The following is a 57,671-nucleotide window of genomic DNA, read 5'->3' as shown; positions in this document are numbered from 1 at the left end:
TCGACGTCTTCGGCCGCGGCGGCGCGCTCAAGTCCAGCTGGTACGGCGACTGCCTGCCGAGCCGCGACTTCCCGATGCTGACCTCGCTCTACCTGCAGGGCCGGCTCGACCTCGACGCGTTCGTCAGCGAGGAGATCAGCCTCGACCAGGTGGAGGACGCGTTCGGCAAGATGCACCACGGCGACGTACTCCGGTCTGTGGTGATCTTCTGATGGCGGCCCGGATCGACCACGGGGTCACCTCGGGCACCTTCTCGCTCGACGGGCAGACCTTCGACGTCGACAACAACGTCTGGCTGGTCGGGGACGACGCCGAGTGCGTCATCATCGACGCGCCGCACGACGTCGACACGATCGTCACGCTGGTCGGCGGCCGGCGGGTACGCGCGATCCTGGCGACCCACGCGCACGACGACCACGTACGGGTGGCGCCGGACCTGGCCAGGGCGACCGGAGCGGAGGTGCTGCTGCACCCGGCCGACCGGGTGCTCTGGGACATGGTGCACCCGCAGACCCCGCCCGGTGGCGAGCTGCGCGACGGGCAGTTGATCGACGTCGCCGGGACGGTGCTGCGGGTGCTGCACACGCCCGGGCACAGCCCCGGCGCCTGCTCCTTCCACGTCGCGGACCTCGGTGCGGTCTTCACCGGTGACACTCTCTTCCAGGGCGGACCGGGCGCCACCGGCCGGTCGTTCAGTGACTTCGGCACCATCGTCGGGTCGATCCGGGACCGGCTGTTGACCCTGCCTCCCGAGACGGTGGTGCACACCGGGCACGGCGCGGACACCACCATCGGCGCCGAGGCGCCGCACCTGGACGAGTGGCTGGCCCGGGGACACTGAGCTGTCCGGGGTGACCAGGGGGCCGGCCGGGTCGCTGCCGGGCCGGCCCGCTGCCCGGCCCCGCCCCGGCCGCTGCTGATCATGGCTGACAATTGTCATGGTCAGGACGTGACGCGCGAGCCGGTCACACCATCCGCTCGGCCGGCAGCATTGCCGGCATGCAGACACGTACACCAGCGGTCGAACTGACCGGACTGACCAAGAGGTACGGCGCGGTGACCGCCGTCGACGGACTGAGTCTGCGCATCGAACCCGGCGAGGTGGTGGCCTTCCTCGGCCCGAACGGTGCGGGCAAGACCACCACGGTCGACATGCTGCTCGGGCTCGCCCGGCCGACCGCCGGCACCGTACGGGTCTTCGGGCAGGCGCCGACCGACGCGGTGGCGTACGGCCGGGTCGCCGCCGTGATGCAGACCGGCGGCCTGTTGAAGGACATGACCGTCGCCGAGACGGTCCAGATGACCGCCAACTTCTACCCGCACTCCCGCCCGGTCGCCGAGGTGCTGGACCGGGCCGGGATCACCGACATCGCCGGCCGTCGGGTGGGGAAGTGCTCGGGCGGCCAGCAGCAGCGACTGCGGTTCGCGATGGCGCTGCTGCCCGATCCGGACCTGATGGTGCTCGACGAGCCGACGACCGGGATGGACGTCGAGGGACGCCGGGACTTCTGGACCGCGATCCGCCGGGACGCCCGGGACGGCCGTACCGTCCTGTTCGCCACCCACTACCTGGAGGAGGCCGACGCGTACGCCGACCGGATCGTGCTGATCCGGCAGGGGCGGATCGTCGCCGACGGCACCACCGCGCAGGTGAAGAACCTGGCCTCCGGTCGCCAGGTCCGGGCCACCCTGCCCGGCGCCGACCAGGTGGTGCTGGCCGGGCTGCCCGGCGTGGAGTCGGTCGAGGTGCGCGGCGACACCGTGCTGGTGCAGGCCGGGGACTCCGACGTGGTGGCCCGTTACCTGCTGACCCAGACGGCGGCACGGGATCTGGAGATCACCGCCCGCAACCTCGAGGACGCCTTCCTGGCCCTCACCACCGACGCCGGCACCGCGGGCGCCGACGCCGGCAACACGACCGGCAACCACACCACGACCGGCACCGGCACCACGGCCGGTGCGGTGAGCGACGGCCTGCAGGGGAGTCTGCGATGACCACGACCGCGATCGACCGGCGCCGTCCGCCGCTCGGCGGGTTCAGCACCGCGAATCTGATCATGGAGATCCGCCGGGTGCTGCGGAACCGCCGTACCCTCGTCTTCACCCTGATCATGCCGGCGGTCTTCTTCCTGCTCTTCGGCCTGCCGAACAAGGGACAGCTGCTGGACAACGGTGCCCAGGTCACCGCGTACATCATGATCAGCCTTGCGGTGTACGGCGCCATGGTCGCCACCACCAGCGGCGGCGGCATGGTCGCGGTGGAACGGGCCCAGGGGTGGAGCCGGCAAATCCGGCTGACCCCGCTGCGCCCCGCCGCGTACGTCGCCACCAAGGTCCTCACCGCGATGGCGCTCGGGCTGCTCGCGGTGCTTGTCGAGTTTGTCGTCGGTGCCGCGTCCGGGGTACGGATGCCGGCCCACGTCTGGCTGCTCGCCGGACTGGCCGCCTGGCTCGGCTCGCTGGTCTTCGCCGCCTTCGGCCTCTTCGTCGGCTATCTCGCCCCGGCCGAGAACGTGATGCAGTTCCTCGGACCGATCCTGGCCATCCTGGCGATGTTCGGCGGCCTCTTCGTTCCGCTGGAGGTCCTGCCGCACGTGATGCAGGAGATCGCCAGGTTCACCCCGGTGTACGGGGTGGGCGAACTGGCCCGGGCCCCGCTGACCGGCGACGGGGTCAGCGCCGGTGCCGTACTCAACCTGGTGCTCTGGACGGTCGCCTTCGGTTTCGGGGCCAGCCGGCTGTTCCGCCGGGACACCACCCGGGTATGACCGCCGATCCCGGCGACCCGACCGGTCCGACGGCCTCGTCGGGCCGGTCGGGCACGGTGGTGACCGGAGCCACCCCGACACCGATTCGACCGGCCGCTCGGAAGCACCCGGATAGCGTGACCGGTGTGACCCAGCAGGCGGCCGACGGCGACACCGGCACCGGCACCGGTCGGGGACGCCGCCGGTCCGGAGCCGAACTCCGGGCCAGCCTGGGGATCGGCGCGGGTCGCGGCCGGCTCGGATGGCTGGTCGCCGTGGTGTGGCTGGTCTACCTGGGGCAGCCGTTCGGCACCGTCTGGGCGCACCCGCCCGGGCCGGCGCGGGTCCTCGGGCTCGTCGCGCTGGTCGTCTTCGGTGCCGGCTACGTGGCCCTGTTCGGCTGGCTCCGCCGGGCGGTCTGGCAACGGGAGCGCATCCCGCTGCGCCAGGCGGTGGCGGCCCTGGTCGGGCTCTTCGTCGTCGGCACCCTGACCATCCCGGCGGCCGGCGGCGACTGGCTGGTCACCCTGGTCTACCTCTCGGCCGCGGCGACCCTGCTGCTGCCGACCAGCGCGGCCCTGGCCCTGGTCGCCGTCCTGGCCGCGGTGCCGATCGTCGCGCCACACTTCGTCCCCGCCTGGGAACCGGAGACCGGGGTGGCACTCTCCGTACTGCTCGCCGGGGTCGCGGTCTTCGGCTTCAGTCGACTGGTGGACCGGCAGGCCCGGCTGCTCGACGCCCAGCAGGAGATCCGCCGGCTGGCGGTCGCCGAGGAACGGGCCCGGACCGCCCGGGACCTGCACGACATCCTCGGCCACTCGCTGACCGTCATCACGGTCAAGGCGGAACTCGCCGGACGGCTGCTCGAGGTCAACCCTGCCCGGGCCGGTGCCGAGGTGGCGGACCTCGAACGGCTGGCCCGGCAGGCACTCGCCGACGTCCGGTCCACCGTCGGGGCGTACCGTGAGATCACCCTCGCCACCGAACTGGCCAGCGCCGGAACGGCGCTACGGGCCGCGGGCATCGCGGCCGAGTTGCCGGACGCCGTACCCACGCTGCGGCCCGGCCGGGGCGAACTCTTCGCCTGGGCGGTGCGGGAAGGGGTGACCAACGTGGTACGACACAGTTGCGCGCGACGCTGCGTCGTCCGGATCCGGCCCGACGAGATCGAGGTACGCGACGACGGTCGCGGCCCGGTCGCGGCGTGCTCCGACGGTGCCTCCGGCCACGGACTGCTCGGACTCCGGGAACGGGCCGAACAGGCCGGCGCCCGGCTGGTCGTCGGCCGGGGCGTCAATCGCGAGGGGTTCCGGCTGCTGCTCAGCTTCCGGGAGCCGGCGTCGTGACGGCGCCGATCCGGCTGTTGCCGGCGGTCCGGAGGTGGGCGTCGTGACGGCGCCGATCCGACTGTTGCTCGCCGACGACCAGGCGCTGGTCCGGGGTGCGTTGGCCGCGCTGCTCTCGCTGGAGCCGGACCTGACCGTGGTCGCCGAGGTCGGTCGGGGTGACGAGGTGCTGGCGGCGGCCCACCGTGCCCGGCCCGACGTCGCACTGCTCGACGTCGAGATGCCCGGTCTGGACGGGATAGCCGTCACCGCCCTGCTCCGGGCCGAGCTGCCCGGGTGCCGGGTGCTGGTGGTCACCACCTTCGGCCGCCCCGGCTACCTGCGGTTGGCGATGGAGGCCGGCGCGGGCGGTTTTGTCGTCAAGGACACCCCGGCCCGGCAGCTCGCCGACGCGGTTCGTCGGGTGTATGCCGGGCTGCGGGTGGTCGACCCGACCCTGGCGGCGGAGACCCTGGCCAGTGGGGAGAGCCCGCTGACCGGCCGGGAGACCGAGGTGCTCCGGGCGGCCCGGGGCGGAGGTACCGCCGCCGACCTCGCCCGCCGGCTGCACCTGTCCGAGGGCACGGTCCGCAACCATCTCTCCGCCGCGATCGGCAAGACCGGGGCACGGACCCGGGCCGAGGCGGTCCGGGTCGCCGAGGAGCGTGGCTGGCTCCTCGGCGACCCGCACTGACCCTGCTCGGCCCACCCCGCGTCGCACCGACGCCGCTCGACCCGCCCCGGCCGGGTCGTCGATCGCCCAGGTGCCGATCGCCCCGATGACGCCGGTGTGCACCAGGCCGCCGACCATCACGAACAGGCCCATGAAGAAGACCAGCGCCGGCCACTCCGCCTCCTCCAGCACGTCCGACACGTCGAGTCTGGAGACCAGCAGCATCACCCCGGCGCCGACCATGGCGATGACCGACGGGTCGATGTGCACCAGGAAGTCGGTGAAGGTCAGCCCGGCCCGCGCCCCGATGATGATGTTCGGCGGGTCACCGATCAGCGTCGCCGCGCCACCGATGTTGCTGGCCAGCACCTCGGCGATCAGGTACGGCTGCGCCGGGGAGGCGCTGCGGGCCGGCGCCTCCGGGTACGTGCTCAAGTCGGTCGCCGACCGTGACCTGCTGGAGGCGTGCCGGGCCGCGATGCGCGGCGAGCCGTTTCGCTATCCGGGCGCGGTCACCGCGCTGATCCGCGACTACCTGCACGGCGACCGGCAGGGGGAGCGGCTGCCGGACAGCATCCTGACCCCCCGGATGCGGGACCGGATCGACCTGACCCGGTACGCGATCCGGGCCGGCCTGGTCGAACCCTGAGTACCGCCGTCAGCGCACCGGTACGACGGTCCGCACCGTCGCCTGGTCGACCTCGGAGAGCCGTACGGTGAACCGCAGTTCCCAGTCGCCGGGGACCGGGAAGCTCAGCGCCCCGACCGCGTGGTGCGGGCTGATCCCGAGCATCGGTGTCTCGGTCGGTTCGATACCCCGCGCGGGCAGGGCGGTGCTGACCGTCCACTCCACCACCGGTAACGGGGCGCCGTCCGGGGTGTAGACGTACGCGTGCACGGTGTTGGCGTCGCCGAGTTGCACCGGATAGACGTCGAACTGCAGCGTGTAGAGCGGGGAGTCGAGGGTCTGGGCGAAACCGTCCGAGGCCGCCACCGTCGCCTCGATCCCGGCGTTGCGGGCCGGAGTGGTCTGCACCAGCACCGCGCTGACCCCGAGCACCACCAGCCCGAGCGTCACCTCGACCGCGACCATCCGGCGCATCACGGTGAGGCTTCCGGTGGCGGAAAAGCCCCGGCCCCACCGTCGGACCGCGCGGCGGGCGTACCCGGCGGCGATCAGCAGCAGGATCAGCAGGCCCAGCTTCACCAGCAGCAGCCGCCCGTAGTCCGTACCGGTCAGCTGGCCCACGGCACCGACCTCGACCACCGCCAACACGCCACCGCCGATGACGAGCCAGAGTACGGCGAGCGTCGCCCACCGGGACCAGACCGGCAGGATCACGCCCAGGACGCGGGGGTGGGCCGCCGGCAGCAGGGCTGCGCAGATCGCCACCAGACCGCCGAGCCAGACCGACATGGCGGCCAGGTGCACGACGTTCGCCAGTCCGCTGGCCAGCGGCACCGGTGCGGCGGCGGCGTGCCCGGCCAGCGGCCAGGTGGCCAGTCCGGCCAGGGTGAACAGGAGCAGCAGAAGGCCCCGCCACCGCCCGACGTCCCGCCCGGACGGGATGGTGGGCTGCGGCGAGGTGTCGGTGGGGCCGCCGGGCGTGGTGGGCTGCGGCCGCGTGCCGAGGCGGAGTACCGGGGCCAGCAGGATCGCGACCAGGAGCAGGATGCCGAGTCGGGCGGTCGTCGCCAGGCCGAAGTCGGAGTTCAGCACCTGGGTGAGTTCGGTGGTGGAGACGTCGAACAGTCCGGCGCCACTGGTGTACGGCGCCTGCACCCAGAGCCCGGTCAGGGTACCGGCGCCGAGCAGGACGAGTCCGGCCCGGACCAGCCGGGACACCCGGCGTCGGCTGAGCCGGCGGGGCCAGAGCCGGGCCAGTAGCAGGGTCGGACCGATGGCCAGGACCAGTCCGGCGTACCCGAGGTATCTGCTGACCGGGACGGCGACCCGGACGACCGGCTGCACCCCGACGTCGGCCGGTTCCGGCGGGCCGGCGGAGGCGGCCCCGACGGAGAAGGTCCAGCTGCCGGCGACGGGGTGACTGTCGGCGGAGATGACCCGGTAGCTGACCAGGTAGGTGCCGAGCGGGCGGTCGGCGACCCGGATCGGGATCCGCAGCGTGGCGCCCCGGACGCTGGCCTCGCCGGCGTTGATCCGTTTACCGTCCGGGGCGAGGACCTGGGCGCGGCCGGGCAGCAGGGCGACCGGCTCGCTGAAGGTGACCGTGACCTCGGTGGGGGAGTAGCCCAGGACGGACCGCTGCTGCGGCACCGTGGCGACCACGGCGGCGTGCGCCGCCGCCGGCTCCGCCGGGCCGATCAGCACGGCCAGGCCGGCGAGCCCGGCGACCAGCGCCATCACCAGCCCGCCGACCAGTCCACCGACCAGGCCGTCCGCCGGTGCGGCCGGCCGGGGGTGTCGGGTCCCGGAGCGGGTTACGCGGTGACGGGTGGAAGAACGGTTGATCCGGAGCGCTGCCACCTTGGATAGTTCGGGCGACCGGCCCGAGAGGTTCAATCTGTTCTCCGGCGGATCGGTAACATTGTTGACGCCGTGTGGTAGTAATCGGCCCGTGCCTCCGAATTCCGACGACGATTTTCGATGGCTTGAGGACCTGGCCGGTCCGGCGGCAACCGACTGGGTCCGGGCGCGTAACGCCGAGACTCTCGCCGGCGTGGCCGACGCCCCCTCGTTCGACGAACTGCGTACCGCGCTCCGGCAGGTGCTCGACGCCGCCGACCGGGTGCCGTACGTGTACTGGGACGGCGGACACCTCTACAACCTCTGGAAGGACGAGGCCCACCCCCGTGGGTTGTGGCGTCGCACCACGCTGGAGCAGTACCGCCGGGCGGAACCGCAGTGGCAGGTGTTGCTCGACGTCGACGCGCTGGCCGAGGCGGAGGGCGAACCCTGGACCTGGCAGGGGGCCGTCGTACAGCACCCGGAGCACCGACGGTGTCTGGTCCGGCTCGCCCGGGGCGGTGCGGACGCCCGGGTGGTACGGGAGTTCGACCTGGAGAGCCGGACCTTCGTCACCGACGGTTTTGTGCTGCCGGAGGCGAAGAGTGACGTCGGCTGGATCGACGCGGACCACATCTACGTCGGCACCGACTTCGGTCCCGGCTCGCTGACCGCCTCCGGATATCCCCGGGTGGTGAAACGCTGGCGGCGGGGCACCCCGCTGGCCGAGGCCACCGTCGTGCACCAGGGCCGGGACGGGGACGTCGCGGTGTACGCCGTACATGACCCCACTCCCGGCTTCGTCCGGGACTTCCTCGGGCGTCGGCTCGACTTCTTCCGTCGGGAGGAGTTCCTCCGCACCGGTGACGGCGGACTGGTCCGGATCGACGTACCGGAGGACGCCGAGACCGACGTACACCGGGAGTGGCTGCTGATCCAGCTCCGCTCGGACTGGTCGGTGGCCGGTCGGACGTACCCAGCGGGCGCCCTGCTGGTCACCCACCTGGACCGGTTTCTCGCCGGGGAGCGGGATCTCACCGTGGTCTTCGCCCCCACTGCGGACACCGCGCTGAGCGGGCACGCGTGGACACGTAACCACCTGATCGTGAGCAGCCTGGTCGACGTCCGCAGCCGGATCGAGGTACTCAGCCCGAGCCCGGACGGCTGGCGGCGGGCGCCGCTACCGGTCGACGAGGCCGACCGGCCCGCAGGAGCCGCCGCCGCTGCCGCTGGCGAGGCCGGCGGGCTGGCCGAGGCGGCGGGGGAGCGGCGTCACGTCGCGGTCGTCGACACCAACCCGGAGTACAACGACGAATACCTGCTGGCCAGCACCGGCTTTCTGGAGCCGACGGCGCTGCACCACGGCACGGTCGGCGCAGGGGTGGAGACGCTGAAGCGGGAGCCGACGTTCTTCGACGCGGCCGGCATGGAGGTACGGCAACTCTTCGCCCGGTCCGCCGACGGGACCCGGGTGCCGTACTTCGTGGTCAGCCCGCCCGGGCACGACGGCGGTCCGACGCTGCTGACCGGGTACGGCGGCTTCGAGGCCTCCTGGACCCCCGCCTACAGCGGCATCATCGGGCGGGGTTGGCTGGCCCGGGGCGGCTGCTACGTGGTGGCGAACATCCGGGGCGGTGGCGAGTACGGCCCGCGCTGGCACCGGGCCGCGCTGCGGGAGAACCGACCCCGGGCGTACGAGGACTTCGCCGCCGTGGCGACCGACCTGGTCGCGCGCGGTTTCACCGTGCCGGCGCGGCTCGGCATCGAGGGCGGCAGCAACGGCGGGCTGCTGATGGGGGTGATGCTGACCCGCTGTCCGGAGCTGTTCGGCGCGGTGGTGGCCCGGGTGCCGCTGCTGGACATGCGCCGCTACCACCGGTTGCTGGCCGGCGCCTCGTGGATGGCCGAGTACGGTGACCCGGACGATCCGGCCGACTGGGAGTTCCTCCGCCGGTACTCGCCGTACCACAACGTCCGGGCCGACCGGCGCTATCCGCCGGTCCTGCTGGTCACCTCGACCCGCGACGACCGGGTCCATCCCGGGCACGCCCGGAAGATGGCGGCCCGGTTGCGCCGGTACGGCCACGACGTCTCCTACTACGAGAACGTCGAGGGCGGGCACGGGGCCGCCGCCGACAACGCCCAGTTGGCGTTCAAGTGGGCGTTGATGCTGACCTTCCTCTGGCGGCGCCTGACCGGCTGACGCCGTCGTCACCCGGCGGTCCGTCCCGTGCTGTCCCTTACCGTCCCGGTCGCCCGGTCACGGGGTCAGGGGTTCCACACCATCGTCTGCTGGTGGAGTCGCCGGCCGCCGCTGCGGGTGCCGGGGACCGGCGGAGTCGGGCCGTGCCTGACAAAACCCATCCGTTCGAAGAACCGCACCGCGCGGGTGTTCTCGACCAGGGTCTGCAGGTGGCAGCCGGGGGTGCCGGTCTCGCTGAGCCGGTCGAACCACCTGGTCATCAGCCCGGCGGCGGCGCCGGTGCCCCGGGCCGCCGGGGCCAGGTTGATGTGCAGGTGCGCCGGCCACCGGGGATCCTCGAAACTGCCGGCGGTCGACTCTCTCCGGGCGGTGGCCACCACGAGGTCGACCATGGCCCGGGCGAGGAAGGCCGCGGGCCGGGGGCGGAGCACCAGCCGGTGCCTCCGGATGGCCTGCTCCATCCGTTTGCCCTCGCTGGGAAGCGTCGAGCTGTCGAGACAGCCGGCGAGGTAACCCACCAGCGCCCCGTCGGCCACGGCGACGAAGAGCGAGCCCGGGTGCAGCCGCAGGTACGGGTCCAGGTAGATGGCGGCTTCCGATTCCTCGTGCCCCCACAGGGAGGCGGACGGAGCGTCGGCGCAGGCCCGACCGAACAGCCCACGGAGCTCAGCTTGATCACCGTCGGCGATCGCGCGAATCGTCACCATCTCGGTCAACTTCCCGGTCGACGCCCTCTGGGCCGACATTCTTGCAGGTCAACGGCCTGATTGCCCATCATGATCTCGTCAATCGACGCTGGTCGGCGCCCCGGATCACGATCACAGCGACTGGACGATCTGGATCGGGTTGCCGTCCGGATCGGCGGTCCAGGCGATCAACAGCCGGTCGAGCCACCTGTGCGGTGCCGCCAGGGCGGGTGCCCCGTCGGCGGTGACCGAGGCGTACGCGGCAGGGGTGTCGTCGGTCCAGAGGATGACGGCCGCCCGCTGGCCCTCCGGCACCGGGTCCAGGCCGTGGTCGGTGCGGCTGGAGTCGACCGAGGCGATGCCGATCCGGTAACCGTCGAGGACAAGGTCCACGTGAATCGGCTCGCCCCTGGTGGGCACCCGGAACGTCTCGGTGAAGCCGAGCCGGCGGTAGAAGTCGGCCGCCCGGGAGACGTTCTGGCTGAACAGGATGACCTGCGGTGATCGGAACCTGGACACGGTGCGACCGTACCAACGGGGCCGGACAGTGCACCGCGTGCCGGATGGCTCGCGCCACCATCCGGTGACGGGCCGCTGTCCGGCGGCCGCCGATCAGCCGCCAATCAGTCGCCGTCGGTCAGCCGCTGTCGGTCAGCCGGGGCGCCGCCGGGTCAGCCCCGGGTCAGCGGACACTCGAAGTCGAGGCTGAAATCGACCTCGGAGCCGGTGATGGCGTGCTTCGCCGTACCCTTCAGCGAACCCGACGTCCGGTCGCCGCTCTCGCTCCGCTCACCGGTGAACGCCACCGTCTGGTAGGTCTCGTCCGCGCCGCCGAGCGTCAGCGGCACCGTCGCCCCGTCGCTGTCCTGGTCGAACGGGCCGGGCGCGAACGGCAGGGACATTTCGATGCTGGCATCCTCGGTGCTCAGCGAGAAGAGTTTCGTCGGCACCTCGATGGTCGAGCAGTCGTCGGTGACGAAGCGGTACTTCCTGCCGTCGGCGGTGATGCTCAGGCTGCCGGTACCGCCGGCCGGTGCTCCCGGTTCGGCCCGGTCGCCGCTCGGCGTGGCGCCGCCGTTGCTGGTGCCGCCGTCGGAGCCGACGGTCGGGGCCGGGTCGTCACCGCACGCCGTCACCCCGCCCAGCAGGGTGAGGCCGAGCACCGCGCCGAGCAGCACCGGCCGCCTCCCAGTCCAGGTACGCATCTGTCCTCCCCGATTTCGGTGATCGCAACCGATTCATCCTGGTCGGCCGGCTTCGGGTCCGGTTCAGGAATCGTTCGGGTACGGCGGATCGGCCGGGGATCACGGCTGACCTGCGGGTCCGATCGGCTCAGCAGTCCGGTACGTCCAGCGGCCGTCTGGCAGCGTGACGGCCCGACGTACGTCCAGGGACCGGTGCGGGTGATCGGCCGCGACATCTACGACCTGGACCGGGCCGGTGACGGCTGAGGCTGTGACGACTGACCTGATTCGACACCGAAGTCCGCGTTGATCGCATACCGGAGCCGACCGGCCCATGCCGTAGCGTTGGATCACCCATCTGCAACGGATTCGAGTGAGGTCGGTCAGGTGTCTCAGGTCGAGGAGATCGCTACTGAGCTGGGTGCGCTCACCGCAGGGGTGGAGCAGGCGCAGGGTCAGGCCGCTGCGGCGGGCCGGCAGGCGGAGGAGGTGGCCCGCCAGGCGGCCGGCGCCGGTTTTGTCGCGGTGGCGACCGGCATGCTGGCTGTGCAGCAGGCGATCGCCGAGATCCAGGGCAGGCTCGGCAACCTCGGTGGTCTGATCGGCGAGGCGGCCAAGGCGACGGCGGCGGTCCCGCAGGAGGGTTCGCCGCAGGAGTCGATCGCCGGACTGACGCCCGTGCAGGAACGGTTGGACCGGGCCCGGGAGGCGGCGTCCGCCACGATCGAGCAGGTCGACAAGACGCAGCGGCTGGTCACCGTGACCCTGCAGGGTGGACAGCCGGGGCCGATGCTCTCGTCGTTGCAGAACATCACCCAAGTCCTGGTGCCGTTGACGCAGCGGATGAGCAGTGCCCGACAGTCCACCGACGTGGCGATCGTCCGGGCCCGACAGCTGGGCGCCTCGGGAAACTGACCGGGCCCGGCGGATCCGTCAGGCGAGACCGAGGATGGGTGGTGTGGGTGTCGATTGATTATCGACTGACGCTGTCCGGGGACATTCCACTGGACGAGGTGGCGGCCCTTGCTGCGCCGGAGGCGGTCGAGACGTCGACGTCGCGGGGTGAACGGATGTTGACGGCGGCGCTCTACGACGAGCGCGGATACGTTGTCGACATAACATCCGGAAGCTCCGGCTACTACGACGCCGAAGACGATGGTGCCTTATGGGTCTGGGAACCGGACTCGTACGTCGACGTCGACTTCCATATGCGGAAAGATTCTCTGATGGACCTGGGGGTGCCCAACATGTTGGCGGCCGTCGCCCGGGTGCTGAACGGCCGGACAGAGGATGCCGCGCTGGTGTTGAACGGCAACTGGCTGCTGCTCAGCCGCGTCAACGGCAGTATCCACAAGAGCAAGGCCGGTGAGGGCTACGACGAGAGGTACGGCAAGGTTCTGCCCGGGTAGGTGGTCAGGCGTCCGGGGCAGGTCGACGGCGGTGACCACGGTCACGTGCGGCGGGTGAGCCGCTCCCAGGGCGCCGGAAATGAGGGTGACCTGCGGTGACGGGTCGGCTAGCTTCGCGCCCATGGAGCCAATCGATGAACGGACGATCCGGTCATCCTTCGTGAACTGCAGCAAGGGCGAGGCGAGCCGGATCCGGATGCCGGCCGGCTTCGCCGACGGCGGCGTTCCCTGGGCTGACCTGGACTTCCTCGGCTGGACCGACCCGGGTGCCGAGTTGCGGGCGCTGCTGGTCGTACCCGGCGACGACGGTCCGACCGGTCTGGTCCTGCGTCGGCCGGAGACCCGCAAGGTCAATTCGATGCGGTCGAGCATGTGCCGGATCTGTCTGACCGACCACGGCGGGTCGGGGGTGTCGCTGTTCGTGGCACCGCTGGCCGGCGCCGCCGGACGGCAGGGCAACACCGTCGGCGAGTACGTCTGCGCGGACCTGGCCTGTTCGCTCTACCTGAGGGGCAGGCGCAAACCGAAGATGCGTCTGGTCCGCCGGGAGGAAACGCTCACCCTGGACGAGCGGGTGGACCGGACGATGGCCAACCTGAACGCCTTCGTCGGCCGGGTCATCGCAGGCTGATGAAGGCGACAGCCGCGAGATGCGGCCTCGGACAGGCCGGCAGAAGATCACGCCCCGTCGTTCCCAGCGAGAACGACGGGGCTTTTCCGTTTCTGCCCGAGGTCCGTCAGGCCGGATCGGTGAAGTCGAACTCGCCGTCCTTGACCCCGGCGACAAAGGCGTCCCACTCGGCGCGGGTGTAGACGATGGTCGCGGCCTCCGGCGTCTTGCTGTGCCGCAGCGCCACCCGCCCCGACCCGTCGAGCAGTGGCCCAGCCTCGACACAGCTGCCACCGGTGTCGGCACTTCGGGTGCTGATGTGCCAGGCCACCGGCGGAAGGGCTTCATCCATCACAGTTCCTCTGCGATCGTCATGATTAACTTCGCTGACTCCCGGGAGTCGAGTGCGACCTTGCGAAGGCGATCGTACGCGTCGAGGTAGCCGCCGGACTTGGGCTGCTCGAAGTACATCTGGCCGGCACGACTCTCCAGGTAGGCCACCTCCGGATAGGGCCGGGGCATCCTGAACAGCCAGAAGGACCCGTCGAGCCCAGGATGCAGCCAGATCTTGGTGGGCAGGACCCTCACCTCGACCTTCGAGCGCTGTGCGATCTCAAGGACATGGGCGAGCTGTGCGCGTTGGAGTGCCCGGCCTCCGACGAGGCGGCGCAGGGCCGCCTCGTCAATGATCGTTTCGAATCGGGGACCGTTCGGATCATCGAGCACCCGTTTCCGCTCCATCCGAAGGTCCAGCCATCGCGTCATTTTCTCCTCGGTGGCATTGGCCCCTTCGATACACCGGATGACGAGATCGGCGTACTCGCGGAGTTGGAAGAGGCCCGGGACGACCATCGCGTGGTACGAGCAGACGACGTTCGCCCGGGATTCCAGCCAGGGAAAGTCGATGAAGGACGCGTCGACCACGTCGCCGTAGTTCTCGGTCCAGCGGTCGGTGCGCCAGACCTCCTCGGCGAGTGCGAGCAGCTGGGCGCGTTCCGAGGCGCGGTGGAAGCCGTAGAGGTCGAGCAGGGCGAGCACGTCGTGCCGTTGGATCGGCCACTCGGCCCGTTCGTACCGGCCGAGTGCCGAGCGGTCCCGGTCCAGGTGTTCGGCGACCAGTTCCAGGGGCATGCCGCGCTGCTCACGTAACTCACGGAGTCGCTGACCAAGCCACTGGGCCCGCAGCGTACGAATGAACGGCCGGTGAGCCATCGTCACGTCCCCTTCACACGGGATCGGAAAGGCGACCGGGAACGGTTACTCCCGCCCGGTGTCGCCTGACAACCTGTCGGCAGGAGAAGTGATCGAAAGGGGGTTGTCGCCAGCTGTGCCGTTATGCCGATAACCGTCGTACCACAGGTGTTTAGCACGGCGGGACCATCCGCGCGACCCCGCAATACAACGGATTTCTCGATCGGCCGGCGAACCGGCCGATCTGCCCCGACGCGTGCTCAAAACCAGGTGTCCCTGCTGCCGTACCCGCCGATCGAGGCTGCGGTGGCAGGGCGGGGCGGCCTGTCCGACCGACGCCCTCCGGACGGGCCGCCCCTTCCACATTCAGCGACAGGAAAGAGGTCGACGCATGAGTGAGCCGCAGCGGTTTGTGCTCCACCTGCCGTTCACCGCCGCCGGTCTGGACGCCGCCAAGCTCTTCGCCCGGACCGCCGGCCGGTCCCTGGAGTTCCTCACCCAGCTCGACATCCCGGAGACCACCGTCTCCGAGGAGGACAACCAGGGCGTCCGGCACCGGATCTTCTGCGACCGGCTGCTCGGCGACCGGCGGCGCTGCGTACTCCGGGCCGAGCACTCGGGCGACTGCGCAGCGGTGCGGCGATGACCGGGACACCGACGGCCACCGTCGCCTGCCCGGCCTGCCAGGGCAGCACGCTCCGGCTGCTGCCCTGCCGCTGCCGCGACAATCGTGGCCCGTTCCCGATCGCCGGTGGGCGGGTGCCGGCTCCGCGCCGCGACTGCCAGCTCTGCGACGGTACGGGCAGCGAGGCGCTCGCCTGCCTGACCTGTTGCGGATACGGTCGCCGCCGCGCCCAACTCGTGCTCACCGTGGCGAACGTCGACACCGGCACGGTCGCCTCCCGCGAGGTCGTACCGGGATCGGTGGCCCCGTGCCGGAACCCGGACGGTGGCTGGGTGCTGCCCCTGACCGACCTGCTCCGCGACCTGGCCGCCACGGTCGGCGTCGACAGCGTCGACCACGGTGCCGCAGCGGGACGGCGGCCGGTCGGGCAGGACCTACCGCTTCCGTCTTGGTGGCGGCCCGAGCTGCCGCTGGCACGCCGTCGCGAGCTGGAGGCGGCAGTGCTCGCCGGCTGGCCGCGTATCCCGTGGCAGGTGTACCTCGGCGGCTCGTCCGCCGCCGAACCGGCGGCGGTGCCGCCGCTGGCGAACCTGGTCCGGCTCGGTCTCGGGCTCGGCCTCACCGTCTCGGTGACGATGCTGCGCCGTCGACCCGACGCCCCCACCGGATCGGCGCCGCGACCGGCCGAGGGGTGGGGCGTCACTTTCTCCGCCGGCACCGCGCCGGCCCTGCTGCCGATCCACCCCACGGTGCAGGTGGCGGTCGCCGACTGTCTCGCACAGCTGGACCTGGTCCTGGCCGAGACGGTGCCGGTCGACCCGGACATCCCGGTCGTCGTACCGGTCACTCCGGTGCCGTACCAGGTCACCGACCCGGTGCCGGTCCTGGCCCGGCTCGCCGCCCAGCAGGCCGGTCATCCCATCCTGCTCCGGTACGCCCCGACCGACCGCCAGCCGCACCTGCCAGAGCGGTTCGACCCCGACCCCACGCCATTGCGGCCGATTTCGACCCGGTCGGACGTTTTGTCGACGAGATCCGGTGACGGATAGTCGATCCTGGACTTGCCAACGCTTCGCATCACCGGCACCGTCGCGTCGGAAGTAGGGAGGCGCGGTCATGCTCGAATGGTTGACGCCGCTGGTGTCGCTTGCCGGTCCGACACTCGTGAACCTGGCCACCACCGAAGCCTGGCAGTCCGCCCGGGGCGGACTGGTGCGGTTGTTCGGACGCGGCGGAGAACGCCGCCAGGCAGCCGCCGAACGATGGGTGAGCCAGACCGTTGCCGAAATCGAGCAGGCACCGGAGGAACGGCGGGCGGAGGTCCGCGAGCGGCTGGCGGTGGCCTGGCAGCAGCGGCTGACCGACCTCCTCGACGAGTACCCGGAGGCGGCCGAGGAGCTGCGCGTCTGGGTCGACCAGGCGCGAACCCAGCTGCCTGCCACGCAGCAGGTCCAGGTGAACACCTTCGTCGCCCGGGACAGTGCGACCCAGTACAACTCACCAGGCGGATCGATCACCGTCACACACCACCACGACCCAGCCCGCCGGACGGCCTGACCTCCCAGGTGCCGCTGCGGCCGGCGGGTCGACACGTCACGGCCGGTCAGGTCGGAGCGCTGCCCGTATGATCCCCAGAGTGGACGCCGGAAGACTGTGGGACGAACTGGCAGAGTCCCTGCCACCGCTGCTTCTCGGCTACCGGTCCCGACTCGACACTCTTGTCGTCTCCGCAAAGGCCGACCAGACGCTGCTCTCGGAGGCGGACATCGCGGTCCAGGAGCACATCGTGGCCCGTATCCGGGCCCATGACCCCGACGCGGTCATCGTGGCCGAGGAAAGCGACAAGCCGCCGGGGAACAGCCGGGTCGACGCGAGACGCGTGTGGATCGTCGACCCCATCGACGGCACCGCCGAATTTGTCCGACCGGATCGGCGTGAGTATTGCAGCGTCGTCTGCCTGTTGGAGCAACGGCGACCGGTGGCGGCGCTGGTGGTCGCGCCACAGATCGGGGTCGGTGGCTCCACTGTCTGCGTACGGGTGGCCGGTCGAGGAGCGCCGATCGAGGTGAATGGTCGAGCCGGTCGGGTCGTTCCGTCGCCGGGTCCACGGCGGGCCTCGGTCACCCGGAGTTCCAGCCTCCCCCCGCGACCCTGGGAGCGGTTCATGTCCGGGGCCGGCTTCGAACTCAAGACCCGTACCACGTCGCAGACGCTGGACATGGTGCGGACCTGTGTCGACCTCTCCGCAGAGACCGGCGCCCAGCTGTCGCCGTTCGCGCTCTTTTATCGGGAGGCGCAGAAGGTGTGGGACGGTGCGGCGGGCATGTGTCTGGCGCAGACCGCCCAACTGAGGGTCTGTGACGGCCAGGGGCGGGACCGGCCGATCGTCGATCTGGACCTCGGCACCGCCGAACCCACGTTTCCCAGTACCCTCGTGGCCACCCCGGCGCTCGTCGATCAGTTCCTCACCTGGTCGTCCGGTTGACTCTCCGGGGCGGTCCCGGTGGCGGCGTCGCCGATCAGGCGGGCCGTGGCAGCGAGCCGCACGAGGCTGTCGCCGACGAGTTCCACATCGTGCGGCTGCGTGACGAGGAGCTCTCTGGCCCTGGTGAGTGACGCCTGTGCCTCGGCGAGCGCCAGGCGCGCCCCCTCCCGGTCGCCGGCTGACCTGAGCGTCTGGCAATGATCGGTCAGCACCTGACCACGATGGAGCAGGGTCCGGCCCTGACTGATGAGATCACTGGCCGCGTCGAAGGTGGCGATCGCCTCGTCGAAGCAGGAAAGCGCGTTCGGCAGGTCTCCCTTCCGAAGATGCAGGTCGCCGAGATGACGTAGCGCGTAGCCCTTCAGGCGGGGATGGCGAGGACGTCCATGCTGGTTGGGCTCGCGGCTGTAGAGGAGGCTGGCGCGGGTGTACGATTCCGCCCGTTCCAGCGCGATGACATCCCCTTTCTGGGCGTACGCCATACCGAGTGCCAACCGCAGCGAGGCGAGACCGTTGTTGTTGCCGAGCTGCGTATAGGCGTCTTCGGCCGCCCGATAGGCCTCGATGGCCTTTTCGATCATGTCAGCCGCTCCGGTGTCGGCCCGCAACCGGTAAAGGTCGGCAAGTTCGCGTAGCGTCGTGGCCTTACCGGCCAGATCGCGCCGTTGACCATGCTCGGCGTACCCGGCCTGGTAGAGGTCCCGGCTGCGCTCCAACATGTCGATGGCGTCGAGGTAGGTGCCGCTGGCTGCCGGACCGGTGACGGCGGCCTCGTCCCGTCGGTGCCGATCGTGCTGCATTTCTACCAGGTTGATCCGGCCTCTGTTCCGGAGAGACCGCGCCTGGTCATGACGGTCACCATGGTCGAAGGCGACGCGCGCCGCGATCTTCTCCACCTCGATCCAGTCGGCGATGTGCCCGCCCGTCTCCAGGAAGTAGAAGAGTGCGCAGGCCAGCCGTGGCGTCATCGGCAGCGGTGGCTCGATGGCGTTCAGTGAGCGAACGAGCGCGAGGAGGTTGGGGCGCTCCTCCGCGAACCAGACGGCCGGGTTCGCGGCGGTCTCGACCGAGGCAACCCCCGCCGGGTCCCGGTCGCGCCACTGCGCGAGGAATTCGGAGTCCACCATCGGATTTGCCTGGTTGACCTGGTCGAAGGCATGGTTGACGCAGCCGTGGTAGGCGACGGTGAGCCGGTCGAACGCCGCCCGTCGTTCGGCCGCGTGTTCGGGCTGGTCGACCAGGTGCCTGGCGTACAACTGGAGCAGGTCGTGCCGGCTGTGGTAGCGGTCGCCGGTTCTGCCGATCAGGTTCTCGCGCAGCAGGAGTTCGAGGAGATCCTCCGCCGTGTCGAGATCCACCCCGGCGAGCCGGGAGATCGAGTAGATCCCGGCAGTTTCGCCGGCTGCCGGATGTAGGCCCAACAGCCGGAACAGTCGCTGGGCTGCCGGAGGCAGGGTCTGATACGACACCGAGAACACCGCTTCCACGTTGGTCTTCCGGTCGTCGGGATGGCCCAGACGGTGTAGTCGTCGTTGTTCGTCAGCCAGCCGACGCACCTGACCGGCTATCGAGCTGCGGGGTTCGTTGACAAGACGTGCGGCGGTGGTGTGCAGGGTCAGGGGCAGGTATGCACAGTAGCGGGCGAGCAGTTCGGCCGCGGCCGGCTCCTCGTCGACCCGCACGCCGACCCGGGCGCGCAACAGTTGGATGGCGTTCTCGCGGGAGAGTTCGTCGACGGGTATGGACTCGGCGCCGTCACTGAGCAGACCGTGCAACTGGTTGCGGCTGGTTACGAGCACCAGGCTGGATCCGGTTGCCGGAATGAGCGGACGCACCTGGTCGGCGTCCGTGACATTGTCGAGGACCACCAGGACGCGTCGACCCGTGGTTCTGCTGCGGAACAGTCCCGCTCTGCCGGGCAGTGACGCGGGGATGTCGACGCTCCGCAACCCCCAGCCGTCGTAGAGCCAGTCCGCCAGCACCTCTTCCGGCGGAACCGGACTGTCGCCCGGGCCGGGTCCGTGACCACGTAGGTCGCGAAAGAAGTGGCCATCCGGGTAACTGTTGGCGACCTGGTGTGCCCAGTGCAACGCGAGACCGGTCTTGCCGGTACCGGCGGGGCCTGACAGCACGGCCACGACGGCGGGTCGGGGCGCGGGGCGGCCCCCGGCCACTCGACGGAGGGCATCCAGTTCGGCGTCCCGGTTGACGAAGTAGAGCGGCGGATTCGGCAGCTGGCGCGGTGCCGGCAGGTCCCGGGAGGCGGGATCAAGCTGGTTGACCGTGATCGAGCCGCCTGGCGCGTTGTACATGGCGGATCTGTCGCGGGAGACGTACGAGGAAGGACCGTCGGGGCCCACCTGTGCCATGGTCGCTACTCGCCAACGGGCGACCGGGACAAGAGCCATCCTGTAGAGATCGGCGTGAGCATATCTGGCACCACCCTCGGCGTCGGTGGACATGCTGTGCGTGACGACGATATGGCGTAACCCGCCAGCGGCGCCACGGCCCGACGTGACGAACAGGCCGCAGCGACCTCGGCATGACGATCACCGCACGGAGCACGGGCGCCAGGGGCGGCGGACGCTCAGACGGCGGGTGGTCCGGGCAGCCGGGCGGGGGCGGTGAACCGGTCGAGCACCAGCAGTTCGGTGCCGGGATCCAACTCTGCGAGCAGCCGCTGCTGCGCCCGCCGGGTGATCCGGACACAGCCGTTGCTGTTCGCCCGGCCCAGGTGGGCGTCGCGGTACCAGGCGTGCAGTCCGATGTGCGCGCCGCGCAGCCCGGTCGGCACCGACTCCGGGTCGTCCGGTACGGCACCGAGCGCGAAGACCTCGGTGTCCGCGTACACCCGGCCGGGCAGGGATGATCGGCCGAGGATGAAGGTACGACCCAGCGGGGTCGGGGTGGCCCCGGCGCCGACGCTGACCGGCCACGAGTCGACCAGCCGGTTGTCCCGGTACCAGTGCAGCCGCCGACCGCCCCGGTCGACGACGACCAGGTCGGGCAGGGCCGTGGTGGTCCAGGTGCCGGGCGGCACCCAACCGATGGTCCGGTTCGCCGACGGCAGGAGCACCGCGACCCAGCCGGAGCGGCGTTCGACGATCGGCATGGTGACCGGGACGCCGCTGATCGTCGGGGCGAGCCAGGCGCGGGGACGGCCACCGGGCGCGTCGTACGCGGCGACCCGCCGGATCGGCCGCAGGCCCTCGTCGAGCCGTACCGTCGACATCGGATCCGGGTCGGCCGGGAAACCGCGCGGCGCCGGCCCGTAGTCGATCACCGGCAGGTTGGCCGGGGGCGGAGGTGCCGGCAGCGGCGGTGGGTCGGCGGGGAGTACGGCGCCGGCCGTCGAACTCGGACCCACCGTGGGCGGTCCCGGTTCGCCGCCGCCGGGGGTGGGCCCGGCCGTCCGTCGGGGATCCGGCACGCCGCCCAGCACCAGCGCGGTGGCGAGCAGCCCACCGAGTACGGCGAGCGCCACGACACCGATCCGGCGGCGTACCCGACCGGGAGCAAACGGATTGAACCGGACAGAACCCATGTAGTTACTCTAAGTGTCTTGACTGTCCCGGCCTGTCAATCGTCCGCATGCGTGTCCCCGACGCCCCCGGGTGACCGGGCGGATGGCGCGCCGTACGGTCCGAGCGCGGCCCGGTACGGCTGGCAGACTGGGACGATGACCGATCGACCTGCCGTCCGCCAACTCCGGCTCGTGGTCACCGCGACCGACTACGACGAGGCGGTCCGGTTCTACCGGGACGTTCTCGGCCTGCCCGAGCGCGGCGCCTTCTCGTCACCGGACGGCCGGGTGGTCATCCTCGACGCGGGCCGGGCCACCCTGGAGATCACGGATCCCGGCCACGCCGAGTACATCGACGAGGTGGAGGTGGGGCGGCGGGTCGCCGGACACCTCCGGGTCGCGATCGAGGTCGACGACGCGGCGACCACGACCGCGACCCTGGCCGACGCCGGGGCGACGGTGCTCGCCGAGCCGCGACGGACGCCGTGGAACTCGCTGAACTCCCGGTTGACCACACCCGGACACCTGCAGCTGACGCTCTTCACCGAACTGGGCGAACTGGGGGAGTGATCGCCGCCGTCATGCCATCCGGAAGCCCGACGGTGTGCGACGGCGGCTCAGAGTTGGACCGGCATCAGGATCGAGAAGGCGCGATCGTTGCCGGCCAGGCGTACCGCCAGCGGACGGATCGGCCCGTTCAGGTCGAGCAGCAGTTGTCCGCCGCCGGTGGCGTCCCCGGCCTCCAGCGCGTCGAGGGCGTCGAGCAGGAACTCCCGGTTCACCCCGATCCGTAGCACGTCGGGCTCGGCGACCCGTTCGGCCGGACCGTCGCCGACGGTGAGTTCGCCGGTGGAGTCGACGGAGAGGACACTGACCGCGCACCGGGCGCCGTCGCCCGGGCGTACCACCGTCCGGGCCGGCGCGGTGGCCAGCCAGGATCGCAGGCGGGACGCGTCGACGGCGACCCGCCGGCCTGCCGGGTCGTCGGCCGCCTCCCGGAGCAGTCGCCGGTAGTCCGGGACCTCGTCGTCGAGTGGGGTGGCGGTGATCCGGCGTCCCCGGGCGTGCAGGCTGATCCGGTCGGTACCGAGGCTGACGGTCGTCGGCCCACCGGTGGTCGGATCGTCCGACTCAGCCAGCAACGCGCGGGCCTCGTCGACAAAACCGACCGGGGCGATCACCGCCCGTCGGGGGCCGTCACGGGTCGGCACGCCGTCGAGTTCGGCGACCGCCATCCGGTACCGGTCGGTGGCGATCAGCCGCAGCACGTGCCCGTCGGCCTCGAACCAGACACCGCCGAGCACCGGCAGGGCCGGATTCAGCCGGGCGGCGAACCGGACCGCGTCGACCGCCGCCGCCAGCTCCGCGCCCGGCACGGTGAGCCCGACCCGGAAGCCCACCCGCCGGGGTTCCGCCGGAGGGTGCGGCGTGCCGTCCGGCACCGGGTCGAGCAGGAGCGTACGCAGTCGGGTGATCTCCCGACGGGCGTCGGCGAGTCCGTCCTCGAGGCGGCGCAGGTGGGCGTCGAGCAGGGTCGACGCGGCGATCGGGTCCGATCCGCGCAGGTCGAGCAGTCGGCCCAGGTCGGCGAGCGGCATGCCGATCCGGCGCAGTCCGGCCAGCAGGCGGGCATCCGGAAGTTGGCGGGTGGCGTACCAGCGGTAGCCGGTGGCCGGGTCGACCAGGGCGGGTGCCAGCACACCGGCGCCGTCGTAGAACCGCAGGGCGCTGACCGTCAGGCCGCTGGCCCGGGCCATCTCGCCGATGCTCAGCAGTTCGTCTCCGGCCTCCACATCCGGCGATTCTGCCCCCTCGACCAGGTCGAGGGTCAACCGCCGGTCCGGCCGGTGACGATCCGAGCGGTACGTCCCCCAATGCGCCAGGGTAAGGGCCGTACCGCTCAGATCATGGTCAGCCCCGGGCGGGGCACCGCCTCCGTCCGCGTGACGTTTCGGGTAATGGCCCGCCCCCACCCGCCTCGGCCAGTTGTTTGGCCTGCCAGAGGGCGGACCGGACCGCCGTGTGCCGGTCTTCACCGGTGAGCCAGGCCGACAGTACGGCGAACACGCCCGGTTCGCCCTCGCGAAGCCGGACCCGCAGCTCGGTGCTCCGGCCGTCCGCCGCCGGTCGTACGGTGACCGCCACCCCGGCGCCCAGACTCGCGACAGCTGGGGGAAGCCGGCCGTCCGGTGCCAGCTCCGACGGCGGTCGATCTATCGTGATCGCGTACGACCTGGGTCGTGACCGGCGGCGGGTCAAGATTCCGACGGCTACCGCCGCCACCGTCAGCACACCCCCGGTCAGCCAGGCCATCCAGGTGACCTCCCCACTCGACACCAGTGCCGTCGCCCATCCGGCGGACCAACCTCGCCCGGCCCAGCCGGCCCCACCTGGCACGGCCCTACCCGGTCGAGCCCCACGCAGCCCAGCCGGCTCAGCCCAGCCGGCTCAGCCCAGCCGGCCCTGTCCGGTACACCGCTTGGCCGACGCCGTCCGTTCGAGGCCGGCGGGGTGGTTGTCCGGGCCGTCAGCTTCCGCCGCGACCGGGTGAATCCGGCTCGTCCGCAAGGGGTGAACACCGGCGGGCGGGGTATCCGCCGCCGCAGAGGGCGCGGCGAGCTGCGGAAGGAGGGGCCGTGTCGAGGGAACCACTGCTCAGTGCCAAGTTGGCGGTCGTGCCGACACCCGGCGCGGTGGTACTGCCCCGCCCGCGGCTGTTCCGCCTGCTCGACGCCGGAACGGCCGGCCCGGTGACGCTGGTCTCCGCCTCGGCGGGCTGGGGCAAGACGATGCTGCTCAGCTCCTGGTACCAGGCGCGGAGCGGAGCAGCGGGCCGGTCCGGCGGCGGAGCGGCAGGTCACCGGTCGACCAGCGGGGCGGTGGCTGACCAGCCCAACGGCGGCGCGGACGGCCACGGGACCACCGGTGCCGGCCGGTCCCAGCTGGGATGGCTCTCGGTGGAGCCGGGCGACGGGGGAGCGCGACTCTGGACGTACCTCTCCGCCGCACTACGCCCACCGCACAGCGAGGACGTGGGGGACGGCCGGGACGATCGGGGCACCGGGTACGGGCTGCCGCATCTCGCCGAGGAACTCGCCGGACGCGACGTACCGGTCACTCTCGTCCTGGACGACCTGCACCAGGTCGACGACCCCGAGGTGGTCGAGGGACTGGAGTTCCTGCTGCGGCACGCGGCGGGCCGACTGCGCCTGGTGATCGGTTGCCGGACCGATCCCGGGCTCGCTCTGCACCGCTGGCGACTCAGCGGTGAACTGACCGAGATCCGTGCTGCCGACCTGGCGTTCCGCCCGGACGAGGTGGCCGAACTGTTCGCCGCGTACGGCGTACCGCTGTCGGCGGACGAGACTCACGGACTCTGGGGTCGTACCGAGGGATGGGCGGCCGGCCTGCGGTTCGCCGCCCTGGCCCGATCCGGGCACCCCGATCCTGAACGGTTCGTCGAGGAGTTCACCGGAGAGCATCCGGATGTCGCCGGCTATCTGACCGAGGAACTGCTCGCCAGCCTCTCCGTCGAAGCTCGGGAGGCACTGTGCCGGGCGTCCTTGACGACGGCTTTCTCCGCCGACCTGATCAGCGCGTTGGCCGACCCGGCCAGCGACGACCGGGCTGATGGTGGTCGGGCTGATGGTGGTCGGGTCGACGGCGGTCGGCTGCTCGGCGAACTCGACCGGCACGGCGGGTTCGTGGTGCCGCTCGGCGGACGGCCGCCGACGTACCGGATCCATCCGATGGTCGCCCAACTGCTCCGTGCCGAGCTGGCCCGCCGGCCCGCCGCCGAACGCGCCGGACTGCACCGACGGGCGGCGGTCTGGTCCGCCGCGCACGACCTGCCCGGCGAGGCACTCCGGCACGCGCTCGCCGGCGCCGACTGGCGGTACGCCTCGACGATCCTGCTCCGGCACTGGCCGGACCTGATCCCGTACGGGCAGACCGGGCCCGCCCGGACGACTCCGCCACCACCGGCGCCGGAGGTTCTCCGCGCGACTCCCGAACTCGCCCTGGCCTGTGCGGCGGACCGGCTGGACGCCCGGGATCCGGTCTCCACGAGCGGTTACCTGGACCTCGCCGCCGACCTGACCGGCCGGCTCGACGACGAGGCCCGTCGGTACCGCCTGGGCCGGATCGGTGTCGCGCTGCGGCTCGCGTCGGCCCAGGCGACCGGAGACCTCGCCACCGTCGAAGCGGAGACCGCCGGTCTGCTCGACCTGCACCGGATTTACCCCGACCGACCGGGCGGCGCCGGACTCACCGCCGACGACCCGGGTGCCGACCCGAACCGCGTCGCCACGGGTGCCGACCCGGGCCGCGCGGCCACGGGTGACGGCCGGATCGGCGTCGCCACGATCGACGTCCCGGGAGTTGCTCCGGAGCGGTTCGCGCTGGACCGGGCGGAGGTGGCGGTCGCCCGGCTCGTCCGGGCCGGAACCCGGCTCGGCACGGGCGACCTCGACATCGAGGCGGAACTCGTCGACGGACTCGCCGACGCCGAGGCGGCCGGACTGTCCCGGGCCGGGCGGCTCTGCCTGGGTCGGCTGGCCCTGGTCCAGGCCCTACGGGGGGAGTTGCGTGCCGCGGACCAGACGGCGCGGACGGCGATGGCCGGCGGGCCCTTCGGCGTACCGACGCGACCGGCCGACGGCGTGCATGCCCATCTTGCCCAGGCGCTGGTCGCGCTGCAACGGGACCGGACCGACGAGGCGGACCTCAAACTGTCCCTCGCCGCCCGGGCGGCCGAGTACGTCGACGAACCACTGGTTGTCGTACTGCTCGGGTTGCTCCGGTCACGGGTCCTGCGGGACCGGGGCGACCTCGGTCGCGCCCACCAGATGCTGGACGGTGCCCGTCGACAGCTGACCGAGTGGCGACCCGACCTGCGACGCCCAGGAAGCCGCCGGGACTGCCGGCCGGCTCCGGCACACGCCGACGACGGGGTGACGTTCGTCCGCCCCGGTGCTCGGGGAGCTGTCGAACGCCCCGACGGTCGGGCAACAGCAGCGGCAGCGGCAGGGGTGGGGGTGGGGGTGGGGGCACGGGCGGCGGCAGCGGCCGGGCCCGGCGGGGAACGGCTGCTGGCGTACTGGCTGCTGGCCGGTGAGGCCGAGCTGCGTACCGCACACGGTGATCTCGAGTCGGCCCGGAACCTGCTGCTGCCGGCGGTCGAGGCGGGCGTCGAACCGGTGGCGCCGCTGGCGGTCGTGTTGTCCCGGACATACCTGCGCGCAGGTGATCCGCAGGCTGCCCTCCGTACTCTCCCGGACTGGGACGCCGAGACGGCGACCGACTGGCCGTTGGCGCTGCGGCTGGAGGCCGGCCTGCTCGATGCCGGCGCGGCCCGGCTGGCCGGTGACCGTCGTCGGGCCACCCGGGTCCTGGAACGGGTGCTGGAGCTGGCCGAACCCGAAGGCTTCCGGCGGGTCTTCACCCGGGCGGACCCGTCGGTCCGGGAACTGCTCAGCACCCACCTCGACTCCGGTACCGGCTACTGGGCGACGGTGAGCGAGCTGATCGGCGCCAGCGGTACGGTGACCGGCCGGCCGTCCCCGGCGGTGCCGGCGATGGGGGAGCCGCTGACGGATCGGGAGCTGACGGTCCTCCGCTACCTGCAGAGCATCCTGTCCAACGTGGAGATCGCCGCCGAGATGTCCCTGTCGGTCAACACCGTCAAGACCCACGTCCGCAACATCTACCGCAAGCTGGACGCCACCCGGCGCCGCGACGCCGTACGCCGGGCCCGCGAACTCCGCCTGCTCTGAGCCGCCCGCCAGCCGGCGTCAGCCGCCCGCCGCCTTGGTGGTCAGCCGCCCGGTTGGTCAGTCAGCTTGGTTGGTCAGCCGCCTTGTCGATCGCGGCCAGCAGGTCGGCAACCGCGTACGAGCCGTCGTGCGGGAAGTCGTTCAGGAAGAAGGTCGGGGTGGCGTTGACCCCACTGCGGATGGCGCCGACGAAGTCACCCCGGATGCGGTCCAGGTAGGCGTGCCCGCCGACCTCCTCGCCGATCTCGTCCGCCGGCAGCCCGAGCTGCTGCATGCCGAGCGAGAGGTGCACCGGGTCGAGCTGGTCCTGGTGCTCGAAGAGCCAGTCGTGCATCTCCCAGAAGCTGCCCCGAGCCGCCGCCGCCTCGGCGACCTCGGCCGCGTCCTCGGCGTACGGGTGCACGTTGACCAGCGGAAAGTGTCGGAAGACCAGCCGGACGGTCTCGGGTCGCTGGCGCAGCACCTCCCCGAGGACGGCGTGCGCCCGGCCGCAGTGCACACACTGGTAGTCGCCGTACTGGACGAGGGTGGCCGGGGCGTCCGCCGGCCCCCGGATGTGGTCGGCCTCGGTGACGGGCACCCGGAGCCGGCTGACCGTGACCTGCAGGGGAGTGCTCACTCATGCTCCTCGTGGCCCCGGCGCGAACAGCGCGGTGTGGTGTCCGGAGGTTCGCACCGGACGGGGTGAGTTGCCCTCACCCGGAGTGGGTGAGCCCGCCGCGGGCCGGCGCGGTCACAGCCGTACCGTGATGTGGTTGTCGACCCGGGTCACCCCCGGGGCTGACCAGGCGACCCGCTCGGCCTCCTCCCGCTCCAGCCAGGACCGGACGGTGCCGACCAGGATCACCACCCCGCCCCGGGTCTGCACACCGATCCCCTCCGCGTCGGTCTCCACGCTGCGGACCAGGGCACTCTGCAGCCGGTCGGAGATCTCGTCGGAGACCGGCGTCTCGTGCGGTCGTACCGAGATGCCGTTGGTCACTCCACGGATCCCGGACAGCCGGCCGACCGCCTGCTCGGCGGCGCGCCGCTGGTACTCCCACTCGACCTCGCCACGAAGCACGATCCAGCCGTTGGCGACGGTGACATCGAGGTCCTGCACCGGTACGAAGGCGTCCCACTCCAGGGCCCGGACCGCGGCGACGGCGAGTTCGGGGTCGGGTCGTTCGACGGAGCTCGGCAGCCGTACCTCGACGTCGTTGGCGACGGACCGGACCCGGGTCACCCGGTGCGCGGCCCGTTCAGCCGACCACTTCTTCGCGTAGTTGTCGACCCAGCCGGTGAGGGTCACCACGCCGTCCCGTACCGACACACCGATCTCGTTGGGCTGCACCCGGGGCTCCCAGGCCAGTTCGGCGAGTACGTCGTGCTGGATCTCCTCGTCGCTGCGGATCGTCGTCCGGGTGGCCATGATCGTTCCTCCCCGTGTCGGGTCCAGGTAGCTGACAGCGCCGGACCGGTCGGCGTCCAGGCCGTGGCGGCGGGCGGTAGGCTGCGCCCCGTCGGTGCCCCTGCCGGCCGCAGCACACCCGTCGACCTCAAGCCTCACGCGCGTGCGGGTGAGACCTCCTCACCCCGTACGGGCGAGCCGAGCACCGGCCGTGTGGCGTGACAGAGCCGACGACCATCAGGGATCATCGATGCGGACATGGCGTCGGCGAGGGTACCGGCCGGAGAGGCGGGGCGAGGAATGACCACGGAGCAGGAGACGGCCGGGGCAGCGTCGGATCGCCCGGGGCTGGACGTGTCGGACGGGCCGGGGGCGGACCCGACCGCCACCGCCCCCACCGGTGGGGCCGGCGGTGCCGCCGACGGAGCCATTGGACAGTCGCTCCCGGCGGGCACCCTCTTCGCCCGTGCCGGCCTCGCGCTGCGGCGGTTGCTGCGCCACGAGTGGACCCTGGCGGTCCTCGGTGGGCTGCTGCTCGCGATCATCCTGACCTGGCCGACCCTGCGCGACCTCACCCGCACCATTCCGCAGGACATCGGCGACCCCACACTGCAGGCCTGGCAGATCGCCTGGGGCGGGCACGCGTTACTGCACGACCCGCTGCAACTGTGGCACTCGAACACGTTCTATCCGGAGCCGTACACCTACGCCTACTCCGACACCCTGCTCGGCTACGCCCCGGCCGGCATGATCGGGGAGGGCCCGGTCGCCGCCGTCGTGCGCTACAACATCCTGTACGTCCTGGTGCACGCGCTCGCCTTCGTCGGAGCGTACGCCCTGGTCCGGCAGCTCGGTGCGGCCCGGATCGGGGCCGCGGTGGCCGGGGTCGCCTTCGCGTACGCCCCGTGGCGGCTCGCCCAGGCCGGCCACCTGCACGTGCTTTCGATCGGCGGCATCGCGCTCGCCCTGGCCATGCTGGCCCGGGGACACGGCTGGTCGCTGCGGGACGGCTACCGACCAGAGCGGGCCCGTCCCGGCTGGGCGTTCGCCGGCTGGTTGGTGGCGGCCTGGCAGATCACCCTCGGCTTCGGCATCGGCCTGCCGTTCGGCTACGTACTGGCGTTGACCTGCCTGGCGGTCGGGGTCGGCTACCTCTGGTCCTGGTGGCGGCGCGGGCGTCGCCCGGTTTTCGGGCGGAAACTGTTCGCCGCCGATCTGGCCGGTGGTGGCGCCTTCCTCGGGATCACCCTCTTCATGGTCATGCCGTACCTGGAGGTGGTGGCCCGGCATCCGGCCGGTCGCCGGACCCTGGAGCAGGTGGAGATGTTCTCCCCGCCGTGGCGCGGTTTCCTGACGGCCCCAGGGGAGAACTGGCTGTGGGGGGAGCGGCACGCTGCCGCCCGGGAGACCCTCTCCTTCGCCGGGGAGATGACGCTGCTGCCCGGGGTGGTGCTGATCGGCCTCGCCTTCGCCGGGCTGTTCTACTCGGCGTGGCGGGTACGGCACCGGGTCCTGCTGGCGCTCGGCGTGCTCGTCACTGTCGTGCTGGCCAGCGGCACCACGTTCGGCGGCGACGGCAGTCCGGGGTACGCCACCCTGGTGCTGCACGTTCCCGGCTGGGACGCGATCCGTACCTCGGGTCGGCTGGTCCTCTGGACCACGCTGCTGCTCGGCATCCTGGCTGCCGGAGCGCTCACCGCGTTGACCCGTCAGACGGAGCCGGCACCGGCGGAGCCGCCGGAGCGGTCGGCGGAGCCGGTAGCGGCGACCGATGGCGCGACGACGGCCGGGCCGGAGGCGTCGACGCCGGCTGGAGCGACGACCGGGTCGACGGTGGCGGCGGCCGGGACCGGCCTGCCGGTGCTGCGTTCGGCGAGCTATCCGGTTGCGTCCGGTGGGGCGGACGAGTCGGCCCGGTCGAGGCGGGACAGCCGGGGCGGTACCCGGCTGGCGGCCCGGCTCGCCGCGCTGGTCCCGCTGGCGTTGGTCGTCCTGGAAGGGGTCAACACGACCCCGCACGCGCCGGTGATTCCACAGCCGGCCGCGATGCACGGGGCGGAGGGGCCGATGCTGGTGCTGCCGGCCAACGGCACGCTCGAGTTCAGCGTGATGCTCTGGTCCACCGACGGATTCCCGCGGATCGTCAACGGGTTGGCCTCCTTCACCCCGGAGTCCCAGGCCCGGACCCATGCGGTGACGACCAGCTTCCCCGACCAGGTCAGCGTCGGTTACCTGCGCGACCTCGGGGTCCGCACCGTTGTGGTGCTACCCGAGTACCTGCCCGGTACGCCCTGGCAGGACGTGCTGCTCCGACCGGCGGACGGGCTCGGTGTCACCCGCGAGGACGTCGGCGGCCACGTGGTCTTCCGGCTGAACTGACCGGGTTGGCCGCGTTCGCGGCTGAACTGACCGGGTTGGCCGCGTTCGCGGCTGAACTGACCGGGTTGGCCGCGTTCGCGGCTGAACTGACCCGTACCGGCAGGAACCCGGCGCGAGACCCTCGCGCCGGGTTCCTGCCGGTGGTGGTTCGCCCGGCGTCAGCCGGGCCGGTGGGCAGCCGCAGATTCAGTTGGTGCTGTCGAGCCGGACCGGTGAGTTGGGCCGGTCGACGTCCACCAGTTCCAGGCGGTCGGTGGCGGGCAGTTCCCGTTCCGCCCGGGCCAACGCGGCCCGGGTCGCACTGGTGGCGGCCCAGGCGACCGCGGCGCCGACCAGTCCGGCCACGGCGAGCCAGCCCCAGGGCAGGCCCGGACGGCGTCCGGCGAGGGCGTCGTAGGCCCGACTGGCCCGGTGCATCGCCTCGTCGGCGACCGCACCGACCCGGTCCCCGGCCTGTTCGGTGAACTGCGCACCGGACCGGCGCGCCGAACGGGCGGTGTCCCGGGCGGCGTGTCGCACCGACTCGCCGGCCGAGTTGACCGTGCTGGTCAGGTACTCCCACGCCTGGTCGGTGACCCGCTCGGGCTTACGCTGATGTTTCAGCAGATTCGTTCCGAGCATCAGTGCTACCTCCTCGGTTGCCGAACGGAAACGGCCACTTCGGACAGAGGCTCTGTTCGGCGCGGTTGCGGGTTGCTAACTCGGAGGTGCCCCGGTCGCTTTCGTGGCAAACCCGGAATCATGTCCCGGAGTCTGCCTGAATCGAGCCGCTCCCGACGCCGGTACCGCCCAACCGGCCCCGGTCGGGTAGTACCCAACCGGCCCCGGTCGGGTACCGCCCAACCGGCCCCGGCCGGCGGCCGGTGCGGCCAGGGATTGCGCCGGCGGCAGGTCAGTGGATCAGGACGACCGCAGCGGGCCGGGCGAAATCGTCGTCGTCGCCATCGTCGTCATCACCCGCACCGCCGAACCCGCAGGCCAGCACCAGGGCCAGCAGGGCGCCGACGCCGGCCAGTCCAAGCAACTTCCTCAGCATTCCGGTCCTCCCCGAGCCGGGACCGCCCGGGTCCGCGCCCGCCCGTCTCGGCGAGCCGGGTCTGCGGCGCGGGGCGGTCGGGATCGAATCCTCATGGTAGGTGGTGCGGGACACGCCCGCAGGGTTCGGCACCGCGGCCGGCGGGCTGGCGGGGCGGTGCTACGGCTCACGAACGGGCGGGCTGCGGCTGGCGGGGCGGCGCCGCGGCTGACGAGCCGGCAGGCTGGCGGAGCTGGTGGGATCCGGGTCGGGTCCCCGACACAGCGGGCTGGTGACGTCGTACGGCTGTGCGGAGGGCTACGCTGAGGATCGTGCGCACTGGTGTGAATCGGCTCGACCGCCGGAAAATTTGGCGCGGTTTGCCCCGTTACCGGGTAGGTTTGTCGGCTCGTTGAATAGATTGCCCGGCCGGAAGGGTGGCGATCGGGGCCGTAAGAGGAATACTCTCGGTCGCGGCCCGCGTACTGATTAGGCGCCCGGACATGGGCGAGTGGAGGTGCTCGCGTGAGCCTGTCGATCGTCAAGTCGGTCCTGCCCGCTGGAGTTGTGGAGATCGCCCCTCGTGGAGAAATCGACGTCGATACGGCGTACGAGGTCCGGGAGGCGATCGCCGAGGTCCTGACCAAGGGGCAGCCGTCCAGGATCGAGCTCAACATGCGACTGGTCAGCTTCATCGACTCCGTCGGCATCAGCGCCATGGTCGCCGGCTTCCAGACCGCGGAGGTCAGCGGCGTCAAGCTTGTGGTCACCGAGCCGAGTCGGTTCGTCCACCGGCAACTCTGGGTCACCGGGCTTCTCGGCCTGTTCGGCGCGCCGGAGCCCTACTTCGCGGGCTCGGCGTCGGCCGAGGAGGTCAAGGTTCCCGGCGTCTGACCGCGACCCGGGACGCGATCCCGGCCGCGTTCCGGACGTTCCCATCCCTCATCCCGGTCCGGCCCGAACCTGTGCCGGACCGGCTCACCCCACCACCCGTACCGGCGGCCCTGTCGGACGGTGACGCGTGCCGTGGTGACCCACCCCGATGGTCGGCGCCGTTGCCGGGCCGCTGGTCAGCTCGGCACGGCCAGGTCGGAAAGGTCCACATCGGACGTCTCGGTGATCGCCCGGATCGCCGTCACCGAGGCGTAACCCTCGGCCAGCCAGGCCACGTCGGTACCCGGCTCCACCCGCTGGCCGGACTCCTCCAACGCGGTACGGACGAAGCCCCGACCCGCCTCCGCGACGGTCATCTGCACCTGCCCGAAGCCGGCCAGGGAGCCCCGGCGGACCCCGCGTAGCCGTTCGTAGGGCAGGTCCGGACTGTTGACGTTCAGCACGCTGTGTCGCGGCCCGGAGGTCAACCGGGGCAGCAGGTCCAGTGCCACCCGGGCCGCGGTCGCCCAGTGCCGCCGCTCGTCCCGGTCCGGATGGGTGACCGCCATCGCCGCACCGCCGCTGCCCGCGGTCGCCTCGTGCGCGGCCAGTACGTCGAGCGACACCGCCATGCCGTGGCAGCCGTTCGCCGCCGCGGTGAACGCCGCGCCGACCGTGCCCGAGTGGAGCACCGCCCGGCCGGCGTTGGCGCCCCGGTTGACCCCGGAGAGCACCACCGCCGGTGCCGGCCCGAAGGCGCCGTGGATGGCGATCAGGGTGATCAGACCGGGCGAGCCGGCGACCGCGTACGCCTCGATGCCCGGCAGGTCCTCGAGGTGGTGCTCCTCGACCAGCACCCGGCCGTCCCGCTCCACGGCGCTCATCGCCGCACTGGCGCCGCTGGCCTCCTCCCGGGGTGCGGCGATCACCACGTCGTGGCCCCGGGCCGCCGCCGTACGGGCCAGCCAGTGCAGTCCCGGGGCGGCGATGCCGTCGTCGTTCGTGATCAGAACCCGGAGTGTCATGACGTCGTCGTCCGGTGGGCCAGCTCGTCCGGGGTCAGCCGGTCGTGCCGATCGGTGCCCACCGGCGCCAGTCGTACCCGGTCGACGAGGCCGGCGATCGCGTCCGGCCGCCCGGTGCCGAGACCGTGTCGGGTGACGTTCAGGGCACCGGCCGCGGCGCCGGTCCGGACGGCCAGTTCCAGGTCGCCGCCCTGGGCCAGTACCGCGGCGACCCCGGCGGTCATCGAGTCGCCCGCACCGCGGGCGTCGGCGACCTCGAGCCGGGGCATGGCGATCTCGTAGACCTCGCCGTCGATCAGTACCAGGGCAGGTTTCTCGGCCCGGCTGACCACCACCGACTCGGCACCGTTGGCGTGCAGCGCCCGCAGCATCCGGACGAGCTCGTCCTCGCTGTCGTCGGCCGCCCAGCCGTCCCGGAGCAGTTCCTCGTGGCTGACCTTCAGCAGGTGCAGGCCGCTGTCCAGCACGGCGGCCAGGTGCGGACCGGAGAGGTCGGCGACCACCCGGCTGCCGTTGCGTCCCAGGTCGGCGGCGAGCCGGCGGTAGATGTCGGGGGCCACCAGGGCGGGGTGGCCGGGGCCGCTGAGTACGCTGACCGGACTGCCCAGCCCTTCGCCGAGCGCCAGGTTGTAGAGCTCGTCCAGCTCGTGCCGGCTGAGTGGGTGCCCGGGTACGGAGGCGATCTCGTCCCGGCTGCCGTTGCGTCGGTCGTGCACGTACCCGCCGCTGCTGGACTCCCGGTGGATCACCCGAAGATCGACGCCCTCGCTCGCCAGCAGCGGTTCGAGCACCTGGCCGATCTCGCCGCCGAGGCCGGCGCAGAGCACCACGGGAGTGCCGAGGCACTTGATCATGCGGGCCTGCCAGACGCCCTGACCGCCGGGGTGGAGGTGGATCTCGGTCTCGTCCGCCGGTTGGTCGATGGTGACCGTGAGCTGCGGCGCCGGCGCGAAGACCATGACGTGTCCGTTCATGCCCGTTAGATACCCTCTTCGACAGTTTTAATCCATCTGGTGCCTCTGGTGATCCCCGGACATCGTCGACACGGATTGCCCCGCCGCCGCGCGGCCTGGCAGGATCGACGGGTCCCACGATCGATACGTCGGGAGGCGAGCGGTGGCGCGGACAGGCTCGTTCCGGTACACCGCCCGGGCCCGCTGCGAGCCGGCCGACGCCCGGGACCTGCTCGCCGACGTGGAGCGTCAGGCGGTGCTGCACCCGCTGATCGTCCGGGTCCGCCACCGCCACGGTGCACAACCACACCCGGTTGAGCCGGGAACCCGACGGCCAGGTGCGGATCGACGTCGAGATCACCCTCACCGCGCCCACCCCGCTCTTCGGGTACGCGTTCCGCCAGGCCCGGGCCGCGCACCTGGCCCTCGCCGAGCGCCTGCCTGCCGCCCTGCAGGCGTGACGGCGTCCGTCCGCCGCCCTGCGGTCGTAGGGGTTCCGCCCCTGCCTGGTTGCCGAGAAGCGGCGCGGACGGGGTCAGCCGCGCGGGGCGTACATGATGATCGCGACGCCGACCAGGCAGACGGCCGCGCCGACGAGGTCGTAGCGATCCGGTCGGAACCCGTCCAGCAGGACCGCCCAGCCGAGTGAGCCGGCCACGAAGACGCCCCCGTACGCGGCGAGCACCCGGCCGAAGTGCGGATCGGGCTGGAAGGCGGCGACGAAGCCGTACCCGGCCAGGGCGAGCACCCCGGCGGCGGCGAAGAGCAGACCACGCTGCTCGCGTACGCCCTGCCAGACCAGCCAGGCCCCGCCGATCTCGGCGACGGCGACGAGCAGGAAGAGCAGGAGCGAACGGGTCACGGTCATGCCGGGCATTGTCCCGCCGCTTCCGGCCCGGCGCTGAGGTGTCCTGGGGTCGGGGGTCGTCCCGGTCGGGTACACCCCGGTTGCATATATAGATATCCGTCTCTATGCTGAGCCGGGCCCGGCACCCGGGCGGCGTCGGCGGGCGACCAGGTACGGGCTGACCGGGACCACCCGCCGGAGCCGCCGGAACCCGGCCGATCGCGGGGAGCCGATCGCGGGAGGCGTCGGACGGCCGCACCCGACGAGGTGTGTCGACCGTCGTCGTAGCAGCAGCATCGCCGGCGCGCTGTCGTGCGCGTCCGGCAGCCCCTGAGAGGAATCCCCATGAGGATCTCCGTACCGCATCGTCGTGCGTCCGTGGCCGGGGCGGTGGTGACCGCGCTCGCGCTCGGCACCGTCGCGGTGGCCAGCGTGCTCCCCGGCTCCACCGCCCGGGCCGCCGCCGGCTGCCTGGTCGACTACCAGGTCAACCAGTGGACCGGTGGCTTCACCGCCGCCGTCCGGGTCACCGCCGGGGACACCGCGGTCAACGGCTGGACCGTGACCTGGACCTACGGTGGCGACCAGCGGATCACCAACAGCTGGAACGCGCAGGTCACCCAGAGCGGGGCGAGCGTGACCGCCCGGAACGCGGCCTGGAACGGATCGCTTCCGGCCGGCGGCTCGACCGAGTTCGGCGTGCAGGGCACGTACTCGGCGAGCTCCGCGGCGCCGACCGGGTTCGCCCTGAACGGCGTACCGTGCAACGGCGCCGAGCCGACCACGCCGCCGACAGGCACACCCACGCCCCCACCGACCGTGACCCCACCACCGACCACGCCACCACCGACCACCCCGCCGCCGACCACCCCGCCGCCGACGACACCACCACCGACCACCCCGCCGCCGACGACCGGCTGCGGCGCCGCCGTGCTCTGTGACGGTTTCGAGAACCAGACGGGTACGACACCGTCGGGCGACTGGAGCCTGAACTATCCCGACTGTCAGGGCGGCGGCACCGCCTCGATCGACGGCACGACCGCGCACCAGGGCAGCCGGTCGGTACGGATCAGCGGTACCGCCGGCTACTGCAACCACGTCTTCGTCCGGTCCAACCGGGACCTGAGCGGCGCCGGACAAGTCCGGTACGCCCGGTTCTGGGTCCGGCACACCACCGCACTGCCGACCCAGCACGTGACGTTCCTGGCCATGCGCGACGCCAACGACGGCAACCGTGACCTGCGGATGGGCGGCCAGAACGGCGCCCTGCAGTGGAACCGCGCCTCCGACGACGCCACGCTGCCCGAGCAGAGTCCGAACGGCGTAGCGCTCAGCCTGCCGCTGCCGGTCAACCGGTGGACCTGCGTCGAGTTCCTGGTCGACGGCACCCAGGGCCGGCTGCAGACCTGGGTCGACGGTACGGCGGTGACCGGCCTGACCGCGGACGGCACGCCCACCCACGACATCGACGGGCAGTGGCACAACCGGGCCAACTGGCGGCCGAACCTGACCGATCTGCGGCTCGGTTGGGAGAGCTACGGCGAGGGTGCCGACACGCTCTGGTTCGACGACGTGGCGCTCGGCTCGGCCCGGATCGGCTGCTGACCGACCGGGCAACCTCGTCGTATTCCGGCGCCTGCGCTCTGGCGCCCGCGAAAACGACCCGCCGGCACTGCCCAGGGGTGGCGGGCGGTGCCGGCGGGTGGTTTCGTGGACGTGCGGTCGTCAGTTCATGGACAGGTGTACGTGGTTGGTGTGGTCACTCGACGGGTCACCACCCCCGTTGTAGGCCCGCCAACCACTGCTCGGCAGCCAGATCTGTTTGAACCAGATCACGTACAGCACCCCGAGCCGGTCGGCGTTGCGGACGAAGTACGCCGCCAGGTTGTTGCCGTACGTCCGGTCGCCCCCGGTGGCGACGCCGCCGAATCCGTTCTTCTGGGCGGCGAAGTCGCACGCCCGGCCCTTCGGATGCTCGCCGCTGCCACCACTGCGGTAGCAGGAGACGTACCGGGTGAAGCCGGCCGCTTTGGCCTGGTTGAGCGCGTGCAGGGTGCGTGGTGTGATGCACCCGTCGGCCGGCGTCGGGTCGTCGACGCTGCACGACTCCGGCGGCCAGGAGCCGTCGGAGTTGCGGGGCGCCGGCCGCGCCGAGGCGGAGTTGCCACCGCTGACCCCCGAACCGGGCCCGCCGCTGTTCGCCGCGGCGAGCGCCCGCTCGGCCTGCTTCTTGCGGGTCTCCATCACCTCGACCTGTTTGCGCTGCTCGCGCACCTCCCGGTCGAGTTCGGCCTTGGCCTCGACCTCGGCGTCGAGGGTCGCCCGCAGGTCGCGCAGGGCGCGGTTCTCGTTGGCGGCCACCTTGTCCAGTGCGGCGGCCCGGTCCAGCAGGCTGGCCGGGGAACCGCTGCTGAGCAGGGCGGACACCTGGCCGAGTCGGCCTGTCCGGTACGCCATGCCGGCCATCTCGGCGACCTGCTGGCTGCGGGCCGTCACCTCGGTCCGCAGTCTGCCGAGCTGCTCGTTCAGCTCCTTCTGCCGCTTGACCGAGCGGTCCAGTTTGGCCTTGGCGTCGACGTACCCCTTGCTTGCCTTCTCGAGCTGGTCGCGGAGGTCGTCGCTGCCCCCCTCGTCGATGTCACCGGGTGCGTAACCGAGTGGGGCGGGGGCCGCGGTGGCGGGGGAGCCGCCGAGCGTCACGACGAGTGCGCCCAGGGCGACCAGCGCGGTCATGACGACGGCCAGTCGGGCGGCCGATCGGCGGCCGGATCCCGGAACCGCCCGGTTGGCCGGGCGGGTGGTGCTGCTGGCGGATGCCAGGAACGGCATGACAGTGTCCTTCCGTCAGTCGCCGACCGGGTTAGCTGACGGGTTCGGGACGGAAGATCCCTACCGCTGGCGCGGATGCACCCCTGGTACCTGGTTCCCCGGCTCGCGCATGGCGATTAGGCGGCGGTCTCCACGGTCCGGTGGGTACTCCTCCGGCGGAGGCCGGGGCTGAGCCTACCGGCAGTTGCTGTCGGGTGACACATGCCGTTGCCGAAGTGGTCGCCCCGATTGTGCGGTTTCTGGGTGAACTAATCGGACATACTCGGCCGATTGTCGGACCAGATTTAAGGTCCCGCTAACTACTCCCGGTAGGCGTGTCGCGCGCCATGGCGTGGTACCCGGAGGGCCGCACCACCGGGCGCCGGGCCAGCAGCGTTCACCAGTCGGTGGGCCCGCAGGCGCCGGGCGCGGTGCGGGGCTCCACCTGCAGCGTGGCGTGTGAGATGTGAAAGTCCTCGTCCAGCGCCGCGTGGGCGGCGGCGAGCACGCTGGCGACCTCCGCCCCCGCGTCCAGGGTCAGGTGGGCGGAGGCGACCTCCATCCCCGAGGTGAGCGTCCACACGTGCAGATCGTGGACGTCGCAGACCCCGGGCACGGCCGCCAGCCGGGCCCGCACCGCCGCGACGTCGAGGTGTTCGGGAGCGGCCTGGACCAGGATGCGGACCGCCGTACGGCCGAGTCGCCAGGTGCGGGGCAGGATGAAGAGCCCGACCGCCAGCGCCACGATCGGGTCGGCCCACCGCCAGCCGGTGGTGATGATCAGCACTGCGGCGACGATCACGCCCGCCGAGTTGAGCAGGTCGGCAAGCACCTCCAGGTACGCGCCCCGCAGGTTGATGCTCTCCCGCGCCCCGGCCCGCAACAGGCCGAACGCGGCGAGGTTGGCCAGCAGGCCGAGTACCGCCACCGCCAGCATCGGACCGGCCGCGACCTCGGGCGGGTCGCCGAACCGGCGTACCGCCTCGACCAGGACGTAGAGCGCGACGCCGGCGAGCAGGACCGCGTTGGCGAGCGCGGCCAGCACCTCCAGGCGGTAGAGCCCGAAGGTCCGTTGCGGGTCGGCCGCCGCCCGGCCGGCCGCGGTGATCGCGGCCAGTGCCATCCCGATCCCGAGTACGTCGGTGAACATGTGTCCGGCGTCGGAGAGCAGCGCGAGCGACCCGGTCAGCAGCGCGGTCGCCGCCTCGATCGCCATCAGCACGGCGAGCAGTGCGAAGGCGGCCCACAGCCGCCCCCGGTGCCGCTGCGCCGCGCGGGTCAGCGCACCGCCGTGGTCATGTCCTGCTCCCACGTCCACACCTTCCCCGCTGTGCCCGGCATGATCTGACATATGCTGACATTGCGATATGTCTGGCTGGCCGGCCAGGCCGTGGACGCCGGCTCGACCGGTGCCCGGCGGCGGCGAGGCCGGCGGGTGTCAGAAGGGGACCACCCTCACCGCCGGGTGGCGTGCCGGGCGGACGGCAGGCTGGCCAGGATCGCCGCCGCGCCGGCGAGGGCGACGCAGAGGGCGAGCTGACCGACCGGGACGACCGGCCGGCCGTGCCCGTACGCGTTGATCAGCCCGAGCGCCGCCGCCCAGCCGAGGGCGACCCCGAGGACGAGCCCGGCCAGCGCGCCGACCGCGGTGATCAGCGACGCCTCGACCAGCAGCAGGGCGGTCAGCTGCCGGCGGGCCAGGCCGAGCGCCCGGAGCAGGGCCGACTCGTGTCGACGCTCGAAGACCGACAGCGCGAGGGTGTTGCCGATGCCGAGCACCGCGATCAACACCGACATGCCGAGCAGGGCGGCGAAGATCCCGAGCAGTTCGTCGAGGGTGGTGGCGAGCGCGTCGGCCTGCTCGGCGAGCGCCCGGACCCGGACCGCCGGATGATCGTGCAGCAGCGTGTCCAGGGTCTGCCGGCCGGTCGCCGTCGACACCCCGGGGGCGAGGTCGACGAGCAGCCGGTCCGGTGCCGCCACCCCGAGGCCGGCGGTGTACGTCGCCCAGTCGAGCAGGGCGGCGCCGTCGGTCGGGGCGTCGTCGTAGAGCGCGACCACGGTCAGCGGGTCCGCCGGTCCCAGGCCCAGCCCGATCCGGTCACCCAGGCCGAGACGCCGCTCGGTCGCCAGTTGGCGGCTGAGCGCCACCGTACCGGGGCCGAGCCGGTCCAGGTCGCCGGCGGTCACCTCCGGCCGGATCGGTCCCACCAACTGCCCCGGCGGCACCGCCCAGACCCGGATCCGGGCGTCCAGCGGCGCCGGCGCCTGCCGTAGCTCGGCCACCGTGGCGAACGCCGGATCGGCCCGGAGCCGCTGCGCCAGCCCGGCCGGCAACGGGCCGCGTACCGCCGTCGGGTCGCCGTCCAACCGGACCGTGTCCAGCACGAACTCCACCGGGAAGTTCTCGGTCAGCTCCCGGCCGGCCTGCTGCCGCGCGGTGGCCAGCAGGACGCCGAACATCGCCATCAGCGCCACGCCGATCATCAGCGCGCTGCTGGTCGCCGCCGTCCGGCGAGGGTTACGGCGGGCGTTGGCGACGGCCAGCCGTGCCACCGGGCCGAAGAGCCGGGCCGGCAGCCAGCCGACCAGCCGGACCGCCCGGGTGACCAGCAGCGGCGCCGCCAGCACCGTGCCGAGCAGGGCGACCATGCCGCCGCCGAGGACCAGCGGCAGGCCGGGGAAGCCCAGCGGCAGCCCGGCCAGCACCGTCAGCACCCCGCCCGCGCCGACGATCGCGGAGACCACGACCCGGGTACGCCGACGTCGGGCCGACCCGGCACCGGCCTCGACGGCGTCGGAGTCCCGCAACGCGGCCAGTGGGGTCACCCGACCGGCTTCCACCGCCGGTACGAGCGCGGCCAGCACCGACACCAGCACACCGAAGCCGAGCGCGACCGCGACCGTGGGCCAGCGGACCACCGGCGCGTGCAGCGGGATGTCCGAGGCGACCAGTTCCCGCCCCCGGATCAGTCCGTAGCCGACCAGCAGGCTCGCCAGCAGCCCGCCGACCGAGGCGAGCAGGCCGAGGGCGGTCGCCTCCAGGAGTACGGCGCCGGTCACCTGCCGGCGGGACGCGCCGACACAGCGCAGCAGGCTCGACTCCCGGACCCGCTGCGCGGCCAGCATCGCGAAGGTGTTGTAGATGACAAACGCCGACACGGTGAGCGAGACCAGCCCGAACCCGAGGAGGACGGCGAGGAAGCCGTCGACGTACTTGGCCGCCTGCCGGGCCAGCCGGTCGCGGAAGGCGGCCCCGGACAGCACCTGGTGGCCGGGGCCGACCACGGCGGTGACCCGGTCCCGCAGGGTCGCCGGATCGACACCGTCGGCGGCCCGGACCACCACCTGCGCGTAGTCGACGGTGCCGGTGAGGGTGGCGAGGTCGGCGTCGGTCAGCGCGGCGACCGGGGAGCCGCCGAAGAGCCGGTTCACCCCCAGGTCGAGGACGCCGACCAGACGTAGCCGGTGCGGGGTGCCGGCCCGGTCCAGCACGGCGACCGGGCCGTCGACCTCGAAGTCGGCCCCCGCCACGGTGGACCGGTCCAGGGCGACCTCACCCGGGGTACGGGGCAGCCGGCCGGCCGCCACGTCGTACGGGGCCAGGGCCGGGGCGGTCGGCACCGAGAGGGCGTACCCGATGTGTTCCCGACTGGTCAGCAGCCGGCCGTTGCGGTCGAGTACGCCGAGCCAGGCGACCACCCGCCCGTCCGCCTCGGCCACCCCGTCGACGGCCCGGACCCGGTCCAGGGTCGCCGGGGCGACGAGTCCGGTGGCCGGCTCGACCAGCACGTCCACGTTCCGGGCCGACCGCGCCAGGTCGGTGTAGAACGCCGACCGGGCGGTGTCGCCGTACACCAGGCTGCCGGCCAGGAACCCGACCGCCACGACCACCGCGAACCCGGTCAGCGTGAGCCGTACCGCGTGCGTCCGCAGCCCGGCCAGGGCCAGCAGCGGCAGTGGACGTCTCACCGCCACCCCGTCTGACCGGGGCGGCGGCGGAGCAACCGGGCCGGACCCACCCTCGGCGGTGGCTCGGCGCGCGACGGCGTCCGCACCATCCCTGCCGTGGGGACGGGGTACGACGGTGTCGGGCCGACGCCCGGCGGCGGGCAGACGGGACGCATCCGGCCAGTGTGGCGGGGGCCGGGTGGCCGGGGGAGCGCCCTGTCGAGATGCGGACAGCCGGACACCTGGCATCATCGAACCCGATCTCAGTGGAGGATTGTCGATGCCTGGCGGGTCTCGGTCGCCTCGGCCGGTTCCGGTGGTCGGTGACCGTCGTCGGGCAGTGGAGGGAGCCGAAGACATGCGTCGCCGCCGCCGTACCCCCGTCCTGTTCGCCGTCACCCTGACCCTGACCACGGCGCTGGTCGCCACCGCAGCTCCGGCGGCCACGGCCGCGCCCGCCGACCGGGCCGGCGCCACCCCGACCCGGTGGGGACCACTCGCGCCGCGCACCCTCGACCTGCCGGCCGGTTTCCAGCCCGAGGGGATCGCGATCGGTGCCGTGCCGTTCGCCTACCTCGGCTCCCGGGCCACCGGGGCGATCTACCGGGCCAACCTGCTCACCGGTCGCGGCGAGGTGATCAACCCCGGCCCGGGTACCCCCTCGCTGGGTATGAAGGTGGACAACCGGGGACGGCTCTTCGTCGCCGGTGGCAGTGGTGGGGACGGTCGGGTGATCGACACCCGTACCGGACGCGTGTTGGCCAGCTACCGCTTCACCGACCAGGCCAGCTTCGTCAACGACGTGGTGCTGACCGGCGGGTCGGCCTGGTTCACCGACTCCACCAACCCGGTGCTGTACCGGGTGCCGTTGGGCCGGGGCGGAGAACTGCCCGCCGCCGACCAGGTAAGCCGGGTACCGCTCGGCGGGGACATCGTCTACGGGACCGGGATCAACGCCAACGGCATCGCCCCGACCCCGGACGGAAAGGCGCTGCTCGTCGTCCAGTCCGGCACCGGGCTGCTGTTCCGGGTCGACCCGGTGACCGGGGTGGGTCGTACCGTCGACCTCGGCGGTGAACTGCTCACCAACGGCGACGGACTGTTGCTCGACGGCCGGACGCTCCACGTGGTGCAGAATCGGCTGAACACCCTCACCGTGCTGCGGCTGGACCGGAGCGGACGGAGCGGGCGGGTGGTCGAGCGGGTGACCGACCCCGGGTTCGACGTACCGACCACGGTGGCCGCGTACGGCAACCGGCTCTACCTGCCGAACGCCCGGTTCACCACCACCCCGACCCCGGAGACGCCGTACGCCGTGGTGGCGGTCCCGCGTCCCTGAACCGGTAACGGTACGGGTACGCCGGTCGACCGCCGGCGTGCCCGTACCGGGTCGGTGCCCGGGCCGCCGGCCCCGTGGGGAGCGGTGCGGCACGCTGCGGCGTTACGCGACTCGCCGTCGTATCTGGAAGACATTCATCACTGCGACAAACGTGGATGGGTATCTTGAAACCATGATCACTGTCACTTAGCGTCGGCGAGTGATCACCATTCGGCGGGGATGCTGAGCATGCGGGTCGAGGTCCGGTTGCTCGGCGCGGTACAGCTGTACGGTGACGGTCGGCCCGCGGCCCTGGGCGCGGCGAAGCGGCAGGTCATGCTCGTGGCGCTGGCGCTGGAGGCCAACCGCTCCGTCTCGCTCGGCCGGCTCTCCGAGATGGTCTGGGCGGGTCCGCCACCCCGCTCGGCGATCGCCAATCTGCGCAGCCATGCCGCAGCGCTGCGGCAGATCCTCGGCGACCGCCTCGTCGCGGAGCGCGGCGGGTACCGGCTACGGCTGGCGCCGGGAGAGCTGGACGTCGACGAGTTCCGGCGGTTGGCCGAAGCGGGCCGCGACGCGCTCGCGGCGGACGACCCGCAGCTGGCCGTGTCCTGCCTCACCTCGGCGCTGCAGTTGTGGCGGGGCCGGGCCGGTGACGGGTTGCCCGGTGGTACCGCCGTCGAGGCCCGGCTGGCCAGCCTCGACGAGCAGCGTCTGCCCGTGGTCGAGGATCTGGTGGAGGCGCGGCTGCGGCAGGGTGAACACCTCGAGGTCGTTCCGGTACTACGGCAACACCTGCACCACGATCCGTTGCGGGAACGCGCCTGGGGCCAGTTGATGCTCGCTCTCTATCGGAGCGGGGACGCGGCGGCGGCGCTGGGCGCGTACCAGGAGGTTCGGCGGGTCCTGGACGAGCAGCTCGGGGTGGCGCCCGGTCCGGAGCTGTCGGCGCTGCACCGGGCGGTGCTCGACCGGGCGCCGAGCCTGAACCTGACCCGGGACCGGATCGTGACCACGTTCGGTGGGCCGGAGCTTCGCCTGGCAGTCGAGGCGCCGCGGGAGCTGCCTCCGGACGGGGTGGAACTGGTCGGCCGGGACGCCGAGGTCGCCGAACTGCTCACGGCCGTACGGGGGGCGGGGCGGGTGCCCACCACCGTGGCGCTGTCCGGTCCTGGCGGCAGCGGAAGGTCCGCGTTGGTGGTCCGGGTGGCGCGGCTCACGGCGGCCGAGTTTCCCGACGGCCAGGTCTTCATCGACCTACGGCGGCACCAGGCCGCTGCTGCGGCCATTACGCCCGTCGAGGTGGTGGCGAGAGCGCTCCGGGCGCTCGACGTGCCGGCTGCGGAGCCGTTCGACGGGCTCGACGAGTTGACCGGCCGGTACCGATCCGTGCTGGCCCGGCGTCGGGTGCTGCTGGTCGTCGACGATGCCGAGCATGCCGCCCAGGTGCGTCCGCTGGTGCCGGCCGAACCGGGCTGCGCGGTGATCGTCACCTGCCGGGGTCGGCTGCACACCCTGGACGGCGTACGACATGTGTCGGTGCGGCCGCTGGCCCCGCCCGAGGGGTACGCGCTGCTCGCCAGCCTTGTCGGGGCGGCCCGGCTGGACGCCGAACCCGAGGCCACCGCCGAACTGGTCCGGCGCTGTGCCGGGCTGCCACTGGCGTTGCGGGTGGCCGGGGCGCAGCTCGCCGGCCGACCCGAGTGGGCAGTCGCACTGCTGACCGAGCAGCTCGCCGACGAACGGCACCGGCTCGACGTGCTGATGTACGGGGATCTGTCGGTCCGGGACAGTGTCGCTGCTGGCTACCACGCGGTACGGGCGGCCGACGAGCTGACCGGGCAGGTGTTCCGGCTGCTCGGCGAGCTGCCATCCCCGGTGCTGCCGGCGCAGGTCGCGGCGCGGCTCGACGTACCGGCGTTCCGGGCCTGGCGGGCACTGGAGGGTCTGGTCGACGCGCAGTTGGCCCGGGGCGAGGCGCGGGGCGGGTACCGGTTGCTGCCGTTCGTCGCGGAGTACGCCGTGGAGCTGGCGGCGCGATCCGGCCCGGTGACGCAACCTGCGGTGGTACCCCGTCCCCGGTCCGGTCGGGACCCCTCGATCCGGTCCGCCGCCGTCCGCACCCTGCAGGCCGGCTGAGCCTTCGCGCGCCCCCCGGTACGGCCGGGGAACCGGGCCGCCTTGCCCGGCCGTGTCGTGCCCGGCCCTGTCCTACCTGGTCACGCCCGGGAGCGACGAGCGCCGGCGGGCGCGATCGGGTCGATACGTCCCGGCGAGTATGTCGGCGATAGCGGCGAAGGTATCTCCGGCTTCTACCGTCGGCCCGACGTGTCTGCGTCGGTGCGGAGGGTGAGGGCTGATGGGAAAGCTGCGCGGGGTGCTGGCCACCGTCCTGGTGCTGGCCCTGGTGGTCACGCTCGGCGGGGTGGAGTCCGTGCCGTCGGGGCAGGCAGCGCGGACCGGGGCCGCCGGTACCGGCGGTGATGACAGCGGCTGGCTTTCGCGGCTGGGTGATGTGGCGCGGAGTCTGGTCGGCGCCGGGCCGCGCCGGGAGCGCCCAGAGCCGGTGAGCCCGGGCCTGGCGGTGGATCAGGCGGCGCCGGCCGGCCGCGAGGTGAAGCCGGCGAAGCGGGTTCGCGAGTTGACCGATCGGCGGTCGGCGACGACGCGGTTCTTCGAGATGTCCGACGGGCAGATCCAGGCGGAGGTGTCGACGGCGGCCCGGTTCTACCAGGGCGGGTCGGGCCGCTTTCTGCCGATCGACACGAACCTCCGTCCGGCCGACGACGGCGGGTACGCGAACACCAGCAACACCTTCGCCAGCCGGTTCGGTGGGCGCAGCGACGACCTGGTCCGGTTCGAGTTGGGTGGTGAGCGGATCCGGCTCGGCCTGGCCGGTGCCGGACGTAAGGTCACGCCCACGGTGGACGGTGACACGGTCACCTACCGCGATCTGGTCGACGGGGTCGACGTCTCCTACCAGGTGCTGGGAGAGGCGCTGAAGGAGTCGATCATTCTGAACCGCCCCTCGGCGGCCACCTCGATGACGTTCCGGTTGGACCCGGGGCGGTTGTCGGTGTCACAGCGCGACGACCAGGCGATCGAGTTCCGGGACCCGGACAGCGGTCAGGTGCTGCTGGTGATGCCGGCGCCGTTCATGTTCGACTCCCGAGATGACGCGGAATCGCCGTACGGGAAGGCGTGGAGCGACCGGGTCACCCAGCGGCTGGACACCTCGGGGACGGCGCCGACGCTGACGGTCTCGGCCGACCCGGCATGGTTGGCCGACCCGGCCCGGGTCTTCCCGGTGACGGTCGACCCGACGATCAAGATTCAGCCGACCCCGTCGGAGTCGGCGGACGCGATGATCACCTCGGACGATCCGACCGGCAACTACGACGGCAACTGGCGGCTGTCGGTGGGGACCACGACGTCGTCCCGGGCCCGCAGCCTGGTCAGGTTCGACCTGACCGGTATCCCGCAGAACACCACCATCGCCTCCGCGTCGCTGGAGATGTACTTCGACCAAGAGCACACCACCAACGCGTACGACGTGCCGATGGAGGCGCGGCAGGTGACGGCGCCGTGGACCGAGTCGACGGTGAACTGGAACTCGGTCAACACGAGTATGGGGACCGGGGCGGCGACGGTGGTCACGGTCGATGACCAGGACACCACGAAGACGGCGATCGGCGGGGACTGGCCGGCGTCGGGTAACACCGACTACACCCGGTATGCCGTCAACGGCACGTACAAATACAACAAGAACACGGTCTCCGGTGAGACGTTCACCTGGATCCCGACCTTGCCGGAAGCCGGAACGTACACGGTGGACGCGCACTACGTAACGGCGACGGACCGGTCGACCGCGGCGCCGTACCAGGTCGTGCACAGCGCCGGCACCACCCCGAAGAGCGTCAACCAGCAGGTGCCGGGGGTCGCGCACTGGGCAACCCTGGGCACGTTCGGATTCACCGCCGGCACCACCGGCCGGGTGATCCTGGGCGACGCCGGAGTCTCCAACTCGGTCGCGGTGATCGCCGACGCGGTGCGGTTCACCAAGGCCGGCGCGGTGAAGAAGGCCGACGAGTCGAGCGTCTGGCACCGGTTCCCGGTGACCAACGTGGTGCAGTCCTGGTTGACCGGCACCGCCAACCACGGGTTCATGCTCAAGGCGGCGGACGAGGCGACCCTGGGCCGGGGCGGCCCGCGGTACGAGGCGGCGGAGTACGCCTACAACGGCGAGAACGAGAACAGCCCCAAGCTGATCGTTAACTACGGCCGGCCCGGGGTGACCCTGGAGTCGCCGACGACGATCCATTCCACCGGGGCGGAGCTGAGCTGGTCGGACTACGCCGGTAGCGACATCGTCGAGTACCAGGTGCACCGCTCGGTGTTCCAGACCTACACGCCGTCGGCGGCGACCCTGGTGGCGCCGGTCCCGGACGGGACGACGACGTTCACCGACACCACCGCGACGCCGACCCCGGTCGACTCGGAGGACCCGTTCGGGCAGGTCTACTACTACATGGTCGCGGTGAAGACCCGGGACGGCACGCTGATCCCGGCGCCGACCCAGATCGTCCGGCTGCCCCGGGCGGGTCGGACCGTACAGGTGCTCCAGGGCGAGGCCCCGGACACCACGCTGACCTCGGCCCAGCCGTCGACCGGGCACGACGTACTGGCCGGCAACCCGTGGCTGATGGTGGGGAACAACTCCGGCACCTACGGCACGGCCCGCAGCGTCGTCCGGTTCCCCGGAGTGTCCTCGATCCCGGACAACGCCCAGGTGCTGGAGGCCGAGTTCGACCTGTGGTCGGTGACCACGCCGAACCCGGCGAACGCGACGTACCAGGTGCACGCGCTCAACCAGGCGTTCGACGAGGCGAGCGCCTCCTGGGACAACGCCGCCACCGGCGTCCCATGGACCAAGGGCGGGAACTACGACCCGGCGGTGCCGGACACGGTCACCGGCAACACCGACGACCCGGCGTGGCGGATCTGGTACGTCAAGGACGTCGTGCAGCGCTGGGTCTCCGGTACCACGACCAACCACGGCTTCCTGGTAAGGCTGGCGAACGAGACCAGCCCGGCGGAGCGGACGCTGTTCCTGTCCAGCGAGGCGGCGGAGCCGCAGTTGCGGCCGAAGCTGGTGGTCACCTACATCACGCCGACCGCGGCGCAGACGTACCACGCCCCGGAGACGCCACGGGAGCTGGCGCCGGCCAGCACCTACACGGTGCCGGTGACGGTGTCGAACCCGACCACCGGGACCTGGTCGGCGGCGCAGTGGGAGTTGTCGTACCGGTGGGCCCGGGCCGACGGCATTCCGCTGGACGACCCGGCCAACCAGGCGGTGACCCCGCTCGGCAAGGACGTCGGTGCCGGGGAGGCGGTAACGGTGTCGGCGCAGGTGAAGACGCCGCCGCCGAGCACCGAGGGGAACAAACGCACCGACTACGTCCTGAAGTGGGAGCTGCACAAGAAGGGCACCACCGAGTGGCTCTCGGACACGGTGCCGATCGATTCGCTGGACCAGATCGTGGCGGTGGCGGAGCCGACCTCGAACCAGCTCGGGCTGGAGAAGTTCTACTCGTACGTCGGGAAGAACACCGGCGCCGGCGGCACCCTGATGAACAACCTGTACGCCGGCAACACAGTGTGGTCGTACGACGCGTTCAGCAACCCGTCCCGGGGCCTGTCGACCTTCGTCCGGCTGGCGTACAACTCGCTGGACACCACCGACACGGTCGCCGGGTATGGCTGGTCGTTGCAGGCGTCCTCGCTGATGCGGCTGGGCACGCCGCTGGAATTCCACCCGAACCCGAACCCGACCAAGGTCACCCTGACCGACGGCGACGGGACGAGTCACTGGTTCACCTGGGACCCGACCGCCGGGCAGTGGGTGAGCCCGAAGGGCGTGCACCTGTACCTGCAACGGCTGGTGACCTGCGGCAACAAGACGGAGGAGTCGCGGGCCTGGCAGCTGACCCGGCCGGACCGGACGAAGTTCTTCTACGACTGCGACGGCTACCTGTCGGCGGTGGTCGACAACAACCTCAACGAGCTGCTGTTCACGTACGAGGAGCGGAAGTCGAACAACAAGCCGACCAAGTTCCTCAAGTACCTGACCGACCCGACCGGCCGGCGCACGCTGACCATCGACTACTACGCCAAGGGTGACGACTACTTCCACATCGACGACACCAACTGGACGAAAGAGTCGGCGTCGAACCTGACCAACCCGCACATCATCGACCACGTCTCGCAGATCACCGACATCTCGGGCCGCAAACTCACGTTCACGTACACGGACAAGGGCCTGCTGGGTGAGCTGATCGACGGCGCCGGCTCGACCAACGGCGACCCGAAGGTGTTCAAGTTCGTCTACGACATGACCCAGGGCAACAAGAACGTCAAGCTGGTCAAGGTCACCGATCCCCGGGACAACGCCACCAAGCTGGCGTACTACTCGCCGCCGCAGGACGACCCGAAGTTCCACTGGCGGACGAAGACGTACACCGACCGGCTCGACCACCCGACCGACTTCGCCTACACCGATCCGGACGGGCCGCAGGAAGACACCGTCCAGACGGTGGTGACCGACGCGGAGAACCGCGCGACGACGTACCTGATGGACGCCTACGGCCGGGCACACCAGACCACCAACGCAAAAGACCAGACGATGACCCTGACCTGGGACGACGATCACAACGTCACCCAGTTGCGCGAGGACAACGGTGCGGTCTCGAGCTGGAGCTTCGATCCGAAGACCGGTTATCCGACCGAGATCAAGGACGCCGAGGCGGTCGCCAACGGCACCTCAGGGATGGTGCTGACCTACCAGCGTCAGCTCAACGGATACGTCGCCGACCTGATCGAAAAAACCAGCCCCGAGGGCCGAAAGTGGACCTTCGGCTACGAGACCGACGGTGACCTGTCCTGGGTTGTCGACCCGATGGGCAACACCACCGCAGACCCCACCGACTACCGGACGTCCTACGGTTACGACGACTGGGGGCAGCTGCTCACCGTCGCGGACGCCAACGGCAACATCACGGCCAACAGCCGCTTCGACCCGAACGGCTATCCGCAGACCATCACCGACGCGGAGACCCGGGCCACCGAGTTCGTCTACGACGAGCGCGGCAACGTGCTCAAGGTCACCGACGCGCTGGACCACGACACCACCCAGACGTACGACACCTTCGGTCGTCCGCTCGAGCGGAAGGTGGCCAAGAACCAGGACGCCGACGAGTGGATCACGACACCCGCTCCGTTGTACGACGAGAACGACAACGTCTACGAGTCGTACGCCCCGAACGGTGCCGTGCTGAAGGCGTCGTACGACGAGGCCGACCAGCTCGAGCACTCGCTGGCCCCGGTCAACGTCGCGGGTGATCCGGAGCGGAAGACCTCCTACACCTACGACAAGGCCGGGCACCTGCTGACCGTGACCGAGCCGAAGGGCAACCTCACCCCTGACGAGGGCGACTACACCACCACGAACGGCTACGACGAGATCTACCAGCTCACCAGCGTCACCAACGCCAAGGGCGAGACGATCACGTACGAGTACGACAACGTGGGCAACGTCCGGAAGGTGGTCGACCGGCGGAAGAACGCCACGGCTGACCCGCTCGACTACACCACGCTGCGCGAGTACGACAAGGCGCACCGGCTCATCAAGACCACGGACGCCGCTGGCAAGTCGACCCGCCAGACCTACGACCGGGACGGCCTCGTCACCACCACCACCGACCAGCTCGGCAACATCACCGAGGCAGAGCTCGACCCCCGGGGCAAGCCGAGTCGGGTGAAGGTCCCGCACAAGAACGAGGCGGGCACCATCACCTACCGCATCACGGAGTACCGGTACGACGAGGTCGGCAACCAGACCAAGGTGATCAGCCCGCGGGGTGTGGACACCACGGACGACCCGGACGACTTCACCACGGTCAAGGTCTACGACAAGCTGAACCGGGTCAAGGAAAGCCGTACCGCGTACGACGAGCAGGACTCGCGCTACAAGACGGCGGACGTCACCACCTACGAGTACGACGAGGTGGGCCGGCTCAAGGTCCTGTCGGCGCCGCCGTCGGCAGGGGAGTCCACCCGCAACAACACCACCTACACGTACTTCGACAACGGCTGGACGAAGACCAGCAGCGACCCCTGGGGCATCGTCACCTCGTACGACTACAACGAACTCGGCGCCCAGACCAGCCGGACCCTGACGCCGGCCGGTGAGGACCCTTCGAACTCGTCGGCGAACCGCACGATGACCTGGACTTACTACCCGGACGGCAAGCTGAGGTCCCGGGCGGACGACGGCGTGCCGGTCGGCAAGCAGGTGGTGCTGGTCGACAATTCCGATTTCCACAACACCACCGCCGTCGGCACCTGGACCGCGGCCACCACGGCCGGCAACAAGTACGGCACGAACTACGTCACCCGGCCGGCGGGGACCGGCGCGAACACCTTCACCTGGCAGTTGAACGTGCCGCAGCCGGGCACGTACGAGGTCTTCGCCCGCTATCCGACGGTGCCGGGTGCGGCCACGAACGCGAAGTACACGGTCAGCCACGGCGGTGGTGACGCGGCGCGGACGGTCAACCAGACCGTCAACGCTGGCGCCTGGGTCAGCCTCGGCTCGTACAGCTTCGCCGAAGGTAACAGCCACAAGGTGTCGCTGTCCGACCAGGCTGGCGGGACGGTCGTCGCCGACGCGGTCAAGCTGGTCCGGAACAACGCCGGCGAGGCGGACGACGAAAAGCAGGACTACCGCTACGAGTACGACCCGAACGGCAACCTGACCACGATCAGCGACGCCAGCCCCGGCTCCCGGGTGGACGAGTACGCGGTCACCTACAACGGACTCAACCAGGTCGAAAAGGTCGAGGAGTTCCTGGACGGGACCGTAAAGAACACCACGTCGTTCGAGTACAACGAGAACGGCGCGCCGTTGACGGTCGAGCACGACAAGCAGTACGCCGCGTACGGATACGACCCGCGGGATCTGGTGTCGACGGTCACCAACGGGAAGTTCGACGGCGACCCGGACGCGAAGGTGACCAGGTACACGTACACCGACCGCGGCGAGAAGCTGAGGGAGACCAAGGGCAACGGCAACACCGTCGATTACTCGTACTACCTCGACGGTAAGCTCAAATATCAGGTCGAGAAGAAGCCGAACGGGGTGGTCGTCTCCGAGCACTCCATGTACTACGACCTGAACGGCAACCGCACCAGGGACGTCAACAAGAAAATGCGCGCGGACAATGCGTCCGCCTACATCTTCAACACCACCGAGCACACGTACGACCCACGTGACCGGCTGGTGTCGGTGACCAAGGCCGGTGACACGCCGGGCACCGAGAGCTACGTCCACGACGCCAACAACAACGTCATCAGCCAGACCGTCAGCGGCACCACGACGGCGTACAACTACGACCGGAACCGTCTCCTCACGGCGGAGACCGGCGGGGTGAAGTCGTCGTACAACTACGACCCGTTCGGTCGGTTGGACACGGTCACGTCCGCCGGCACCGTGATCGAACGCAACGTCTACGACGGCTTCGACCACACGGTCGAGAAGCGGACGAAGAATTCCACAGGTACGTCGGTCACGAAATACACCTTCGACCCGCTGGACCGGACGACCACCAAGACCACGGACGCCGGCGGTGCCGAGGAGAAGACCACCACGTTCAACTACCTCGGGCTCTCCACCGAGGTGCTGGACGAGGAGGTCGCCGGCAAGCTCGCGAAGTCGTACCAGCACTCCCCGTGGGGAGAACGGCTGTCCCAGGTCACGCACAAGGACGACGGGACCGAGGAGGATGCCTACTACGGGTACAACCCGCACACCGACGTCGAGCAGTTGACCGACGAGACCGGTGACACCAAGGCCACGTACGGCTACACGGCGTACGGCAAGAACAACGAGGCCGAGTTCACCGGTATCGACAAGCCGGACGCGGCGGACCCGACGAAGGAGCCGTACAACGCCTACCGCTTCAACGGGAAGCGCTGGGACCAGGCGTCCGGCGACTACGACATGGGCTTCCGTGACTACAGTCCGGACCTGAACCGGTTCCTGTCTCGCGACAGTTACAACGGCGCGTTGTCCGACCTGAACCTCGGCTTCGACCCCTGGAACGCCAACCGGTACGCCTTCGGCGGTGGCAACCCGATCAGCAGCGTCGAGATCGATGGCCACCTCGGAATCATCGACGACATCGTCGACGCCGTTAAGGGGGTCGGCAAGAGCATCACGAAGTCGCGGGGCAACCCGGCCCTGACCTTCATCCGGATTTTCGCCGACATCTTCCTGGATGCCAAACCTGCGGGGAGCACCCAGAGCGAAAGCCCGGTCGGCGACAAGCCCAACTACGAACTGGGCCTGCTCACCACTCCCGAACGGCAGGTCGAGTGGAATCCGGGCGATGTGGCCGTCCCCAGAACGCGGCACGACTGTGACGAGGGCGGGCAGAACTGGACCTACTATCTGCCACTCGACGCCCACGGTAGGGCGAGGGGAGCCATGGCGTGCCTCAGCCACACCGGATTCAACTACGTCGACCAGAATGGGAACCTACAGAAGCCGGGCATTCCTGACACTATGATCATCGGCTCGCCCGCGCCCTGGCCTTCAGACAAGCCGGGCTTCGCGGACACCTTCCCGAAGGGCAGCAGGAAGGGCCTCGACCGAGGCCATCTGCTCGGTCGCCAGCTCGGTGGCAGCGGGTACGACCTTCGCAATCTGGTGCCAATGTATCCCGACGCCAACCGAAGGGTCATGCAAGGATACGAGAGCCAGATCGCGGCTGCTACCGAGAACAACACAGTGTTCTACATGTCGATACCCAACTACACGGGTAGCAACCCGATCCCCGATAGCATCACGATGAAGGCTTGGACAGCCAGCGGCCAGGTGATCGTCGACACCGTCGTCCTAAATGTGCCGTGACTTTCGAAGGCAGAGGAACAAGATGAGTTGGGTGGACCGGATCATCGAGGTGACCGGCTGGCGCCACGATCCCGAGGGTTCCGGATGGGAGCAGGTGGAGACGGAACTCGGCGTCGCGCTGCCTGCCGACTTCAAGGAGTTGACCCGGCGGTTCGTGCCGGGGTCGTTCTCGGGGTATCTGAGCCTGATGCGGCTGACGGACGAGCACGACGAACGCCCACTGCTTCGTACCTGGGCCAGGGACAGGCAGCGGGAAGGCGAGAATGCGATTTTCGCTGAAATGTTCGCCCCCTATGGGGTCTATGCGCCTGACAAGGGGTCGGGACTGATTCAGTGGGGTTCCGACGTAACCGAGGGGGAGTATTTCTGGCTCGCTGGCAGTTCCGTGGATTCGGACCGGTGGCCGGTGGTCGCCCGGAAGGAGGGCGGCGAGCCGTGGCACCGGTTCGACATGTCGACGACCGAGTTCGTCTACCGGATGCTCGCGGACCCGGAGTTCAAACCCTTCACGGTCGCGGATCCCCCGCGACGGGCCTTCTACCTGCCGTACTGGGCGCCGTGGCCGCCGAGTCCTGAGGAGTGGGAGGCTTACACCAGCCCGAACCGCGAGAGCTGACGTACGTACCGCCAACGGCCGGCCCCCTTCGGGCCGGCCGTTGGCGTCGGATCGTGATGCCTTCCTGCTCAGAGCTTGACGACGCCGATCACGTTTGCTGTCGGCAGTGGCCCGTTCTGCGAGGAGTCGTTGGCTACGCCTCGGTTGTCGCCGAGGAGGTAGACCGTTCCCGGCGGCACGGTGACGGCCTGGAAGTCCGGCGGCAGGCCGTCCCCTGTCCTGATGTAGGGCTCGTCCTGCGGCGTGCCGTTACGGATGATCCGGTCCTGATCGTCGCAGCAGCTGACGGTGTCGCCGGGCACCGCCACCACTCGGTAGATCCGTGGCGGCTCCTGCTCGGCGGGTCTCCAGGTGTCCGGTACTTCGAACACCACGACGTCACCGGTGCGCGGTTGGTACGCGCCGGGCTTCACCACCTCGGCGGTGACGGTCGAACCCTCCGCGATCGTCGGCTCCATCGAGGGGGAACTTATCCGGTAGCGCTCGTTCTGGGTGCCAACGCTGCACGAGGCGCAGGCAGTCAACGAGGCTACGAGTCCGATCAGGACGAGGGTCCTCCGCACGTCTGGATCATGCCAGCCCTGCCTGCCGCAATCCATGCCTGCCTGTCGGGTTTCGGAAGCGGGACTACAGATCGACGCGGGGCCTATGGCCCGAGATCGTGGAACCGGACTGATATGAAGGATCGGATAATCAGACGCCGTGCGAGGCAGGCGAACACCCGCAGAAGAGTCCGAGGGGCGATCTTGCCCGGGTACATCCGGAACACCTTCTCGAAGGCAAAGGTCACCTGGTCTGCGGATCGGGGCATTGAGCGGGATGACATTGGCGGGTCGTGCTCTGGTGGGTGTTGAGCCAGGCCCTGGTCGTACCAACTGGGGCCATGGATTGATCGCCGAGCTGAGGAGACGTGATGCCTGAACCGGCGGAGTTGGAGGCGCTGTTGCGCCTCATGCCGCCCGTGACGGAGAGCGACACGGCGGTCGACTGGGACGAGATCACCGATTCCTGGGGTAGACCTTTTCCGGCCGCGTACCAGCGCTTCATGGCGGTCTACGGAGCGGGAATGATCGAGGACTACCTGGTGATCGGCACACCGGAGCCCTGGGTCGAACCACCCGACGGGGATGACGCCGACATGCGTGCCGGTACGGCGTTCGCCCGGGTCCTGTGGCAGGAGTCGCGTAAGGAGCGTGACCTCGAGGGCACGACCCCACGGCTGATCATGTGGGGCGTGGACAGCAGCGGCGACCACCTGTGCTGGGACGCATCCGATCCGGACCCCGAGCAATGGCCGGTGCTGCTCTACAACCGCGGCGAGAGCATCTGGCGCCGCTACGACTGCGGCATGGTCGAGTTTCTCGTCGGCCACCTCGAAGGGGAGTTCCCCACCTGTCCGCTGGGTGACGTCGGACTCTTCGGCCGCGGCGGCGCCACCTTCCTGACCCGGACGGAGTACCTGCGCCGGTTGCGGTCCGGGGTGGACCCGTGGACCGGCGAGCCCGACCCCTTCGCCGGCATGTACAACTACGGATAGCACGGCCACGAGACGAGGCCCGGCCGATGACGGCCGGGTCTCATCTCTACCTGAACAGCTGCCAGCGCCTTGGAGACCCGTCCCCGTCACCGTCGGTCACCTTGATGGTGGTTTCGTCGTTGAGGCGCACGTCGCACCTCCGAAGCCGGCCGGTTGCGCGGACACCGCCCGTCAGGCGGCCGGGTCGAGGGTGACGAGGCGCTGGGTGGCCCGGGAGAGCGCGACGTAGAGGGTCCGTACCCCGGCCGGGGAGTCGGCCCGGATCTCGTCGGATCCGACCAGCAGGACGCCGTCGTACTCCATGCCCTTGGCCTGGAGGCTGTCGACGACCTGCAGACGCGGGTCGGCGTCGAGCCAGCCGGCCACCTCGTCGCGACGCGGGACGGGGGTGATCACCCCGACCGTGCCCTCGACCTCGGTGAGGAGTTTGGCGGTCGCCTCCCGGACCGCGTCCGGCAGGTCGGCGGCGGGCACGGTGAGCCGTACCGGTTCCACCCCGGTCCGCCGCACCGCGACCGGCAGCGGCAGGTCGGGGGAGATCTCCCGGATCACCGAGGCGGCCACCGCGAAGATCTCCGCCGAGTTCCGGTAGTTGGTGGTCAGGGTGTACTCGTGCCGGGGGCGGCGGCCGAGCGCCTTGTCCCGGGCCCGGGCCAACTCGGCCGGGTCACCCGTCCAGGCGGTCTGGGCCGGGTCGCCGACCACCGTCCAGGAGGCGAGCCGGCCCCGCCGGCCCAGCATCCGCCACTGCATCGGCGAGACGTCCTGCGACTCGTCGACCACCACGTGTGCGTACTCGCGGTAGTCGGCGGACCGTTCGGCGTCCCGGTTCGCCCGGGCGGCCCGCTGCCGGTCGGCGTACGTCGTCACCTCGCGGATCCCACCGGCCACGTGGAACGGGTCACGCCGCTTGGCGGCCGGCCGCGGCGGTCGGCCGAGCAGTTCGTCGAGTTCGTCGAGGAGCGCCACGTCGGCGATGCTCGGCCCGTCGACCGGCAGCGTCCGGTGCGCCCCGGCCAGCAGCCGGATCTCGGCGTTCGAGAGGATCCCGGCGGCGTACCGGCGGAGCCGGTCCGGCCGGGTCA

The 57,671-nt window shown here is 71.2% G+C and carries 46 protein-coding genes, 1 pseudogene and 1 riboswitch (2 of these 48 cut by a window edge); of the genes and pseudogenes, 25 read left to right on the top strand and 22 right to left on the bottom strand.

Annotated elements, in window-relative coordinates:
• From ABGB21_RS11680 to ABGB21_RS11655, 6 genes are all read left to right on the top strand, one after another.
• Nucleotides 1–212 carry the 3' portion of an S-(hydroxymethyl)mycothiol dehydrogenase gene (locus ABGB21_RS11680; RefSeq protein WP_347657584.1) on the top strand. Its footprint begins 877 nt before the window's first position, so 212 of the gene's 1,089 nt are visible here — the last part of the coding sequence; its start codon lies beyond the left edge, outside the window; the stop codon is at nt 210–212.
• Complete coding sequence (locus ABGB21_RS11675) at nt 212–841, top strand: MBL fold metallo-hydrolase (RefSeq protein WP_347677690.1); 630 nt, start codon at nt 212–214, stop codon at nt 839–841. Before ABGB21_RS11680 ends, ABGB21_RS11675 begins: the two co-directional genes overlap by 1 nt.
• Before the next feature lie 158 nt (nt 842–999).
• Nucleotides 1,000–1,995, top strand: a complete 996-nt coding sequence (locus ABGB21_RS11670) for an ABC transporter ATP-binding protein (protein WP_347657586.1) — start codon at nt 1,000–1,002, stop codon at nt 1,993–1,995.
• Nucleotides 1,992–2,768 carry an ABC transporter permease gene (locus ABGB21_RS11665; RefSeq protein WP_347677688.1) on the top strand — a complete coding sequence of 259 codons (777 nt, stop codon included), beginning with the start codon at nt 1,992–1,994 and terminating at the stop codon, nt 2,766–2,768. The genes ABGB21_RS11670 and ABGB21_RS11665 overlap by 4 nt, the downstream gene beginning before the upstream one ends.
• A gap of 125 nt (nt 2,769–2,893) precedes the next feature.
• The gene (locus ABGB21_RS11660) at nt 2,894–4,093 is read left to right on the top strand and encodes a histidine kinase (protein ID WP_347657588.1); all 1,200 of its coding nucleotides are present in this window, start codon (nt 2,894–2,896) and stop codon (nt 4,091–4,093) included.
• A 43-nt stretch (nt 4,094–4,136) separates the two neighbouring features.
• Nucleotides 4,137–4,766, top strand: a complete 630-nt coding sequence (locus ABGB21_RS11655; protein ID WP_347657589.1) for a response regulator transcription factor — start codon at nt 4,137–4,139, stop codon at nt 4,764–4,766.
• 117 nt (nt 4,767–4,883) lie between these two features.
• Here ABGB21_RS11655 and ABGB21_RS11650 read toward each other — a convergent pair.
• Together ABGB21_RS11650 and ABGB21_RS11645 are read right to left on the bottom strand one after the other, a co-directional pair.
• A pseudogene (locus tag ABGB21_RS11650) lies at nt 4,884–5,114 on the bottom strand (SLC13 family permease); the annotation flags it as partial.
• A gap of 289 nt (nt 5,115–5,403) precedes the next feature.
• Nucleotides 5,404–7,233: a copper resistance protein CopC gene (locus tag ABGB21_RS11645; protein ID WP_347677686.1), complete on the bottom strand. Its 1,830-nt coding sequence runs from the start codon at nt 7,231–7,233 to the stop codon at nt 5,404–5,406.
• A 91-nt stretch (nt 7,234–7,324) separates the two neighbouring features.
• On the opposite strand from ABGB21_RS11645, the gene ABGB21_RS11640 reads away from it, so the two are divergent.
• Complete coding sequence (locus tag ABGB21_RS11640) at nt 7,325–9,415, top strand: prolyl oligopeptidase family serine peptidase (RefSeq protein ID WP_347657591.1); 2,091 nt, start codon at nt 7,325–7,327, stop codon at nt 9,413–9,415.
• 65 nt (nt 9,416–9,480) lie between these two features.
• Here the strand turns inward: ABGB21_RS11640 and ABGB21_RS11635 are convergent, their stop codons facing one another.
• The 3 genes from ABGB21_RS11635 to ABGB21_RS11625 form a co-directional block, all read right to left on the bottom strand.
• Nucleotides 9,481–10,122 (bottom strand): GNAT family N-acetyltransferase, encoded by a 642-nt coding sequence (locus ABGB21_RS11635; protein WP_347657592.1) that lies wholly within the window; start codon nt 10,120–10,122, stop codon nt 9,481–9,483.
• Between the two features lie 111 nt (nt 10,123–10,233).
• Nucleotides 10,234–10,620: a VOC family protein gene (locus ABGB21_RS11630; protein WP_347657593.1), complete on the bottom strand. Its 387-nt coding sequence runs from the start codon at nt 10,618–10,620 to the stop codon at nt 10,234–10,236.
• 152 nt (nt 10,621–10,772) lie between these two features.
• Nucleotides 10,773–11,306, bottom strand: a complete 534-nt coding sequence (locus ABGB21_RS11625; RefSeq protein ID WP_347657594.1) for a hypothetical protein — start codon at nt 11,304–11,306, stop codon at nt 10,773–10,775.
• 366 nt (nt 11,307–11,672) lie between these two features.
• Here ABGB21_RS11625 and ABGB21_RS11620 point away from each other — a divergent pair, with 366 nt between their 5' ends.
• The 3 genes from ABGB21_RS11620 to ABGB21_RS11610 all read left to right on the top strand — a co-directional run bounded on the left by ABGB21_RS11620 (nt 11,673) and on the right by ABGB21_RS11610 (nt 13,325).
• Complete coding sequence (locus tag ABGB21_RS11620) at nt 11,673–12,200, top strand: DUF6244 family protein (RefSeq protein ID WP_347657595.1); 528 nt, start codon at nt 11,673–11,675, stop codon at nt 12,198–12,200.
• Between the two features lie 47 nt (nt 12,201–12,247).
• Nucleotides 12,248–12,694 (top strand): SitI3 family protein, encoded by a 447-nt coding sequence (locus ABGB21_RS11615; protein WP_347657596.1) that lies wholly within the window; start codon nt 12,248–12,250, stop codon nt 12,692–12,694.
• 121 nt (nt 12,695–12,815) lie between these two features.
• Nucleotides 12,816–13,325, top strand: a complete 510-nt coding sequence (locus tag ABGB21_RS11610) for an FBP domain-containing protein (RefSeq protein ID WP_347657597.1) — start codon at nt 12,816–12,818, stop codon at nt 13,323–13,325.
• A gap of 106 nt (nt 13,326–13,431) precedes the next feature.
• On the opposite strand, the gene ABGB21_RS11605 is transcribed toward ABGB21_RS11610, so the two are convergent.
• Nucleotides 13,432–13,656: a DUF397 domain-containing protein gene (locus tag ABGB21_RS11605; protein WP_347657598.1), complete on the bottom strand. Its 225-nt coding sequence runs from the start codon at nt 13,654–13,656 to the stop codon at nt 13,432–13,434.
• A complete protein-coding gene (locus ABGB21_RS11600) occupies nt 13,656–14,516 on the bottom strand; it encodes a helix-turn-helix transcriptional regulator (protein WP_347677684.1) in 861 nt (286 codons plus the stop codon). The genes ABGB21_RS11605 and ABGB21_RS11600 overlap by 1 nt, the downstream gene beginning before the upstream one ends.
• A gap of 370 nt (nt 14,517–14,886) precedes the next feature.
• Here ABGB21_RS11600 and ABGB21_RS11595 point away from each other — a divergent pair, with 370 nt between their 5' ends.
• The 4 genes from ABGB21_RS11595 (at nt 14,887) to ABGB21_RS11580 (ending at nt 17,605) form a co-directional block, all read left to right on the top strand.
• The gene (locus ABGB21_RS11595; RefSeq protein ID WP_347657600.1) at nt 14,887–15,141 is read left to right on the top strand and encodes a hypothetical protein; all 255 of its coding nucleotides are present in this window, start codon (nt 14,887–14,889) and stop codon (nt 15,139–15,141) included.
• A complete protein-coding gene (locus ABGB21_RS11590) occupies nt 15,138–16,169 on the top strand; it encodes a hypothetical protein (protein ID WP_347677682.1) in 1,032 nt (343 codons plus the stop codon). Before ABGB21_RS11595 ends, ABGB21_RS11590 begins: the two co-directional genes overlap by 4 nt.
• 67 nt (nt 16,170–16,236) lie before the next feature.
• Complete coding sequence (locus tag ABGB21_RS11585; protein ID WP_347657602.1) at nt 16,237–16,677, top strand: hypothetical protein; 441 nt, start codon at nt 16,237–16,239, stop codon at nt 16,675–16,677.
• Between the two features lie 79 nt (nt 16,678–16,756).
• Nucleotides 16,757–17,605, top strand: coding sequence for an inositol monophosphatase family protein (locus tag ABGB21_RS11580; protein ID WP_347657603.1), 849 nt, complete (start codon nt 16,757–16,759; stop codon nt 17,603–17,605).
• On the opposite strand, the gene ABGB21_RS11575 is transcribed toward ABGB21_RS11580, so the two are convergent.
• Together ABGB21_RS11575 and ABGB21_RS11570 are read right to left on the bottom strand one after the other, a co-directional pair.
• A complete protein-coding gene (locus ABGB21_RS11575) occupies nt 17,578–20,067 on the bottom strand; it encodes a hypothetical protein (protein WP_347677680.1) in 2,490 nt (829 codons plus the stop codon). The two genes, ABGB21_RS11580 and ABGB21_RS11575, sit on opposite strands and share 28 nt — an antisense overlap.
• A 125-nt stretch (nt 20,068–20,192) precedes the next feature.
• Entirely contained in the window at nt 20,193–21,149 is a 957-nt protein-coding gene (locus ABGB21_RS11570; protein ID WP_347677678.1) for a L,D-transpeptidase, read from the bottom strand.
• Between the two features lie 135 nt (nt 21,150–21,284).
• On the opposite strand from ABGB21_RS11570, the gene ABGB21_RS11565 reads away from it, so the two are divergent.
• The gene (locus ABGB21_RS11565; RefSeq protein ID WP_347657607.1) at nt 21,285–21,698 is read left to right on the top strand and encodes a VOC family protein; all 414 of its coding nucleotides are present in this window, start codon (nt 21,285–21,287) and stop codon (nt 21,696–21,698) included.
• Nucleotides 21,699–21,745: 47 nt separating this feature from the next.
• Here ABGB21_RS11565 and ABGB21_RS11560 read toward each other — a convergent pair whose 3' ends face one another.
• Entirely contained in the window at nt 21,746–22,960 is a 1,215-nt protein-coding gene (locus ABGB21_RS11560; protein WP_347677676.1) for a MerR family transcriptional regulator, read from the bottom strand.
• Between the two features lie 804 nt (nt 22,961–23,764).
• Here ABGB21_RS11560 and ABGB21_RS11555 point away from each other — a divergent pair.
• On the top strand, nt 23,765–26,902 hold the full coding sequence (locus tag ABGB21_RS11555; RefSeq protein ID WP_347677674.1) for a LuxR C-terminal-related transcriptional regulator: 3,138 nt from the start codon (nt 23,765–23,767) through the stop codon (nt 26,900–26,902).
• Between the two features lie 61 nt (nt 26,903–26,963).
• Here ABGB21_RS11555 and ABGB21_RS11550 read toward each other — a convergent pair whose 3' ends face one another.
• Together ABGB21_RS11550 and ABGB21_RS11545 are read right to left on the bottom strand one after the other, a co-directional pair.
• Complete coding sequence (locus ABGB21_RS11550) at nt 26,964–27,521, bottom strand: DsbA family protein (protein ID WP_347657610.1); 558 nt, start codon at nt 27,519–27,521, stop codon at nt 26,964–26,966.
• Between the two features lie 114 nt (nt 27,522–27,635).
• A complete protein-coding gene (locus ABGB21_RS11545; RefSeq protein WP_347677672.1) occupies nt 27,636–28,313 on the bottom strand; it encodes a BON domain-containing protein in 678 nt (225 codons plus the stop codon).
• A 279-nt stretch (nt 28,314–28,592) separates the two neighbouring features.
• Here ABGB21_RS11545 and ABGB21_RS11540 point away from each other — a divergent pair, with 279 nt between their 5' ends.
• Nucleotides 28,593–30,671, top strand: a complete 2,079-nt coding sequence (locus ABGB21_RS11540; RefSeq protein WP_347677670.1) for a hypothetical protein — start codon at nt 28,593–28,595, stop codon at nt 30,669–30,671.
• 186 nt (nt 30,672–30,857) lie between these two features.
• On the opposite strand, the gene ABGB21_RS11535 is transcribed toward ABGB21_RS11540, so the two are convergent.
• A complete protein-coding gene (locus tag ABGB21_RS11535) occupies nt 30,858–31,292 on the bottom strand; it encodes a hypothetical protein (protein WP_347657613.1) in 435 nt (144 codons plus the stop codon).
• Between the two features lie 271 nt (nt 31,293–31,563).
• Complete coding sequence (locus tag ABGB21_RS11530) at nt 31,564–31,707, bottom strand: hypothetical protein (protein WP_347677668.1); 144 nt, start codon at nt 31,705–31,707, stop codon at nt 31,564–31,566.
• A 504-nt stretch (nt 31,708–32,211) separates the two neighbouring features.
• Here ABGB21_RS11530 and ABGB21_RS11525 point away from each other — a divergent pair.
• Nucleotides 32,212–32,580 carry an STAS domain-containing protein gene (locus ABGB21_RS11525; RefSeq protein ID WP_347657615.1) on the top strand — a complete coding sequence of 123 codons (369 nt, stop codon included), beginning with the start codon at nt 32,212–32,214 and terminating at the stop codon, nt 32,578–32,580.
• A 176-nt stretch (nt 32,581–32,756) separates the two neighbouring features.
• On the opposite strand, the gene ABGB21_RS11520 is transcribed toward ABGB21_RS11525, so the two are convergent.
• Nucleotides 32,757–33,584 carry a 5'/3'-nucleotidase SurE gene (locus ABGB21_RS11520; RefSeq protein WP_347657616.1) on the bottom strand — a complete coding sequence of 276 codons (828 nt, stop codon included), beginning with the start codon at nt 33,582–33,584 and terminating at the stop codon, nt 32,757–32,759.
• Nucleotides 33,581–34,558: a PfkB family carbohydrate kinase gene (locus tag ABGB21_RS11515; protein ID WP_347657617.1), complete on the bottom strand. Its 978-nt coding sequence runs from the start codon at nt 34,556–34,558 to the stop codon at nt 33,581–33,583. The genes ABGB21_RS11520 and ABGB21_RS11515 overlap by 4 nt, the downstream gene beginning before the upstream one ends.
• Before the next feature lie 293 nt (nt 34,559–34,851).
• Between ABGB21_RS11515 and ABGB21_RS11510 the strand changes: the two genes are divergently transcribed.
• Entirely contained in the window at nt 34,852–34,998 is a 147-nt protein-coding gene (locus ABGB21_RS11510) for a hypothetical protein (RefSeq protein WP_347657618.1), read from the top strand.
• 74 nt (nt 34,999–35,072) lie between these two features.
• On the opposite strand, the gene ABGB21_RS11505 is transcribed toward ABGB21_RS11510, so the two are convergent.
• Nucleotides 35,073–35,405, bottom strand: coding sequence for a YnfA family protein (locus ABGB21_RS11505; protein ID WP_347677666.1), 333 nt, complete (start codon nt 35,403–35,405; stop codon nt 35,073–35,075).
• Between the two features lie 324 nt (nt 35,406–35,729).
• On the opposite strand from ABGB21_RS11505, the gene ABGB21_RS11500 reads away from it, so the two are divergent.
• Nucleotides 35,730–36,989, top strand: coding sequence for a cellulose-binding domain-containing protein (locus ABGB21_RS11500; protein WP_347677664.1), 1,260 nt, complete (start codon nt 35,730–35,732; stop codon nt 36,987–36,989).
• Nucleotides 36,990–37,109: 120 nt separating this feature from the next.
• Here ABGB21_RS11500 and ABGB21_RS11495 read toward each other — a convergent pair whose 3' ends face one another.
• The 3 genes from ABGB21_RS11495 to ABGB21_RS11485 form a co-directional block, all read right to left on the bottom strand.
• Nucleotides 37,110–38,117 carry a hypothetical protein gene (locus ABGB21_RS11495; RefSeq protein WP_347657628.1) on the bottom strand — a complete coding sequence of 336 codons (1,008 nt, stop codon included), beginning with the start codon at nt 38,115–38,117 and terminating at the stop codon, nt 37,110–37,112.
• A gap of 100 nt (nt 38,118–38,217) precedes the next feature.
• Nucleotides 38,218–38,346, bottom strand: a riboswitch (cyclic di-AMP (ydaO/yuaA leader).
• Nucleotides 38,347–38,589: 243 nt separating this feature from the next.
• On the bottom strand, nt 38,590–39,504 hold the full coding sequence (locus ABGB21_RS11490) for a cation diffusion facilitator family transporter (protein ID WP_347677662.1): 915 nt from the start codon (nt 39,502–39,504) through the stop codon (nt 38,590–38,592).
• A gap of 143 nt (nt 39,505–39,647) precedes the next feature.
• Nucleotides 39,648–42,164 (bottom strand): FtsX-like permease family protein, encoded by a 2,517-nt coding sequence (locus ABGB21_RS11485; RefSeq protein WP_347657622.1) that lies wholly within the window; start codon nt 42,162–42,164, stop codon nt 39,648–39,650.
• A 337-nt stretch (nt 42,165–42,501) separates the two neighbouring features.
• On the opposite strand from ABGB21_RS11485, the gene ABGB21_RS11480 reads away from it, so the two are divergent.
• The 4 genes from ABGB21_RS11480 (at nt 42,502) to ABGB21_RS11465 (ending at nt 55,049) form a co-directional block, all read left to right on the top strand.
• On the top strand, nt 42,502–43,482 hold the full coding sequence (locus ABGB21_RS11480; protein ID WP_347657623.1) for a superoxide dismutase: 981 nt from the start codon (nt 42,502–42,504) through the stop codon (nt 43,480–43,482).
• A gap of 219 nt (nt 43,483–43,701) precedes the next feature.
• The gene (locus tag ABGB21_RS11475; RefSeq protein WP_347657624.1) at nt 43,702–45,600 is read left to right on the top strand and encodes a BTAD domain-containing putative transcriptional regulator; all 1,899 of its coding nucleotides are present in this window, start codon (nt 43,702–43,704) and stop codon (nt 45,598–45,600) included.
• A 220-nt stretch (nt 45,601–45,820) separates the two neighbouring features.
• On the top strand, nt 45,821–54,433 hold the full coding sequence (locus ABGB21_RS11470; protein ID WP_347677660.1) for a DNRLRE domain-containing protein: 8,613 nt from the start codon (nt 45,821–45,823) through the stop codon (nt 54,431–54,433).
• Between the two features lie 31 nt (nt 54,434–54,464).
• Nucleotides 54,465–55,049 carry a hypothetical protein gene (locus ABGB21_RS11465; protein WP_347677658.1) on the top strand — a complete coding sequence of 195 codons (585 nt, stop codon included), beginning with the start codon at nt 54,465–54,467 and terminating at the stop codon, nt 55,047–55,049.
• 68 nt (nt 55,050–55,117) lie between these two features.
• Here the strand turns inward: ABGB21_RS11465 and lepB are convergent, their stop codons facing one another.
• Nucleotides 55,118–55,612, bottom strand: coding sequence for a signal peptidase I (lepB, locus tag ABGB21_RS11460; RefSeq protein ID WP_347677656.1), 495 nt, complete (start codon nt 55,610–55,612; stop codon nt 55,118–55,120).
• Between the two features lie 350 nt (nt 55,613–55,962).
• Here lepB and ABGB21_RS11455 point away from each other — a divergent pair, with 350 nt between their 5' ends.
• Complete coding sequence (locus ABGB21_RS11455; RefSeq protein WP_347677654.1) at nt 55,963–56,586, top strand: hypothetical protein; 624 nt, start codon at nt 55,963–55,965, stop codon at nt 56,584–56,586.
• 171 nt (nt 56,587–56,757) lie between these two features.
• Here ABGB21_RS11455 and ABGB21_RS11450 read toward each other — a convergent pair whose 3' ends face one another.
• Nucleotides 56,758–57,671, bottom strand: the 3' end of a protein-coding gene (locus tag ABGB21_RS11450) for an AAA family ATPase (RefSeq protein ID WP_347677652.1). Its footprint extends 1,201 nt past the window's final position; only the last 914 of its 2,115 coding nucleotides appear in the window; its start codon lies beyond the right edge, outside the window — the gene reads right to left on this strand; it ends in the stop codon at nt 56,758–56,760.

It is taken from the genome of Plantactinospora sp. B24E8 (assembly GCF_039871735.1).
GTDB lineage: Bacteria > Actinomycetota > Actinomycetes > Mycobacteriales > Micromonosporaceae > Plantactinospora.
This window is presented reverse-complemented; position numbering and strand designations above follow the sequence as displayed.

Coding starts and splice junctions, on each gene's coding strand:
- ABGB21_RS11470 (WP_347677660.1), top strand. CDS start 45,821: ATGGGAAAGCTGCGCGGGGTGCTGGCCACCGTCCTGGTGCTGGCCCTG.
- ABGB21_RS11600 (WP_347677684.1), bottom strand. CDS start 14,516: ATGGCTCACCGGCCGTTCATTCGTACGCTGCGGGCCCAGTGGCTTGGT.
- ABGB21_RS11500 (WP_347677664.1), top strand. CDS start 35,730: ATGAGGATCTCCGTACCGCATCGTCGTGCGTCCGTGGCCGGGGCGGTG.
- ABGB21_RS11535 (WP_347657613.1), bottom strand. CDS start 31,292: ATGCTCGGAACGAATCTGCTGAAACATCAGCGTAAGCCCGAGCGGGTC.
- ABGB21_RS11515 (WP_347657617.1), bottom strand. CDS start 34,558: ATGAACGGACACGTCATGGTCTTCGCGCCGGCGCCGCAGCTCACGGTC.
- ABGB21_RS11545 (WP_347677672.1), bottom strand. CDS start 28,313: ATGGCCACCCGGACGACGATCCGCAGCGACGAGGAGATCCAGCACGAC.
- ABGB21_RS11675 (WP_347677690.1), top strand. CDS start 212: ATGGCGGCCCGGATCGACCACGGGGTCACCTCGGGCACCTTCTCGCTC.
- ABGB21_RS11495 (WP_347657628.1), bottom strand. CDS start 38,117: ATGACCGCGCTGGTCGCCCTGGGCGCACTCGTCGTGACGCTCGGCGGC.
- ABGB21_RS11575 (WP_347677680.1), bottom strand. CDS start 20,067: ATGTCCACCGACGCCGAGGGTGGTGCCAGATATGCTCACGCCGATCTC.
- ABGB21_RS11505 (WP_347677666.1), bottom strand. CDS start 35,405: ATGACCGTGACCCGTTCGCTCCTGCTCTTCCTGCTCGTCGCCGTCGCC.
- ABGB21_RS11670 (WP_347657586.1), top strand. CDS start 1,000: ATGCAGACACGTACACCAGCGGTCGAACTGACCGGACTGACCAAGAGG.
- ABGB21_RS11625 (WP_347657594.1), bottom strand. CDS start 11,306: ATGCGTACCTGGACTGGGAGGCGGCCGGTGCTGCTCGGCGCGGTGCTC.
- ABGB21_RS11570 (WP_347677678.1), bottom strand. CDS start 21,149: ATGGGTTCTGTCCGGTTCAATCCGTTTGCTCCCGGTCGGGTACGCCGC.
- ABGB21_RS11595 (WP_347657600.1), top strand. CDS start 14,887: ATGAGTGAGCCGCAGCGGTTTGTGCTCCACCTGCCGTTCACCGCCGCC.
- ABGB21_RS11665 (WP_347677688.1), top strand. CDS start 1,992: ATGACCACGACCGCGATCGACCGGCGCCGTCCGCCGCTCGGCGGGTTC.
- ABGB21_RS11585 (WP_347657602.1), top strand. CDS start 16,237: ATGCTCGAATGGTTGACGCCGCTGGTGTCGCTTGCCGGTCCGACACTC.
- ABGB21_RS11455 (WP_347677654.1), top strand. CDS start 55,963: ATGCCTGAACCGGCGGAGTTGGAGGCGCTGTTGCGCCTCATGCCGCCC.
- ABGB21_RS11520 (WP_347657616.1), bottom strand. CDS start 33,584: ATGACACTCCGGGTTCTGATCACGAACGACGACGGCATCGCCGCCCCG.
- ABGB21_RS11590 (WP_347677682.1), top strand. CDS start 15,138: ATGACCGGGACACCGACGGCCACCGTCGCCTGCCCGGCCTGCCAGGGC.
- ABGB21_RS11635 (WP_347657592.1), bottom strand. CDS start 10,122: ATGGTGACGATTCGCGCGATCGCCGACGGTGATCAAGCTGAGCTCCGT.
- ABGB21_RS11605 (WP_347657598.1), bottom strand. CDS start 13,656: ATGGATGAAGCCCTTCCGCCGGTGGCCTGGCACATCAGCACCCGAAGT.
- ABGB21_RS11565 (WP_347657607.1), top strand. CDS start 21,285: ATGACCGATCGACCTGCCGTCCGCCAACTCCGGCTCGTGGTCACCGCG.
- ABGB21_RS11540 (WP_347677670.1), top strand. CDS start 28,593: ATGACCACGGAGCAGGAGACGGCCGGGGCAGCGTCGGATCGCCCGGGG.
- ABGB21_RS11530 (WP_347677668.1), bottom strand. CDS start 31,707: ATGCTGAGGAAGTTGCTTGGACTGGCCGGCGTCGGCGCCCTGCTGGCC.
- ABGB21_RS11480 (WP_347657623.1), top strand. CDS start 42,502: ATGCGTCGCCGCCGCCGTACCCCCGTCCTGTTCGCCGTCACCCTGACC.
- ABGB21_RS11475 (WP_347657624.1), top strand. CDS start 43,702: ATGCTGAGCATGCGGGTCGAGGTCCGGTTGCTCGGCGCGGTACAGCTG.
- ABGB21_RS11610 (WP_347657597.1), top strand. CDS start 12,816: ATGGAGCCAATCGATGAACGGACGATCCGGTCATCCTTCGTGAACTGC.